Origin of the sequence: Leptolyngbya sp. AN02str, from assembly GCF_050565595.1 — a bacterium.
Lineage (GTDB): Bacteria > Cyanobacteriota > Cyanobacteriia > Elainellales > Elainellaceae > Kaiparowitsia.
This window is the reverse complement of the sequence record NZ_JBNXVR010000039.1, coordinates 1-57,671: the sequence shown is the minus strand read 5'-3', so window position 1 is coordinate 57,671 and position 57,671 is coordinate 1. Positions and strand designations below refer to the sequence as shown.

Annotated in this window: 51 protein-coding genes and 2 tRNA genes (1 of these 53 running past the window's edge); 24 read left to right on the top strand and 29 right to left on the bottom strand. The window is 51.4% G+C overall.

From position 1 onward, the window contains the following. Window positions 1–1,292, bottom strand: the 5' end (the start) of a protein-coding gene (locus tag ACQ4M4_RS22515) for a hypothetical protein (RefSeq protein WP_430686715.1). 2,113 nt of this gene lie to the left of the window's left edge; 1,292 of the gene's 3,405 nt are visible here — the first part of the coding sequence; its start codon is at window positions 1,290–1,292; its stop codon lies off the left edge, out of view. Between the two features lie 103 nt (window positions 1,293–1,395). Between ACQ4M4_RS22515 and ACQ4M4_RS22510 the strand changes: the two genes are divergently transcribed. After that, on the top strand, window positions 1,396–1,521 hold the full coding sequence (locus tag ACQ4M4_RS22510) for a hypothetical protein (protein WP_430686714.1): 126 nt from the start codon (window positions 1,396–1,398) through the stop codon (window positions 1,519–1,521). A 649-nt stretch (window positions 1,522–2,170) separates the two neighbouring features. Here the strand turns inward: ACQ4M4_RS22510 and ACQ4M4_RS22505 are convergent. Continuing rightward, entirely contained in the window at window positions 2,171–2,929 is a 759-nt protein-coding gene (locus ACQ4M4_RS22505) for a hypothetical protein (RefSeq protein WP_430686713.1), read from the bottom strand. A gap of 247 nt (window positions 2,930–3,176) precedes the next feature. Between ACQ4M4_RS22505 and ACQ4M4_RS22500 the strand changes: the two genes are divergently transcribed. Next, window positions 3,177–4,322 carry a succinylglutamate desuccinylase/aspartoacylase family protein gene (locus ACQ4M4_RS22500; protein ID WP_430686712.1) on the top strand — a complete coding sequence of 382 codons (1,146 nt, stop codon included), beginning with the start codon at window positions 3,177–3,179 and terminating at the stop codon, window positions 4,320–4,322. Window positions 4,323–4,784: 462 nt separating this feature from the next. On the opposite strand, the gene ACQ4M4_RS22495 is transcribed toward ACQ4M4_RS22500, so the two are convergent. Beyond that, a complete protein-coding gene (locus tag ACQ4M4_RS22495; protein ID WP_430686711.1) occupies window positions 4,785–5,477 on the bottom strand; it encodes a response regulator in 693 nt (230 codons plus the stop codon). A gap of 575 nt (window positions 5,478–6,052) precedes the next feature. Between ACQ4M4_RS22495 and ACQ4M4_RS22490 the strand changes: the two genes are divergently transcribed. The 5 genes from ACQ4M4_RS22490 (at window position 6,053) to lnt (ending at window position 12,495) form a co-directional block, all read left to right on the top strand. After that, window positions 6,053–6,979, top strand: a complete 927-nt coding sequence (locus ACQ4M4_RS22490) for a hypothetical protein (protein ID WP_430686710.1) — start codon at window positions 6,053–6,055, stop codon at window positions 6,977–6,979. 13 nt (window positions 6,980–6,992) lie between these two features. Further along, window positions 6,993–7,862: a formylglycine-generating enzyme family protein gene (locus ACQ4M4_RS22485; protein ID WP_430686709.1), complete on the top strand. Its 870-nt coding sequence runs from the start codon at window positions 6,993–6,995 to the stop codon at window positions 7,860–7,862. Window positions 7,863–8,180: 318 nt separating this feature from the next. Then, window positions 8,181–8,780, top strand: a complete 600-nt coding sequence (locus ACQ4M4_RS22480; protein ID WP_430686708.1) for a glyoxalase-like domain protein — start codon at window positions 8,181–8,183, stop codon at window positions 8,778–8,780. Between the two features lie 355 nt (window positions 8,781–9,135). After that, entirely contained in the window at window positions 9,136–10,854 is a 1,719-nt protein-coding gene (locus ACQ4M4_RS22475) for an ABC-F family ATP-binding cassette domain-containing protein (RefSeq protein ID WP_430686707.1), read from the top strand. A 45-nt stretch (window positions 10,855–10,899) separates the two neighbouring features. Next, window positions 10,900–12,495, top strand: a complete 1,596-nt coding sequence (lnt, locus tag ACQ4M4_RS22470; protein ID WP_430686706.1) for an apolipoprotein N-acyltransferase — start codon at window positions 10,900–10,902, stop codon at window positions 12,493–12,495. A 126-nt stretch (window positions 12,496–12,621) separates the two neighbouring features. Here the strand turns inward: lnt and ACQ4M4_RS22465 are convergent, their stop codons facing one another. From ACQ4M4_RS22465 to petB, 5 genes are all read right to left on the bottom strand, one after another. Next, window positions 12,622–13,002, bottom strand: coding sequence for a hypothetical protein (locus ACQ4M4_RS22465; protein WP_430686705.1), 381 nt, complete (start codon window positions 13,000–13,002; stop codon window positions 12,622–12,624). A 116-nt stretch (window positions 13,003–13,118) separates the two neighbouring features. Beyond that, a complete protein-coding gene (locus ACQ4M4_RS22460) occupies window positions 13,119–14,312 on the bottom strand; it encodes a glycosyltransferase family 4 protein (RefSeq protein ID WP_430686704.1) in 1,194 nt (397 codons plus the stop codon). 11 nt (window positions 14,313–14,323) lie between these two features. Then, on the bottom strand, window positions 14,324–14,788 hold the full coding sequence (locus tag ACQ4M4_RS22455) for an ATP-binding protein (RefSeq protein ID WP_430686703.1): 465 nt from the start codon (window positions 14,786–14,788) through the stop codon (window positions 14,324–14,326). A gap of 113 nt (window positions 14,789–14,901) precedes the next feature. Further along, entirely contained in the window at window positions 14,902–15,384 is a 483-nt protein-coding gene (gene petD / locus ACQ4M4_RS22450) for a cytochrome b6-f complex subunit IV (protein WP_430686702.1), read from the bottom strand. A gap of 154 nt (window positions 15,385–15,538) precedes the next feature. Beyond that, a complete protein-coding gene (petB, locus tag ACQ4M4_RS22445) occupies window positions 15,539–16,207 on the bottom strand; it encodes a cytochrome b6 (protein ID WP_430686701.1) in 669 nt (222 codons plus the stop codon). Window positions 16,208–16,595: 388 nt separating this feature from the next. On the opposite strand from petB, the gene ctpA reads away from it, so the two are divergent. The 3 genes from ctpA (at window position 16,596) to ACQ4M4_RS22430 (ending at window position 20,294) form a co-directional block, all read left to right on the top strand. Next, a complete protein-coding gene (gene ctpA / locus ACQ4M4_RS22440) occupies window positions 16,596–17,831 on the top strand; it encodes a carboxyl-terminal processing protease CtpA (RefSeq protein WP_430686700.1) in 1,236 nt (411 codons plus the stop codon). A gap of 122 nt (window positions 17,832–17,953) precedes the next feature. After that, window positions 17,954–19,207: an HD domain-containing protein gene (locus ACQ4M4_RS22435; protein ID WP_430686699.1), complete on the top strand. Its 1,254-nt coding sequence runs from the start codon at window positions 17,954–17,956 to the stop codon at window positions 19,205–19,207. A gap of 454 nt (window positions 19,208–19,661) precedes the next feature. Next, complete coding sequence (locus ACQ4M4_RS22430; protein WP_430686698.1) at window positions 19,662–20,294, top strand: class I SAM-dependent methyltransferase; 633 nt, start codon at window positions 19,662–19,664, stop codon at window positions 20,292–20,294. 40 nt (window positions 20,295–20,334) lie between these two features. Here ACQ4M4_RS22430 and ACQ4M4_RS22425 read toward each other — a convergent pair whose 3' ends face one another. Both ACQ4M4_RS22425 and ACQ4M4_RS22420 read right to left on the bottom strand, forming a co-directional pair. Then, window positions 20,335–21,087, bottom strand: a complete 753-nt coding sequence (locus ACQ4M4_RS22425) for an SDR family NAD(P)-dependent oxidoreductase (RefSeq protein WP_430686697.1) — start codon at window positions 21,085–21,087, stop codon at window positions 20,335–20,337. A 118-nt stretch (window positions 21,088–21,205) separates the two neighbouring features. Beyond that, window positions 21,206–21,442, bottom strand: coding sequence for a hypothetical protein (locus tag ACQ4M4_RS22420; RefSeq protein ID WP_430686696.1), 237 nt, complete (start codon window positions 21,440–21,442; stop codon window positions 21,206–21,208). Between ACQ4M4_RS22420 and ACQ4M4_RS22415 the strand changes: the two genes are divergently transcribed. Further along, entirely contained in the window at window positions 21,441–21,770 is a 330-nt protein-coding gene (locus tag ACQ4M4_RS22415; protein WP_430686695.1) for a heavy metal-binding domain-containing protein, read from the top strand. The two genes, ACQ4M4_RS22420 and ACQ4M4_RS22415, sit on opposite strands and share 2 nt — an antisense overlap. A 110-nt stretch (window positions 21,771–21,880) precedes the next feature. Here ACQ4M4_RS22415 and ACQ4M4_RS22410 read toward each other — a convergent pair. Next, window positions 21,881–21,953: transfer RNA gene (locus ACQ4M4_RS22410), tRNA-Val, on the bottom strand. 195 nt (window positions 21,954–22,148) lie between these two features. Here ACQ4M4_RS22410 and ACQ4M4_RS22405 point away from each other — a divergent pair. The 3 genes from ACQ4M4_RS22405 (at window position 22,149) to ACQ4M4_RS22395 (ending at window position 24,285) form a co-directional block, all read left to right on the top strand. Further along, the gene (locus ACQ4M4_RS22405) at window positions 22,149–22,736 is read left to right on the top strand and encodes a metal-binding protein (RefSeq protein WP_430686694.1); all 588 of its coding nucleotides are present in this window, start codon (window positions 22,149–22,151) and stop codon (window positions 22,734–22,736) included. A gap of 91 nt (window positions 22,737–22,827) precedes the next feature. Further along, complete coding sequence (gene mazG, locus ACQ4M4_RS22400) at window positions 22,828–23,670, top strand: nucleoside triphosphate pyrophosphohydrolase (RefSeq protein ID WP_430686693.1); 843 nt, start codon at window positions 22,828–22,830, stop codon at window positions 23,668–23,670. Between the two features lie 33 nt (window positions 23,671–23,703). Next, on the top strand, window positions 23,704–24,285 hold the full coding sequence (locus tag ACQ4M4_RS22395; RefSeq protein ID WP_430686692.1) for a TIGR04376 family protein: 582 nt from the start codon (window positions 23,704–23,706) through the stop codon (window positions 24,283–24,285). A 14-nt stretch (window positions 24,286–24,299) separates the two neighbouring features. Here ACQ4M4_RS22395 and ACQ4M4_RS22390 read toward each other — a convergent pair whose 3' ends face one another. Both ACQ4M4_RS22390 and ACQ4M4_RS22385 read right to left on the bottom strand, forming a co-directional pair. Then, window positions 24,300–25,031 carry a class I SAM-dependent methyltransferase gene (locus ACQ4M4_RS22390; protein WP_430686691.1) on the bottom strand — a complete coding sequence of 244 codons (732 nt, stop codon included), beginning with the start codon at window positions 25,029–25,031 and terminating at the stop codon, window positions 24,300–24,302. Window positions 25,032–25,108: 77 nt separating this feature from the next. Next, window positions 25,109–25,600: a redox protein gene (locus ACQ4M4_RS22385; protein WP_430686690.1), complete on the bottom strand. Its 492-nt coding sequence runs from the start codon at window positions 25,598–25,600 to the stop codon at window positions 25,109–25,111. Window positions 25,601–25,746: 146 nt separating this feature from the next. On the opposite strand from ACQ4M4_RS22385, the gene ACQ4M4_RS22380 reads away from it, so the two are divergent. After that, window positions 25,747–26,625, top strand: a complete 879-nt coding sequence (locus tag ACQ4M4_RS22380; RefSeq protein WP_430686689.1) for a LysR family transcriptional regulator — start codon at window positions 25,747–25,749, stop codon at window positions 26,623–26,625. A gap of 312 nt (window positions 26,626–26,937) precedes the next feature. Here the strand turns inward: ACQ4M4_RS22380 and ACQ4M4_RS22375 are convergent, their stop codons facing one another. The 5 genes from ACQ4M4_RS22375 to ACQ4M4_RS22355 all read right to left on the bottom strand — a co-directional run bounded on the left by ACQ4M4_RS22375 (window position 26,938) and on the right by ACQ4M4_RS22355 (window position 32,041). Next, a complete protein-coding gene (locus ACQ4M4_RS22375) occupies window positions 26,938–28,137 on the bottom strand; it encodes a homospermidine biosynthesis protein (protein ID WP_430686688.1) in 1,200 nt (399 codons plus the stop codon). A 742-nt stretch (window positions 28,138–28,879) separates the two neighbouring features. After that, window positions 28,880–29,695: a transporter substrate-binding domain-containing protein gene (locus ACQ4M4_RS22370; protein WP_430686687.1), complete on the bottom strand. Its 816-nt coding sequence runs from the start codon at window positions 29,693–29,695 to the stop codon at window positions 28,880–28,882. A gap of 540 nt (window positions 29,696–30,235) precedes the next feature. After that, a complete protein-coding gene (locus tag ACQ4M4_RS22365) occupies window positions 30,236–30,838 on the bottom strand; it encodes a PEP-CTERM sorting domain-containing protein (protein ID WP_430686686.1) in 603 nt (200 codons plus the stop codon). 424 nt (window positions 30,839–31,262) lie between these two features. Next, entirely contained in the window at window positions 31,263–31,880 is a 618-nt protein-coding gene (locus tag ACQ4M4_RS22360; protein ID WP_430686685.1) for a DUF4126 domain-containing protein, read from the bottom strand. A gap of 87 nt (window positions 31,881–31,967) precedes the next feature. Continuing rightward, a tRNA-Arg gene (locus tag ACQ4M4_RS22355) sits at window positions 31,968–32,041 on the bottom strand. A 550-nt stretch (window positions 32,042–32,591) separates the two neighbouring features. Here ACQ4M4_RS22355 and ACQ4M4_RS22350 point away from each other — a divergent pair. From ACQ4M4_RS22350 to ACQ4M4_RS22340, 3 genes are all read left to right on the top strand, one after another. Continuing rightward, window positions 32,592–33,260 (top strand): Npun_F0813 family protein, encoded by a 669-nt coding sequence (locus tag ACQ4M4_RS22350; RefSeq protein WP_430686684.1) that lies wholly within the window; start codon window positions 32,592–32,594, stop codon window positions 33,258–33,260. Window positions 33,261–33,619: 359 nt separating this feature from the next. Next, entirely contained in the window at window positions 33,620–34,666 is a 1,047-nt protein-coding gene (locus ACQ4M4_RS22345; RefSeq protein ID WP_430686683.1) for a hypothetical protein, read from the top strand. A 59-nt stretch (window positions 34,667–34,725) separates the two neighbouring features. Further along, on the top strand, window positions 34,726–35,763 hold the full coding sequence (locus tag ACQ4M4_RS22340) for a helix-turn-helix domain-containing protein (protein WP_430686682.1): 1,038 nt from the start codon (window positions 34,726–34,728) through the stop codon (window positions 35,761–35,763). Between the two features lie 359 nt (window positions 35,764–36,122). Here ACQ4M4_RS22340 and lepB read toward each other — a convergent pair whose 3' ends face one another. Further along, complete coding sequence (lepB, locus tag ACQ4M4_RS22335; RefSeq protein WP_430686681.1) at window positions 36,123–36,884, bottom strand: signal peptidase I; 762 nt, start codon at window positions 36,882–36,884, stop codon at window positions 36,123–36,125. 230 nt (window positions 36,885–37,114) lie between these two features. Here lepB and ACQ4M4_RS22330 point away from each other — a divergent pair, with 230 nt between their 5' ends. The 4 genes from ACQ4M4_RS22330 to ACQ4M4_RS22315 all read left to right on the top strand — a co-directional run bounded on the left by ACQ4M4_RS22330 (window position 37,115) and on the right by ACQ4M4_RS22315 (window position 41,716). Continuing rightward, a complete protein-coding gene (locus tag ACQ4M4_RS22330) occupies window positions 37,115–37,381 on the top strand; it encodes a hypothetical protein (RefSeq protein ID WP_430686680.1) in 267 nt (88 codons plus the stop codon). A 110-nt stretch (window positions 37,382–37,491) separates the two neighbouring features. Then, window positions 37,492–38,172, top strand: coding sequence for a cob(I)yrinic acid a,c-diamide adenosyltransferase (gene cobO / locus ACQ4M4_RS22325; RefSeq protein WP_430686679.1), 681 nt, complete (start codon window positions 37,492–37,494; stop codon window positions 38,170–38,172). 137 nt (window positions 38,173–38,309) lie between these two features. Then, window positions 38,310–38,474 carry an arginine synthesis PII-interacting regulator PirA gene (gene pirA, locus ACQ4M4_RS22320; protein ID WP_430686678.1) on the top strand — a complete coding sequence of 55 codons (165 nt, stop codon included), beginning with the start codon at window positions 38,310–38,312 and terminating at the stop codon, window positions 38,472–38,474. Window positions 38,475–38,965: 491 nt separating this feature from the next. Continuing rightward, window positions 38,966–41,716 carry a CHAT domain-containing tetratricopeptide repeat protein gene (locus tag ACQ4M4_RS22315; protein ID WP_430686677.1) on the top strand — a complete coding sequence of 917 codons (2,751 nt, stop codon included), beginning with the start codon at window positions 38,966–38,968 and terminating at the stop codon, window positions 41,714–41,716. 196 nt (window positions 41,717–41,912) lie between these two features. On the opposite strand, the gene ACQ4M4_RS22310 is transcribed toward ACQ4M4_RS22315, so the two are convergent. The 7 genes from ACQ4M4_RS22310 to ACQ4M4_RS22280 form a co-directional block, all read right to left on the bottom strand. Further along, window positions 41,913–42,443, bottom strand: a complete 531-nt coding sequence (locus ACQ4M4_RS22310; RefSeq protein WP_430686676.1) for a universal stress protein — start codon at window positions 42,441–42,443, stop codon at window positions 41,913–41,915. A gap of 122 nt (window positions 42,444–42,565) precedes the next feature. After that, window positions 42,566–43,654, bottom strand: a complete 1,089-nt coding sequence (locus ACQ4M4_RS22305) for an Acg family FMN-binding oxidoreductase (protein WP_430686675.1) — start codon at window positions 43,652–43,654, stop codon at window positions 42,566–42,568. After that, entirely contained in the window at window positions 43,651–44,175 is a 525-nt protein-coding gene (locus ACQ4M4_RS22300; RefSeq protein WP_430686674.1) for a universal stress protein, read from the bottom strand. The genes ACQ4M4_RS22305 and ACQ4M4_RS22300 overlap by 4 nt, the downstream gene beginning before the upstream one ends. A gap of 364 nt (window positions 44,176–44,539) precedes the next feature. Further along, window positions 44,540–44,968, bottom strand: coding sequence for a response regulator (locus ACQ4M4_RS22295; protein ID WP_430686673.1), 429 nt, complete (start codon window positions 44,966–44,968; stop codon window positions 44,540–44,542). A gap of 29 nt (window positions 44,969–44,997) precedes the next feature. Continuing rightward, the gene (locus ACQ4M4_RS22290) at window positions 44,998–48,717 is read right to left on the bottom strand and encodes a PAS domain S-box protein (RefSeq protein WP_430686672.1); all 3,720 of its coding nucleotides are present in this window, start codon (window positions 48,715–48,717) and stop codon (window positions 44,998–45,000) included. Between the two features lie 303 nt (window positions 48,718–49,020). Beyond that, a complete protein-coding gene (locus ACQ4M4_RS22285; RefSeq protein WP_430686671.1) occupies window positions 49,021–50,139 on the bottom strand; it encodes an iron-containing redox enzyme family protein in 1,119 nt (372 codons plus the stop codon). A gap of 239 nt (window positions 50,140–50,378) precedes the next feature. Further along, window positions 50,379–51,485, bottom strand: a complete 1,107-nt coding sequence (locus ACQ4M4_RS22280) for a metallophosphoesterase family protein (protein ID WP_430686670.1) — start codon at window positions 51,483–51,485, stop codon at window positions 50,379–50,381. A gap of 248 nt (window positions 51,486–51,733) precedes the next feature. Here ACQ4M4_RS22280 and trmB point away from each other — a divergent pair, with 248 nt between their 5' ends. Beyond that, window positions 51,734–52,375: a tRNA (guanosine(46)-N7)-methyltransferase TrmB gene (trmB, locus tag ACQ4M4_RS22275; protein ID WP_430686669.1), complete on the top strand. Its 642-nt coding sequence runs from the start codon at window positions 51,734–51,736 to the stop codon at window positions 52,373–52,375. A gap of 147 nt (window positions 52,376–52,522) precedes the next feature. Here trmB and ACQ4M4_RS22270 read toward each other — a convergent pair whose 3' ends face one another. Next, complete coding sequence (locus ACQ4M4_RS22270) at window positions 52,523–54,781, bottom strand: sensor histidine kinase (protein WP_430686668.1); 2,259 nt, start codon at window positions 54,779–54,781, stop codon at window positions 52,523–52,525. A gap of 653 nt (window positions 54,782–55,434) precedes the next feature. Between ACQ4M4_RS22270 and ACQ4M4_RS22265 the strand changes: the two genes are divergently transcribed. Next, a complete protein-coding gene (locus tag ACQ4M4_RS22265; protein ID WP_430686667.1) occupies window positions 55,435–56,892 on the top strand; it encodes a GAF domain-containing protein in 1,458 nt (485 codons plus the stop codon). 20 nt (window positions 56,893–56,912) lie between these two features. Here the strand turns inward: ACQ4M4_RS22265 and ACQ4M4_RS22260 are convergent, their stop codons facing one another. Beyond that, window positions 56,913–57,116, bottom strand: a complete 204-nt coding sequence (locus ACQ4M4_RS22260; protein ID WP_430686666.1) for a hypothetical protein — start codon at window positions 57,114–57,116, stop codon at window positions 56,913–56,915. A gap of 105 nt (window positions 57,117–57,221) precedes the next feature. Then, window positions 57,222–57,671, bottom strand: a 450-nt coding sequence (locus ACQ4M4_RS22255) for a hypothetical protein (protein WP_430686665.1), incomplete at its 5' end; no start/stop codon positions are given.

Below are 57,671 nucleotides of genomic sequence, written 5' to 3'. Positions count from 1 at the left end.
TCGTGGGCGATCGCAAAAAAGTGCCTCAGAGATGGCAAATCCGCCAGCAGCGCCACATTGATCACCTTAATCACATGGGAAAGCGTGCCGCCAATTCCAGTACTGCTCAGGGAAAAATCAACCCGCCGCCCATCCTCACTAGACAACCGCTCAAATACCCGCTTGATGGAGGGCTTGTAGCCTTCGGGCACCTTAATGTAAAACTCCGCCACCACCCGCGACGCTTCCTGCGAAGCCAGCTCGTAATCTCCGGGTTTTGGCAAATGGCGTGGATCACGCGGATCTGGGCGCGATGCCCCATTCTCGCGATCGTGTTGCTGTTGCTCCAACCGTCGCAGGGCAGGGTGCAGCATCGCAGGATAGGGGCCATCTCCTGGCAATACACCCAATTCGCGATCGGCAAAGGGTAATGGCCCACAGGCTTCAATGGTGATGCGCTTGAGGTACACCGGAAACTGATCAGTCAGCCGCTCATTGGCAACCACCGTCCGCGCCAGCTTCATCACAAACGCCGGTTGCAAATAGTGCTGCACATAAGAATCCACCATAGCCCGACTGTTCACCAGGCTTTGATGATTGCCGCTACGGGCTAGCAACCGTCGAATTTCGCGCTGAGCTTTTTGCGTTAACTCGCGTACCGTCTCATCTCGACTACTCACAGAGGGCTCATTGCCCCGCCGCCAACCGGGCCGTGATGGCAGGTAGCTCAAGGCTTGTTGCACCGTAGTGGCAATGAGCTGATCCACCTGATCAATGTTGTGTAAGGCAGGCTCACTATCTGCAAAGTCTAAGCCTACCGCCGATTTATAAACCCGAAAAATCATGTCGTAATTGTGCTGCTGGCCTGAAGTTTGCAGCACAAGTAACGCTTGTTGCAGCAGTGTCATGCCGTCTCCGGCAGGCAATCCCAGCTCACGCCGCTCCAGGGGCGTCAGTTCAATCAGCTTGTATAGCACCGTCAAAATATCTTCTTGCGTGAGAACCCGCGTATAGGGTTCTTTGTGCTTCATGTAGTCTGCTTTAAGGCTGTGGTTGAGCTGCACCAACATATCGACCACGTCGCCTGTGGTGACATTGCCAAACCGAGGAATGTCTGCCTGATCGAGTGGGGTACTTCCGTCATATTCCAAAATGCGCCCCACAATTCTGCGCAAATTTGACTTGTTCAATCGGCCTTCAATGGCCAATTTGCTGGGTTCGCCGTTGGCTTTATAGGCGATCGCAAGACATTTGCACAAGTAATGGTAGAGCTGGTAGATGCGCTGATGATCGGCAGAACTGGAATGGGTCATTGCGAAGGCGGGCTAAATTTTGTCCGAACTTTTGGCAGGTGAAAACCGTTGGGGCAACCGTCCGATGCTGCATAGATCCCATATTTTCCAAACAAATTGGGTTATGCAGTACACATTAGGGACAAAAAGTATTTTGGGATACAAAAAGGTTGGCTGGTTTTTACCAATAGGAACGGGCGATCGCCAACCCAATCCTGCCACACCTATCCTCTACAACGCCTGTGCATAACACTTTATCCATATCAAGATATGACCATGTGAGTTCTTGAGTCTGGTGTTCAGTTCATCATTACTCAGTTTCAGTCAAAGCGCTGTTCGCTTATTGCATCATTACTCACAGCAATATAGCGAGCATTCGTCACCGACTATCGTGATTGCTTGCCCCCAGTTAGTCGCTCGATTCACCCATCTTCAGGAGAAAGGTCGCTATGGTATCCCAACTCGATTCGTTTCATCCTCAGCATCCTCATCATCTTGCCTGTCCTAACTGCGGTCAACGAAGCGTTGTGCTCCATGGTGAAAGCCGTTATATCTGCATCAATTGCGGATGGTTTCGTGATGTGACGGAAGATCTTTCTCAGTTTCCGTTTCTCCCGATTGTTCTCACGATCCTAATGATCATTGCGTTGCTGTAGGGATGGCGGTGATGTCTATTTACCAGTCATTGGCCTGATGAATCATTTTCAGGAATTTCAACTTTAGGAAACGCCAGTTCTAGATCAGCCAAAGCACCCATGTTTGCAGCGCAACGCCCATACAAATATGGGCCTGCCGCAGGAGTGCGTGGTGTCACCCCTGCGGCAGGCCCTGAACCCAATCTGGCGTGAGGCCATGTTGCCTTCGCTCACTTGGGTTGCGAATCAAGAAAGGTTTGACGCTTAAAACGGCCAAATATTGATGCGGTTGCTGGTAACTGGGCTGCGCTCGTAGTGCACAATTTGGGCGTTGCTGCTGTTGATGCGCACACTAAAGCTATCGCGATCAAGCACACCTCGAATCACCCAAGTGCGATCGCCCCAGTCATGAATTTGAGAAATATTGCTAATGCGAATGATATTGGAATAGGGATGAATTCCCACTTCACATCCAATAAATTCCCGCGCGATTGATTCGGCATCCCGACTGTTGCGAATGCCCGAATGGGTTTGAAACGCGACATAGCAGTTGCTGCTACGGCTACGGTATTCATCACGATCGTTGTAGCGATAGTTCCAGTCGTTTTCCCATGTATTGTTACGGCGGCTGTTGGGATGGGTGTCGCGATAGATAATGCGATTGCGGCTTGGATGGCTGGATGGACGGCGATCGCGATCGCGCTCTGAACGATTTTCGCGAAACCATTCCTCACGGGCATCTCGTGGGTCGGAGGTATCATCATCACCACGGCCATTTTCGCGTTCCCACTGTTGCTCTCGTTCCTCGACCCGGCGGCGCTCCCAGTCTTCGTTTCCCCACTCTTGGGCCACCTGCACCGCATCAGACGATGCAGAGCCCAATCCACTGGAGACCTCAGCCGTGACAGCACTAGGGCCAACTGTACTTACCATCGTTCCAGCGGCGATCGCAGCAGGGGCCGAAATGAATAAACCTCCGATTGCACCCAACATCGTCAACCGTATTGACAATACGCTGCTCATGAGTCTTCTCCTCAACAGGGCAACTAAATCTTTGCAAACTGTGCTCTGAAAACTGTGCTCTTGAAAACTATGCAATACCTGGCCATTGCAGTTAATCGAACACTATGACAAAAAAGCCATCATTGCATCGCCTTGATGGGCGAATACCATACACTATCTAACAAACTTCTTGACGAACTTCTGTGGAAGCAGTTCCCAGAGTTTACAAATGTTTGGCGTGATCAATGAATCTGAACATGGACCTATTGTGATACCTAAGATTGAAACGATTCCGTTGCAAACTCTAGCTTCGGGCGATCGCCTCTCTCTTCAGATCTACAAGTTTGTTGGGGCACACCCGGGTAAAAAAGCATACATTCAGGCTAACTTGCACGGAGCCGAGCTGGCTGGCAATGCCGTGGCTTATGAGCTAATGCAAGCCTTGTCTGCGTTGGAGCCTACCCAGTTGGCTGGGGAAATTTGGCTGGTGCCCGTGTGCAATCCCATTGGGGTGAATGGGCGATCGCATCATTTCTCATCGGGACGCTACAACCCGTACGACGGCTACGACTGGAACCGCATCTTTTGGGATTACGAGATGGAAGTTGGCGAGATTTTGGCCTTTGCCAAAGCTCGACTGCACCACCCTCCAGCTGAAATTCAGCACGCCTTTCGCCACCAAATCCAAACGGCCTTTGCCGCACTAGAGACCGAGATTACGGGTGACATGGGAGCCCCATTTCGAGAAAAGTATCGCTATTTGCTCCAATCCTTTGCCATTGATGCAGACTACGTGATTGACTTACACACCTCTTCAGACTTGGGTGTGCCTTATGTGTATTTCTTTCGCGATCGCCAAGCCAGTGCGCTGCTGTTCCAACTCGAATTAGGGATTTTGCTGGATCAGTATGATGGCAACGCCTTTGATGAGTCTTTCATCAAGCCCTGGTTAGCGCTGGAGTCGGCCTATGCAACGTTGGGTTGTCCCCTGCGGTTTGAGGTGGAAGCATGGACGTTTGAGATTGGGTCTGCCATGCAGCTAAACGCAGAGGCGATCGCGCAAGCTCGGCAGGGCATTTGGAATTACTTCACGGCCAAGCAGATGATTCGTCAGTCGGGTTGTGAGCAGTCAGGCCACAAGCTACCGAGTCACCCCATGCGGCTCATCTCGCGGGAACAGATGCATCGCTACTATGCACCAACAGGCGGGTTTGTGCAATCACGCTTGCAACTGGGCGATCGCGTGCAGCCCCAACAGGTGATCTATCAACTCCTGGTCTTTAACAAAGACGGAGAAATGCCACAGGTGGTCGAGGTGCGATCGCAACATTCAGGCTTTGTGTTCGACACATCTATAAACCACAGTGTGAACGAAGGCGAGTATGTATTAGGAATTGTGGAGGACGATCGCTGAGCAAATGTTTATGTTGCGTAACAATCGTCCTCAGAATTCTGAGAAAGGGTTAAGGCATGTTTGCTGTTTGGGTCGCCATCAGCATCAATACGCCAAAAGATGACACTGCCATCAGCAGTGCGAATGTGACCGATCGCCCAAGATGATTCACTGCTTTCATTGTGTAATCTCCGTTACCCAATTTGATTGAATCTGAGAATAACAGCACATTAAGGCTCAAAACGAACTGTTACCATATCGCAACGAAACGACATATCACTTCACTTAGGCAGGTGTAACCACTCAGCACAGAAGCCTCCCTACAGAAACGCAGCAAAGAAGCTCAGCAAAAAACAGGGGCGATCGCCCCTGTTTCTCATCCGCATTTGCCGTCTGGATGAGCGATCGCGCTATCAATGCATCCAGCCAATTCAACAGCAGTTGCGCAGGTCTTGCTCAATCATTTCAATCATCATCAAGCAACTACTTGGCCAAGCCATGTTCCAGCGCATAGCGCACCAGTTCAGTGCGGCTGTTGGTTCCTGTTTTAATAAACAATCGACTTACATACTTTTCAACGTTGCGTACGCTCGTTTCTAACCGTCGCGCAATTTCTTTATTCATCAACCCTTCCACCACCAAATCCAACACGCTTTGTTCACGCGGCGTAAAGTCGATTTTAATGGGCGACGGGGTTTGGGTGACTCCGCCGCGCTGAGTCAGCATGGCTTTGATCTGGGCAATCTGCTCCCGAATTTCTGAAATCTCGGAGCGATCGCCATCACTCGCCGCCTTACTCAAGGCAGTGCGCCGTTCCAGCAACGTTGTCACGATCGCCACCAACTCTTCTGGATCGAACGGTTTGGGCAAATAGGCGTCGCAACCAGCCTGATAGCCTTGGATGCGATCGGCTGTCATACCCCGAGCAGTCAAAAACACCACGGGCAACGTTTCAAACCGTGGGTCTTCGCGCAACTGCTGCAAAAACTGGTACCCATCCACCTGGGGCATCATAATGTCGGAGATGACCAAATCGGGCATGGTTTGCTCTAGCTTGCTCCATCCCTCGTTGGCATTGGCCGCAGCCTGAACGGTGAATCCGCTGTCTTCTAAATAAGCCTGGACAGCCTGCCGCAAACCCGGCTCATCATCCACCAACAAAATTTGCCCGCTCATCCTTACAGTTCTCCAAATCCATGACTTCCATGATGCCTAAGGAAAGGGCACTCAGTGCATCCGTTGCCTTCAAAATATAGCAAAAGGCTGAGAAATCGAGGCATCCAGCACACTAGGGCGCGTCATTAACTCAAAGTGATATCCTTGCACACTCAGGGCATCATGCCCGCTGTTGTGAACGGGCTAGGGCCTTTTTCGGCTGGTGCATTAAGATTTCAGCTTGATTAGATGACAATCCCTAGAGCTGTACACAGTTGGCCATAAACCTCACATCACCGCTCTACATTTTTCCCACGATGCATCATGAAAGACGGTAGCGGTGCATAGTAACGGGAGCCAGCATGCAAACTTGCCTAAATCTGTGATGCGCTTGGCTCACCGTTTATCGCCAGTACGCTGTTTGTTACCCACTGCTAAGGAGCTTACAAGCAAGGGCTGTCCAGCAGCGGCATCAAGCAGTGGGTCAAGAACCTTGTATATGGCTTTGTAAGGGTGATTAATACAAAGCAATATGCTGCTTCTCTTCGGCTTTGTACCTGTGCTCCCTCCTCTGTCAACACGCCCTCCTAACGCTGATGTCTATCCCTGAAACCACACCTTTTACACCTGAGCAACGACGAGCGTTACTCGATGAATTCTTTTTACTCTATAAACGATACACGGATGGCTGGACGCTCATGTCAGAGATGCGTGCTCAGTATCCACTTGAAGATGAGGCGGCATTTAATGCATTGGCAGAAGCGTCTCGCGCAAGCGATGCACGGATGAAAGAAATCGTTCAAATCTACAAGAATCAAGTTCCCGTTGTTCCCCTGAGTCGCTGCCCTTTTTGTCAAGCGATTAACTACCACTCCTTTGATTTCTATGACCTGGATGGACTGTGGTGGGCAACTGGAGCGCACGACTGGCGTAGAATCGTTGAGAGCAATGTCTATCGACCTCGCGAGCGCCATCGGTTGTGTCCCCACTTTTGGTCGCTCTCAGGAGCCGTCGCTTTGCGAGGAGAACCCTCTTCATCACCGTTAAGCGTTAGCCCTGGGCCTGAAGTGCCATTTGTTTTTACTCATACACTCAACTTCCCTGCCATCAAGGTGGTGATTTCGCAGTTCAACGTCGGATCTCATATCGCTTATCCCCTCGTCTACTTCAGCGAGGTCAAGCCTGTTCCCTGGGATGATGTTAGACCCCAGTTCAAAGAATGGTCCAATACCATTGCCATCACGTTTGATGAAAAGGATGGTAGCCCAAACCCCAACCTAGAGAACATTGAATACCCAATGGTCTACTTAAATTATCCCCCCTATGATCGAGCCGCTGATGATTTTGATTTAGCTCCCTGGATCAAGCAGGGGCGTGTTTTGTGGATTGCCCCTGGCGACGAAACATTAACCCTCAAGCAACAGGTCGAGGGCTGTCCCTATTTAGACTTGCCGGGTCGTCGGGACAGAGTGCAAGTTCTCAATGGTCAGATATACCCCGCAACAAGCCCTCGTAAAATTTGATCACTTCCCACCCATGCCAAAATTTCCCTTCCAACGGCAAAAACAACCAACTCAGTCTTTCATCGAAGACCTGGGCAACGGACTCGGACTGGAAATGATTCAGATTCCCACAGGCACCTTCCTGATGGGTTCTCCAGAAGGTGAACTAAAACGGCATGATAACGAAGGGCCACAGCATTCTGTGACCGTTCCTCCGTTTCTTATGGGGCGCTATCCTGTCACTCAGGAGCAATGGCGAGCGATCGCCCGCTTGCCTGTCGTGAATCGAGCGATCAAGCCAGACCCTTCCAGCTTTAAAGGCGTTGGCGAAGCCTCTTGGGCCAAGAATCGCCATCCGGTAAATCAAGTGAGTTGGTATCACGCAGTGGAATGGTGCGATCGCCTCTCTCGTTACACGAAACGGACTTACCGACTCCCCACTGAGGCCGAATGGGAATATGCCTGTCGTGCTGGAACGACAACACCTTTTTATTTTGGAGAAACGATTACTACACAGTTGGCCAATTACCGTGGTACAGACCATCAGAATGGTGCTTGGTCATCTTCAGGTTCTTATGGGAGTGGGCCGAAAGGGGAATACCGCCAAACGACAACGCCAGTGGATCATTTTGGCATTGCCAATGCCTTTGGATTGTGTGAGATGCATGGCAATGTCTTGGAATGGTGTTTGGATCACTGGCATGAGAATTACGAGGGTGCCCCGATCGACGGAACTGCCTGGGTGACAGGGGGAGAAAGCGATTTCAGAGTAAACCGCGGCGGCTGCTGGCACTTTACGCCGAGCGGTTGCCGCTCGGCGTATCGCTGCTATGGCAGTCCCGGTGGTATTCTCCGCTTTGACGGTTTTCGAGTAGTCTGTGAGGTGCCGAAGACCCTTCAATAGCCCTTTGTTTTATTGTCCTACTGCTCTTTGCCGCTATTGGAAATTTTGCTCAAATTTTGCTTTCAGACTCAATCTCTCAATTCACGCTCCAGCCAAGTTGAGATACTTTTGAGACTTGGTTGCTGCGTGTTTTAACTCCAGGTCAACCCTATTGTCGTCCAATGCCCAAGTCCATCCAATACGAGCTGCATCACGTGGTACCCAAGATGCGCTATGTCAATTTTTGATGAACCAAAAGAGATGTTGATAGACTAAAAGTGCTTTCGCTCACCTTTGTTGAGCAAGCCCACGATTGTATCTCTGGTTCATGATTAGCTCATGGTTGTTTTAGAGTTTGGTTCTATGCTGCCAAGCGTGTCTAGCTTGCCTGTATTGTTGGCCTTGCCTTTGGTGGATGGGTTGCTTTCCACTCAGGGAGTCATGGTAATGCTGCTGGTGGCCTATGCCGGGGCTATGTGGATGTTCTTGTCGAGTGCGCCCAAGGTTTACACCGTGATGGTGTCGGATTTGGAGCTGGCTCGCCGGTTTTATGAAGAGGTGCTGGAGTTGGCGGCTGCCGATGTGCCGCTGCACTACTACTACAACTATGAGCAAACACTAGGTTCTGGCGGGCTAGATCCGCTGTACTCGCCCACCTACGGCATGAGCACCCAAACGATGCGATCGGTCAACAACCAGCCCGACGGGTTGTGGTACCAGCTCAAGAAAAATACCCAGCTCCACATTATTACCGGAGCGAGCTTGGGGCAAAAGGATCGACAACGCCATGTATGCTTTGACCACGACTGCATGGAGCTGTTGTTGATGCGGGTGCAGTTGCGCGGTGCTCAGTACAAAATTCGTCGTGATAAGCCGCTCAACTTTTTGGTGAAGGATTGGGATGGCCGAGTGATTGAGATGGCCGAAATTGATAACTAATCGGGCTTGGTGATGTCGATTCTGCAAGAAGTCGGCCTCTGAGGGTAATCCACGCCTCTAGCATTCCGATGAAATAGGGAGCGATCGCCCGCCTTAGAATTCTTCCGAGAAAATCGGGTTAGGCATTCGTACAAATCTTCATTAAGATATTTAGAGATATACAAGCTTCAACATTAACCCTGTGAGTGATCAGTTGATTGCGATCGCCTGTTTTAGCAATGCTGACGGATTGGCACTGTGTCCGTCGTAGCGGCCTCAACGTCTGCTGTGCCGCTTGAGTGCAGCAATTGAAAGGTCAAGGGCTTGTACAGAGCCGGATTCGTGAATGTAAGTATTGTGAAAGCGAGGAAGTGAGATGCTGCGACTGGAGCACATTAGCAAGGTTTACCCCACAGGAGAAGTTCTCAAAGATGTGAACTGGGAGCTCAAACCGGGCGATCGCATTGGGCTTGTGGGGGTGAATGGGGCCGGAAAGTCCACCCAGCTCAAGATTATTGCCGGGGAGATGGAACCCACATCTGGTGAGGTCATTCGTCCTAACAGCCTTCATATTGCCTACCTCACGCAAGAATTTGAAGTAGAGCCAACGCGCACCGTCCGCGAAGAGTTTTGGACGGTGTTTACCGAGGCAAACGAGGCACAGCATCATCTGCATCGTGTGCAAAAGGAGATGGAAACGGCTGATCCTGATGAGCTCGATCGGTTGATCCATGAACTCGATCGCTATCAGCGGCGGTTTGAGTCGCTAGATGGCTATGGGCTGGAAGCTAGAATTGAGAAAATTTTGCCAGAAATGGGCTTTGAGTTAGAGGATGGCGATCGCCTCGTTAGCTCCTTTAGCGGCGGTTGGCAAATGCGCATGAGCTTAGGCAAAATTTTGCTGCAATCGCCCGACATTTTGTTGCTGGACGAGCCGACCAACCATCTCGATTTGGAAACGATTGAGTGGTTAGAAATCTATTTGAGGGGTTTGACCACGCCGATGGTGGTGGTGTCTCACGACCGAGAATTTCTCGATCGCCTGTGCAACCAAATTGTCGAAACTGAGTTTGGAGTATCCACCACCTACCTGGGCAACTATTCCTCCTATTTGGAGCAAAAAGCCCTGAACCGCGAGGCCCAACTCAGCGCCTACGAGCGTCAACAAAAGGAACTGGAAAAGCAGCAAGAGTTTGTCGATCGCTTTCGGGCTAGCGCCACCCGCAGCACCCAGGCCAAGAGCCGAGAAAAGCAACTCTCCAAAATTGAGCGCATCGAAGCTCCGGGTGGGCAGGCGCGGACACTCAAGTTTCAGTTTCCCCCGGCACCCCGCAGCGGTCGCGAAGTGGTGGAAATCAAGGATCTAACTCATGTTTATGACGACAAGATTCTGTACCTGGGTGCAAATTTGCTGGTGGAACGGGGCGATCGCATCGCGTTTCTGGGGCCAAATGGCTGCGGTAAATCCACCCTGTTGCGCATGATCATGGGTATGGAGCCGCCCAGCGAAGGGGCTGTGGAACTGGGCAAGCACAACGTCATTCCCGGCTATTTTGAGCAAAACCAGGCCGAAGCGCTGGATCTCCGCAAAACCGTGATGGACACCATCCACGATGAGGTTCCCGATTGGAAGAATGAGGAAGTGCGCACGCTGTTGGGACGCTTCCTGTTTAGCGGCGAAACGGTGTTAAAGAGAGTAGAGTCCCTGAGCGGTGGCGAAAAAGCTCGTCTTGCCCTGGCCAAAATGCTGCTTCAGCCCGCGAACTTGCTGATTCTGGACGAGCCGACGAACCACCTCGACATTCCCGCCAAGGAAATGTTGGAAGAAGCGCTGCAAGCCTATGACGGCACGGTGCTGATTGTGTCGCACGATCGTTACTTCATCTCCCAGGTCGCTAACAAGATTGTGGAAGTGCGGGATGGCGAACTGCGCCTGTTCCGTGGCGACTACCACTACTATCTCGATAAGGTAGAAGAGGAAAAGCAAAAAGCTGAGGCCGAACGGGTCACAGCAGAGAAGGCTGAAAAAGCCGCTGCCAAAGCTGCCGCCAAGCGCGAAAAAGAAAAAGCGAAGAAGGCTGCAAGCAAGGCTTAATGCTGGCGATCGCCGTATTTAGCCCGTCTACCAATTTCCTGCATCATGTTGAAATTGTTCTCATCCTGGCCGCTTCAATGCTGCATCACGCTGCTCAGCGGCATCTTGATGGGAATGGCTCCTGCGCCGTTTAATGCCTGGTTTTTTGCCTGGGTTGCAGTGGTGCCGCTATGGGTGTTGGTAAACCAAGGGCCGCAGCGCTCTTGGCGGTGGGGTGTAGCGCTGGCGTTTTGCTGGGGTTTGGGCTATCACGGGCTGGCGCTGTCATGGATTCTAGATTTGCACCCGCTGACGTGGATGGGCATTCCCTGGTTGGCAAGTGTGGCGATCGCCATCTTTGCTTGGGTGTTCATCACCCTATGGGGAGCCGCCATTCCCGTCGTTTGGAGCCTCAGCCTCTTCTGGATAAACCGTTCGGCAGCGGCCAAAACAGCCAAGTTCAACTTGCCTGCGGTGCGCATTGTTTTAAGCACTGCCGTGTGGTGTGGATTGGAGCAACTTTGGGAACACGGCCCGCTGTACTGGACTTCAATCTCCTATACCCAGAGTCCGTTTAACCTGCCGATCCTGCATCTGGGGCAACTATCAGGCCCGATGACCGTAACGGCTGCGCTGCTGTTGGTGAATGGCTGTTTAGCAGAGGCTATCTTAGCGTGGCTTCAGCGAGATTCGGGCAAACTGCTGCAGCAATATTCGACAGCGGCGATCGCCCTCCTTATCGGATTCCACACGCTCGGCTGGGCGCTCTATGCTCAACCGCTGAATGATGACCCCAATCAGGCCCTCACCGTTGGTATTGTCCAGGGCAACGTGCCCACCCGCATCAAACTGTCGGAACAGGGCTACCAACTGGCGATCGCAAATTACGTCCGTGGCTACAATACCCTGGCCAATCAGGGAGTAGATGTGGTGATCACGCCAGAAGGATCGCTGCCGTGGCGCTGGGTGAATACCCCAACCCAATCGCAAAATCCGCTATATCAGGCCATTTTGCAGAGAGGCGTACCTGCCTGGGTAGGCACCTTTGGCACCCGCAACGGACGCTACACCCAAACGCTGTTCACAATTACCGGCGATGGCGAGATTTATAGCCAGTTCGACAAAATTAAGCTGGTTCCTCTAGGGGAATACATTCCCTTTGAAGCAGTCTTGGGACAAGTGATTTCGCGCCTGTCAACCATGGGCGACTCCATGCTGCCCGGTTCGCCAGACCAACGGTTTGACACACCCTTTGGACGGGCGATCGCCGCTATTTGCTATGAATCTCCCTTTGCCAGCCTGTTCCGCAATCAGGCCGCTGCCGGTGGCGAGTTCATTCTCACCGCATCCAACAATGATCCCTACAAACGACCGATGATGGCGCAGCACCATGCCCAGGATGTGATGCGATCGGTGGAAACCAGCCGCTATGCGGTTCGAGCCACCAACACAGGGCTATCCGGCGTTGTCAACCCTCACGGCAGAACGCTGTGGCTCTCCAATTACCGTGAATTTCAAACTTATGCAGCCACTATCTATCGCCGCCAAATTCAAACGCTGTACGTCCGGTGGGGCAACTGGTTTACTCCGGTACTGTTGTTGGTAGGTATGCTGATGTGGATTGGCAGACGACCCCAATTCCAACCCAATAAGCGCCAATAAACTCAGCGATAAAACCTTGTAGGGTGAGCATTAAACATAAAATCCTAAAGCTCTGTGCCGCCTGCTAGGCGGGCGACACAGAGTTCTAAAGGCTGTATTTTAATGAGGTCGAAATTTTTATGAGATTTAATCTTCAATCTGCTTGGCGGAAACCTCGATCGCTTCAACATCAACGGTTCCCGGAGGGGTAATGCGCAGAAACTTTCCTTGCTCAACTTTTAGGGCTTCGCTACAACTGGGGCAACGCATCTGAGTACCATTGAGCCCAGCCGAAAGCGTGCCACACACCGGGCAAGCCGCTTCTACCACATTACGCTGGAGCCACCAACGGAAGACAAAAAAGCCAATGACAGGTGCGATCGCCAAGAATGCTATCAAAAACAGAACTGACTTGACCAACCAGCCCAAGCCAATCGACCCCAACAACCACACAAACGCAAATAGTCCTACCCATCCCCACAGGCCGGATAGATTTAGTTGCAATTTGCTGAATTGGTTTTGGTTCATGACAACCTCCTGTCGTGCGGGGCAAGGAGCCGCTGTTCGGTTCATATTATCAGCATAGCGAGAGACAGTTCGATCCTCCCAGGAAAGATTTCCGAACTTTGTGGGCGGCTTTTGGGCTACTGATGAGGCTGGATTGCGTGCTGCAACAACTGCTGTAGCCGTTGCTGAAAGGCAGCTTCTCCGAAATTGGCGATCGCCTCCTGCCTCAGCCAACCTCCATCACATCGCAATTCGGGTGGGGGGGTATTGGGATGGGTCTGATCATGCTGCCGATGTTGCGCAATGCGTCCCAAGATATCGATACAGGCAGCGGCTACAGCATCCGGGTTGCGGTGAGGCACTTGCCAACCCAAGCGTCCATCCATGAGCGGTTCGGCAGATCCATCCGCATCTCCCGCTAGCACAGGCACACCACAAGCCATCGCCTCCAGGTACGCAATGCCAAATCCTTCTTGAGAGGGCATGACATACACATCTGCCAAGCGGTAATGTTCAACCAAAGTTTCGGTGGGAACAAATCCTGCAAAGATAACGCGATCGCGCACTCCTAGATCCATTGCCAGTTTCACCAGTCGTGGCATATCGTTGCCCCGACCCACAACCAAATACTTCACATCAGGACATACCTGCAGGATGGTTGGCAGAGCGCGAATTGTAATATCGACACCTTTGTAAGGGTCGCCAATCCACAGCCGCGCTACGGTCATCAGCACCCGACTGTTCGATAAGCCGTTAGACAAGCCGTAATGCTGCAAGAGGGTGGCCGATTTCTCGCCCGGCGTGTAGCGATCGCCCTTGACCATACAGGGCAACAACTGAACTTTGTGGGGCTGGACTCGATGAACGCTACAAAGGCGATCACGCGTATAGCGACTAATCGTCCACACCTGATCGGCCTGCTGCAGCGCCCAGCGATACACCAGCGGCAACGGCTTCCAAACTTCCTTCCCGTAAGTTAGTACGGTGTAAGGAATCCGCAGCAGTTTGCACATCAGCCAAATCGGCGGAGCGAGATTGGTATGACCGCAAAACACATGGCGCGGACGATGCTTACGCAAATAGTAGAACAGCGTACTAGAAAGGTTCATGCGCCCCAGCATCAAGTTCGAAGTTTTGAAAAACTCCCAGCTCAAGCGCTTTGAAGAGAAGGGATTTGGGTCGTCGAGCCCATCCCGCAAGACAAATACCTTGGCTGGAGGCGCACCGAGCTCATGGTAGGTACTCAAAATATCCTGAATGTGGGTTTGAATCCCACCTTCGTGGCTAAAAACTTCTAAAAAAACAAAGACAACGGATGCGTTGACCTCCACCCAATTTACCCTCAATTAGGTGCAACGCTGGATTCTTCCAGCATGCGCGATCGCGCCAATCCATATTTCACAATTAGCAAACAATTACCTCCAGTGCGGCAGCGTTCGTATTCAACCCGATCGGCCAACCGCCGCAACAAAAACCAGCCATAGCCTCCCAACCGCAACGTCCCTGGCTTCGGCTCTTCCAAACTGTTGGGGTCAAATGGTTTGCCCTGATCCCAAATGCGGATTTCGATGCGATCATCCCACAGCGATACATCGATTTTGATTTGGGTTTCCTTGGGAAGTTCGTGATGGGCATGGCGAACTGCATTCGAAAACCCTTCAACTAATGCCAGTTCCAAGGGATATTCCTGTCCCTTCAACCAAAACAAGCCAGAACCGTTGCGTTGGCAGAATTGACGAAACCAGTCCTCAATGTAGTTGAGGGCCATCAAATCGCTGCGTACAACCAGGCTCGTCTGACGGAACACGAGAATCAAGAAGTAAAGAAGTCAAACAAAGTTTAACGCCTGCCGTGACAATTGAAGCGTGCTATCGCATACGTCAATTTGTCAAGACAGGCGTTGTCCGCAAACCACTAAGCCTAGAACAGGCCGAGCGTCAGAGATTTGTCGATGGGGACAGTAGCACCAATGCCAAGCCACAACGTTGCCAATGTGCCGATCAGGAACACGGTCGTTGCAACAGGACGACGAAAGGGATTCTGGAACTTGTTCACGCTCTCAATGAAGGGAACGAGCATCAAGCCAGCAGGGATTGCAGTTTGCAACCCAATTCCCAGTAGTTTATTCGGAACAATTCGCAGAATTTGGAATGCAGGATATAGATACCACTCAGGCAAAATTTCGAGAGGAGTGGCAAAAGGGTTGGAAGGTTCGCCAACCATTGCAGGATCCAAAACAGCCAAACCGACAACGCTGGCGATCGTTCCCAGGATTACCACTGGAAAGATGTACAGCAGGTCGTTAGGCCAGGCAGGTTCACCATAGTAGTTGTGTCCCATGCCTTTCTTTAGCTTCTCACGAAGCGCTGGATCGCTCAGGTCTGGCTTTTTGACGGTTGCCATAGTTACAAGTGCTCTCCTTAAGGTCCGCAGGAATACGGGAAGACAAGAAGCCGTTGATTTGACTATCAGTTTATCAAAGCGACTGAGTGATCTATCACATCCATACGCTTTGTAAAACACGATCGCCCATCAACCCAAACTTTACAGAGATGACTTACAAAGGACCAGAAATGCCTTGCTTGCGAATCATCAGGAAGTGAAGCAGCATGAAGACTGCAATCAGCCAGGGCAATACAAACGTATGCAGGCTGTAGAAACGAGTCAGCGTGGGCTGCCCAACACTGGTACCACCACGGATAAACTCAGTCATCAAAGAACCAACGACTGGAATCGCTTCGGGCACGCCAGATACGATTTTCACAGCCCAGTAGCCAACCTGGTCCCAAGGAAGCGAGTAGCCCGTCACACCGAAGGAAACGGTGATCACAGCCATGACAACGCCTGTTACCCAAGTCAACTCACGAGGCTTTTTGAAACCACCAGTGAGGTACACCCGGAACACGTGCAGAATCATCATGAGCACCATCATGCTGGCTGACCAGCGATGAATGGAACGAATTAGCCAACCGAAACTGACTTCATTCATCAAGTATTGAACAGAGCTAAACGCTTCTGTCACTGTTGGCTTGTAATAAAAGGTCATTGCAAAGCCAGTCGCGAACTGAATGATGAAGCAGGTTAGCGTAATTCCGCCCAGGCAATAAAAGATGTTGACGTGGGGAGGGACGTATTTGCTGCTGATATCGTCGGCAAGTGCCTGGATTTCCAGCCGCTCCTCAAACCACTGGTACGCTTTTGAGTCTGTTACCTGCTTAGTAAACATGAAGCAAGAGTTCCAAGATAGAGTTGCAAATAATTTATTGCTGTTTCTAACGAATGTAACATAGCTTCTCAGCTTTTTCATAACTGGGAAAAGCTAGATTCTATGGAGCTTTGAGGACATGCACGGCCTTGGGCGATCCACGAGACTTTGTTAACTTTCTTAACTTTGGCATGATTAAGAGAGTCGATGGTCATACGCGGCTAAATTTTTGAGCTAACCGCTTTAGGCTTGCTGGCTCACAGCGCTAACCTGCCAATTGAATGAAAGGCTGAACCCATTTTGTAAAGCTTAAGCTCATGTTTTTGCTTGAATAGGAAAACTGGGTGTGAAAACGCTTTTTCTAACTGGGCAGTGGTGATGAACTTGGAATGCCGTTTAAGATGAGCTTATGGGAAAAAGATTGATACAGGCCGGATTGCTTCTGCTCTTACCGTTGATGCTGGTGTTCACGTTTGCGACACCCGACGCGGCTGCATTTACAGAAGAGCAAAAGCTGTTCAATGAGGTTTGGCGGATTGTTGATCGCGCCTACGTCGATAGCACTTTCAATCATCAAAACTGGTGGTTGGTGCGCCAGCGGGCTTTGAAGCAGCCCTTGCAAACGCGAGATGAAACCTACGCCGCCATTCAAAAGACGCTGGCAAGCCTGGATGATCCATACACTCGTTTGCTGAAGCCCGACCAGTATCGCAGCTTGCAAACCAATACCTCGGGTGAGCTAACTGGAATTGGGTTGCAAATTGCTCAAGATTCGGAAACTGGCGAGCTGATGGTGATTGCCCCCATTGAGGGCTCACCGGCTGATCAGGCTGGGTTGCAGCCTTCCGATCGCATTTTGAAAATTAATGGCTTTCCGGCGTTGGAACTGACGCTGGATGAGGCGGCGGAGCGGATGCGAGGGCCAGTTGGCAGCATGGTTACGCTTACCGTTGCGCATGAACAACAGGAGCCCAAGGATCTGACGCTGGTGCGCGATCGCATCACGCTAAATCCGGTACTTGCCGATGTGCGAACCGAGGGTGGCAAACCACTAGGTTACATTCGCCTCACCCAGTTCAATGCTAATGCGACGGCAGAAGTGGCCCATGCGATCGCCCGCTTAACCCAGCAGGGCGTTGAAGGATTTGTGTTGGATTTGCGCAATAACCCTGGTGGATTACTACAGGCAGGAATTGATGTAGCCCGCTATTGGCTGGACAACGGCACGATCGTTTACACCGTCAATCGCGATGGCATTCAAGACAGCTTTTCGGCCGTTGGAGAAGCCCTAACCGACAAGCCCTTGGTTGTACTGGTGAATCAAGGAACAGCTAGCGCCAGCGAAATCCTGGCCGGAGCCCTGCAAGACAACGGACGCGCCCAGCTGATTGGCGAAAAGACCTTTGGCAAAGGATTAATTCAATCCCTGTTTACCTTATCAGATGGGTCGGGCTTAGCCGTGACGGTGGCGCGCTACGAAACACCCAACCATCGCGATATTAATAAGCAAGGCATTATTCCCGATCAGATTGTGTCCTTAGCAGAATCGGGCGATCGCCTTCATGTCGCCTCCGACCAAGATCCTCAATATCTGGCTGCCGTGGAGTGGCTGGGCCAACAATCGGTCATCGCCAACGCTCCTTAGGCTCCGTCAATTATGGAGGTTCAAGCTTGTTCGGTACAGTGCATTAGGGTGCATTGTTACGACCGTTGCCATAAGGCAGGTTAAACGCTATATCGCAAGTAAACCCAGTAGGGGGCCTCACAATGCTGGCGAAACGGCGCACGTATCATGATCCGCTGCATGGGGCAATTACGCTAGATGCCGCAGATGCGACCGAAGCTTTGTTGATTCAGCTGATTGATACGCCTGCATTTCAACGGTTGCGGCGGATTCGGCAGTTGGGTTCTGCAAGCCTGACGTTTCATGGGGCCGAGAGTTCGCGCTTTACCCATTCGTTGGGGGTAATGGCGATCGCTCGTCGTGCCTTCGATTCCATTACCCTGCACCATCCTGAACTGTGGGCGTATCGTCCTGTGGTGCTGTGCGGCGCGTTACTACACGATATTGGTCATGGGCCATTTAGCCACACCTGCGAGGAGGTGTTTGGCAATCAGCATGAGCACTGGACGATGCGGATTTTGCAAGAATCTGCACCTGTGCGCCATCTATTGGATCAGGCAGACCCAACGTTATTGCCCCAATTGCAACAGGTTTACCAAAAACAGCACCCAGTTCCGCTAGTGTGGCAACTGGTTTCTAGCCAGCTCGATTGCGATCGCCTCGATTACCTGATGCGCGACAGCCACTTTACCGGAGCAACCTACGGCAAACTCGACCTCGATCGCATTTTGATGGCCTTGCAGGTTGACCCCAGCAGCCAGCAAATGGTGGTGGCGGGCAAAGGCATGGCGGCGATCGAACACTATTTAATTGTGCGCTTCTTTATGTATGCGCAAATTTACAACCATCCCAAAAACCTGGCCTCGACGTGGGTGCTCGATCAAGCCTTTCGGCAGGCGAGAGTCGTGCGTACCTCGGGCACCTTGCCAGCCGATGAAAGCATGAACTCGTGGTTGCAGGGCGACTGTGACCATCTGCCGCTAGAGCACTACTTAGCTGCCGATGATGGGGTATTTCTGTATCACTTGCAGCGGTGGCAGCAGCATTCCGATCGCATTCTTGCAGACCTGTGCCGTCGATTTATCGATCGCGACTTGCTCAAGGCAACCGACATTAGCGCGATCGCCCCTGAGCGCTATCCCGATGTTCTGGCTAAGCTGCATGAACTGCTGGAGCAGGCCGGATTTGCCCCCGATGTGTATGGTGGAATTCGCGTTGCGCGCAGTAGCGGCTACACCCTGTATCAACGCGGCATCAAACTGCTGACTGAAACCGGCTTGCAAGAAATTAGCGATGTTTCACCTTTGGTAAAAACATTGACTCAGCCGCTCCAGCGCAATTATTTGATTCATCCACGAGACATCAACGCACAACGGGTTCTAGAGCATTTCACGTAAATGCTCGTTCACTTTTGCAACTAAGACAGGACGGTCGTGTTTCAAATGTGTGGTTATTGGTTGTGGAAGGGGTGCGATGCACCCCTTCCACAACCAATAACCACACGTCTAGAACATCACCGACAGCACTTACGCACTTCATACGAAAACCAGGGGGTTGAATGATTTTTGGAGCGCTCAGGGCTCCAAAAATCATTCAACTGCGTAAGTCCTTGTAAGTCCTTGAGAACCTGAGTTTTGGATAAGCTGAAGTGCCCATTTTTGCGTGCGCGTTGCGCACGCAAAAATGGGCTTTTCTGAAGTTTGCGCGGCGCGCAAACTTCAGAAAAGCCCTTAACCGAAACTGACGTTTGAGAGATCCGGTAACCCAGTCGTGTGAACCAGTTAGGGGAAGCGGAATGAATTGGGCACTGTTTATGATGCGAGCCATCGCGCTACACGAGCCAACTCGATTATGGTCAATCTTTGGACATCTTCTGAACATGCTTTGAGCTATTTGGCGATCGCCGATGCCATTCCTCATCGCACCGAGGGCGAAGGCGTGCTGCTTAACCAGGTTCCCAAAACGGTTCGCCGCATTCTGGATTTGGGTACGGGCAACGGGCGACTGCTATCGCTGCTGAAGATTGATCGACCTCAGGCTGAATGCATTGGGCTCGATTTCTCGCCAACGATGCTAGCCGCAGCTCAAGAACAGTTTATGGGAGATGACTCCGTTCACGTTCAGGTTCACGATTTAGATCAACCATTGCCTGACTTGGGCCAGTTTGATGCGGTGGTGTCGAGCTTTGCCATCCATCACCTGGCTCATGAACGCAAGCGATCGCTCTATGCCGAAATTTTTGCCTGTTTGGCTCCTGGTGGCGTGTTCTGCAATTTGGAGCATGTAGCCTCGCCGACAGAGCGCCTGCACCAACAGTTTCGCGAAGCCATGGGCATTGGCGATCGCCCCGACGACCCATCCAACAAACTGCTGGATGTCGAAACCCAACTGCAATGGCTGCGAGCGATTGGTTTTGAGGATGTCGATTGCTACTGGAAGTGGCTGGAACTGGCGCTACTGATTGGTAGAAAGCCCACGGTATAAAACCAGCGGTAGAAAGCCAGCAGTGTGAAGCTAGCCTGCACTACCACGGCAGCCGATTGCCATCCCACGAAAAGAACTCGCCGCTATCGCTGTTCTGCAACTGGTCGATCACCAGAAGCAATTGTCGGACGGTGCGCTGGGGCGTGAATAACTTGTCAGGGGGAACGTTGCGCTGAAACGGACGCGATAACTGGGTGTCGGTGGTGCCAGGATGCAGCGTGACAACGATCGCGTTTGGGCAGGTGCGTTTGTATTCAATGGCGGTCGTTCGCATGAGTTGGTTGAGGGCGGCTTTGGAGGCGCGGTACCCGTACCAACCGCCCAGTTGATTGTCGCCAATGCTGCCCAGCTTGGCCGAGAGAGTCGCAAACACGGCGCGATCGCCCTGCTTGAGCAAAGGTGGTAAGTGCTTGGCCAACAGCGCAGGCCCAATGCTGTTCACCAAAAAGTAGTCGCTCAATTGCTGTGGATTGAGATGGCGCAGGCTTTTTTCGGGCTGCATGGCATCGGTATGCAGCACACCCGCACAGTTCACCACTAGGTGCAGAGCAGGCGTTGTCGCTTGAATTGTTTGCACAACAGTTGCAATTTGCGCTTCGTTTGTCAAATCCAGCGGTAGCTGAGTCAATCGTGAATCTGAGATGGCTTGCAATGCATCATTGGAACGGTTGTAGGTGGCGTAAATCTGGTGAATTGTAGGTTGCTCCAACAGTTGATGCACCATCTCCAGTCCAATTCCGCCGCTGGCTCCAACCACAAGCGCTGCGTTAACCTGTTGCAGGTGTGATGTCATAAATTGATGTGATGTAACCCGTTCGTGAACGTGTGTGGAGTTCAGTATAGAGTGAATGCGCGATCGCATTCACGGTTGCTTTCCAAGCAGGATAGGAATTTACGCAAGCTCCCTAAATTTAGTGTGTGGTGGGAAGACTATAAGGATAACGGTTTGCCGTTGCAACTTTGAGCCAACCTGCACCATGAAGATGACCCGATAGGGCGATCGCCATTTTAGCGAGGCAGAGTAGGATGAAAGCGCAGGACAGGCATCCTGTCGTTTCGCGTCGTTTTGCGTGGGCGATCGCCTGCCTAACGACCCTGCATTCACGCACAACATTCTCTTGGCAACACATTAGGGAGACCGGATTCATGATTGTGACCACCTCCCCCTCGATTGAAGGCGCACAAATTACGTCCTACATGGGCATTGTGTGCGGCGAGGCAATCTTGGGAACCAACATTTTTCGAGACTTTTTTGCAGGCATCCGCGACATTGTGGGTGGCCGCTCGGCTGCCTATGAGCGATCGCTCCGCGAAGCCCGCACCACTGCCATCAACGAAATGATGCAAGCGGCTCAAAGCGCAGGAGCCAACGCTGTGATCGGAGTGGATATTGACTACGAAACCATCAGTATTGAAAACGGTGGCACCATGCTGATGGTGTCTGCGAGCGGCACCGCCGTGAAATACGTTCAATAATTGACCATCCACATGGGGTGAACCGAGTGGAGCTGAATCAAACCTAAAAAAATCAAATCCAAAAAGGGGATGCACATTCATACATCCCCTTTTTAATCAGTAATGCAGTATGGGCAGTACTGGACTCGAACCAGTGACATCCTGCTTGTAAGGCAGGCGCTCTACCAACTGAGCTAACCGCCCGCATTTCGCGCACAATTAAACAATTTAGCAGAGATGTTTTGTGGAATCAACCCATTTTGGGAAAAAATCTTGCCGAAGGTCCAAGGTGGATGTTTGTAAACAAAAGTGCGATCGCCCAAATGCCCAGCAGATGCGGAATATGCAAAACTGCTGTAGGATTTTCACGTACAGATGATCGGGTCACGGTTTGCGCCTATGCCTTCGGGTCGCACCCACGATCGCATTACCCTATGGACGCTGCCACTGGTGGGAGCGGGGTCGCTGTTGGCTACGAACAGTAGCAGCCTCACGCTGGTTTTGTGCGGCGGGTATCTCTTCGGTGGGCTCATGTTTGGCCCCGACTTGGATGTGCGATCGGTACAGTTTAAGCGGTGGGGCTGGTTTCGCTGGATTTGGCTACCCTATCGCGGCAGTATGAAGCACCGATCGCCCCTGTCTCATTCCCCGATTACCGGCACATTTTTGCGGATTGTGTATCTGCTGAGCTGGTTGGCTTTGTTGAGTTTGCTGCTGCTGGGGCTCATGAACCAAATTTGGCAATTGGGCTGGACGTGGGGTGACATTGCGGGGGTGATGGGGCGATCGCTCTCTCAACATCGCAATGATTGGTTGAGTCTGGTGTTGGGTGTGGAGTTGGGTGCCCTCAGCCACTACGGAGCCGACTGGTCTACCTCCACGTGGAAGAGGGTGCAAACTAAAGGCTGGAAAGCTGCATTTCCCAGCTCGCCAAAACGGAAGCGATCGCCCCCGCGCCGCAAGAAACGCCCCAACCGAAACATCTAGCCTGGCCATGATATTTCGGGGTCTGCATCTGAAACATCCCCGTGTGGGGGCTACCTGTAGACTAAATACAAGTACATCCATCGCAATACCTATGGTTTCTGCCTCCAACCCCGCCTTGCCAACTGTGCTTGCTGAACTTCAGCGCTTGATTGATGTGGTGGCCCAATTGCGATCGCCGGATGGCGGCTGCCCGTGGGATTTAGCCCAAACATCGCAAACCCTTACGCCCTACGTGATTGAAGAAGCCTACGAAGTGGTGGACGCGATTCGGCAAGAAAATCCAGAGGCGATCGCCGATGAGTTGGGCGACCTGTTGCTACAAGTGGTACTGCAAGCCCAAATTGCCAGCGAAGTCGGACAGTTCAATCTCGCCAACATTGCAAAAGGGATTACCGATAAGCTAATCCGTCGTCATCCCCATGTGTTTGGCGACGTAGCAGTGAATTCCGTGGATGACGTGAAGCAGAATTGGGAACAAATCAAATCATCTGAAGAGCAGGAGACTCACGGGAGCGAAAGTTTGGTGCCGCGCCTGAGCCGCTATGCGCGATCGCTGCCCCCCCTCACCGCCTGCATGAAAATCTCAAAAAAAGCTGCGGCTACCGGACTGGAATGGGAAACCGTAGATGGCGTGTGGGAGAAATTTCACGAGGAGTTGGATGAGCTGCATGAGGCGATCGCCCACGAAACTCCCGATCGCCAGCAGGAAGAATTAGGTGATCTGCTGTTCACCCTGGTCAACATAGCCCGCTGGTACGACCTGGATCCCGATGAGGCATTGAACTCCACCAACCAGCGCTTCATATGCCGCCTCAGCCTGATCGAACGCGTCGCCACAAAACCCCTGGCCGACCACACCCTCGCAGAGCTAGAAACCCTATGGCAACAGGCCAAAGCAAAACTAAAGGCTGACCAACAAGCTGACCGCCTTTGATACCATAAAAAAACAATTGTCCAGAGAGAACCCATGGGCTTATTCGAAGACCTCAACAGCTTTTTGGAAAGTCGCCTCGACGAATTCATGCGCAACAATCCTCAGCTTGAACTAGAAGTGCTGGAGGATAATTTGCGGGCACAAGAAGATGAGGCTATCAAGCTTCTGGGCGATCTCAAAATGCGCGAAAAGCGCCTACAAGACGAGATTTTGACCACAGCACAAGAGGTGCAACGCTGGCACGAGCGGGTTGAAAAAGCCAAAGCCGCCAATCGAATGGATTTGGCTCAGCCTGCCGAAGAACGCGAAGCCGCCTTGCTACGCCAGGGCAACCAACTGTGGGGCCAAATGGAAACCCTAAAGCAGCGAGTTGCAGAAACGCTGGAGTTGCAAAAGCAAATTCAGGCTAAGCGCCGCGAAGTGCAAATGAAGGTGAGCGAAGCTCAGGCCAATCGCTCAACCCAACAGTTCAACAGCTCTGAACAATCGTGGCAAAACACCGGATGGAATCAACCCTATCCACCCGGTAGCAGTGCCGATCCCTTAGAACAGGCTTTTCGCAAATGGGAAACAGATGATGAGCTAGAAAACCTAAGACGCAACATGGGCAAGTAAGTTCTTACCGTCACTCAAGTATCCCCACGGCATTCACTCGCCACCCTAGCAACAAAAACCATGGAGACAGGCTGCTGCGTTTTGGGATGCAGCGGTTCGCGAATCTCCTGAAGGCGAAAGCCGCTGCGGTGCAAAAGCGCGACCCAGCTTTGAATAGGACGAAAGTACCAGGGAGCGGGATCGGTGAAGCTGTCGCTAAAGCCAGCCCAAGACCCCGATCGCCACCCTTCCACATACGGTTCATCCCTACATGTCACAACTGGATGCAGTGTTTGGATAACGAGCGCACCCTGCGGGTTAAGGAGTGTCGGCATTATCCGCAGCAAGCCGTCAACCGATCCCTTTCCAATCAACGAAAAGTTGCAGACGGCCACATCCACCCGTATGTTCAGCTGGCCAGCGGCGAGTTCTTCATACGTCATGACATAAAAATCAGCCCCATCGGCTTCCCTGGCTTGCTCAATGAGTGCTGGTTCTCCATCCACACCCGTGACCTGGGCACCAGTAGCAGCCAGTGCGCGAACTAGCCAACCTTCGCCACAACCAATATCCAGCACCGTTTGGGGCGATCGCTCACCGCCCATAGCCCCCAACACTTCCGAGACCGCATCCACAATCGCCCGATTCGTTACCTGTTCTCGACTATCGATTTGCCCCTCCCGCACAGCGATCGCCCAAGGCTTCGCATTTTTCTGCCAAGATGTGGCGATCGCGCGATCGTTTGTCTCATCAAGAGGGTTGGACATGGGGAAATTAGAAATCGAGAGTGGGGAATAGGAAAGGACTTGAGACCAAAATCACAAATCCAAAATCCGAAATAAACCTAGGCAACCCGCCGTTTCGCCCGCTCTCCATCATGCAAGATCGGTGGTGGAGCCGCCTGCGAGGTCACCTCATACAATCGACGAATGTCGCCACTATTGTAAACGCGAAACTCGCTAGCAACGGTAGCGCGAGTGGTGCGAACCGCCTGATTTAGCACCAAAGACCCATTGGGATCGGAAACCGAGCGGTGAAACGTGCCGGGCGGAATGCGGAGAATATCGCCATTGGCCTCTAAGCGAACAATATGAAAGGGCTGTTCCCAGGATAGGTTGACGAGATAAAACGTACGTCCACCAGAGAGCGCCAGCAAATTATCTTCTTGATTAGGATGGAGGTAAAACTGCCAATAGCCTTCGTCGCTATTGTTCGGGCTGATAGCGGGGCCATCGTGGTAGACCAAATCACGCGCATTAGAATTAGAAATTGTGATGTCGAAGAACCGGACATTGGGCGTATCGCGAAACTTTTGATAGGGTATCAATTCAAACATGATTCCTAGACCTAAAACTCGCTGCGGTGATGGGTTGAAGCTTCGTTGCCAAGCTGTTTGGCTATACTTCCAATTAATCGCAACAATCTGTAAGAAACAAAACCGATTGCGGTTCACATTCATGCAGTTTGTGGATGGGTGTATTGATGAATACTGAACACCTGCGGATATTACTGGCTGTGGCGGAGTATGGCAGCTTTTCAACAGCAGCTCTGCGGCTTGATATTTCCCAATCGGCGGTGAGTCGGGCGATCGCGGCGTTGGAGGATGAACTAGGCATTTCGCTACTTACCCGAGGCCGATTTGGAGCCTACCCAACCAGCATTGGCGAACGAGTATTGAACCATGCCAGAGATATGTTGCGATCGCGCGATCGCATTGACTACGAGGTAAACCTGGCTCGGGGCTTGCAGGGTGGACGGGTGCGCATTGCGTCGTTTCGCAGTGCCGCCACTCATTTGCTACCCACTTACATTGCCCAGTTTTGCCAGCGGTTTCCGGCCATGGATATCTCACTGATTGAAGCAGATCCGGTCGCTGTAGAACAGGCATTGCGAGAGGGGCAGGCCGACCTGGGGCTAGTGCCGCTCCCTCGTAGCGATGAATTTGATACATGGGAGATTGCCCGCGATGAATTTGTGGTGCTGCTTCCGGCCTCGCTTGGCCCCATTCCCCCTCGCCTTACCTGGGAAGAACTGTCGGCCCATTCGTTCATTTTGTACAACTATGCCGAATGTACGTCTGCGGTGCGCGATCACTGGGCCAACTGGGGGCAAACCCTCAAGGTAGCCTATGAGGTGAAAGAAGACTCCACAATTGTGAGCATGGTGGCTCAGGGGCTGGGTGCTGCAATTTTGCCTCGACTGGCAGCGTTGCCTATTCCCGAACAGGTGCAGGTGCGATCGCTCCCCATTCCCTTAGAACGCGTTATTGGGGCTGCCGTTCTCGCCAATGTGCTACATCCCCCAGCCGTCTTCGCATTCGTCGATCTGCTCCGAGGCGCAGGCATGTTTGCTCGCCATTGAACTTCGGTGTACCAGCAAAAAAGCGGCGACTGATGCCCAGCCACCGCTTACATTTTAATTAACGTCAGTCTCGATTAAGGGCTTTTCTGAAGTTTGCGCGGCGCGCAAACTTCAGAAAAGCCCATTTTTGCGTGCGCGTTGCGCACGCAAAAATGGGCACTTCAGCTTATCCAAAACTCAGGTTTAAGTAGTTCAGGACTGACGCAAGCCCGTCAAATCTAGTGTGTTGATGTTATGGGTAGGGTACTTTGCACTCCACCCACAACATCAATGCGTAAGCCCTATCGTTGTAATTCCGAATTCCGAATTGCATTACCGGCGAATCGGTGTACCGCAAGGGTAAGTTGCCACTGGCTCACGCTCTTCGGCGAATTGCACTTTGGGAATGTTGGCGAGCACCTTTTCATCGGGACGAGCCGCCCGAGCGGCAAGATAATCCCGTTGGAGGGTAGCCAATAGCTCCTCACGCTGGTCGTATAGCCGCTTTAGCGGACGGGCTTCGCACTGGTTCATCACGTAGGCACCCATGATGGGCAGCGCAATGGTGCTGTCGGTGTAGCACACGATGGTACTGGGCAGCTCTTCGGGGTCAACCTTGCCCCAGCTCACTGCCTCCGAGGGAGTGGCACCAGATAGGCCACCCGTATCGGGGCGGGCATCGGTGATTTGCACAAAGTAGTCGTGGCCACGCTCTTCTAATCCCAGCACCTCGTGAATTTGGGGTTGAGTTTGCAGCAGGAAGTTCTTCGGGCTACCGCCACCCAAAATGACCGCTGCGCTCTTGCCTTCTACTCCTTCAATCCCAGAGTGTCGGGCTCCGTAGGCGATCGCCGCCGTCTCATTCACATCCAGTGAGGGATCGATCATCAGCTTGGAGCCTTCCAAAGCTAGAGCTGCCACGTTCATGCCAATGGAGCTATCGCCAGGGGAAGATGTGTAGATAGGCACGCCACACTCGTAGGCCGTAGACAGCAGGCAAGAGTGCTGCACGCCCAGCTGCTTTTCAACAGCGTTGATGTATTTGCCCAGTAAGTAGTGAAATTCTGCAGTACCCATGCGCTTTTGGAAAGGCTCTGCCCGTAATAGCTCACGGATGAAGGCATCAGTTTCTAGCAGAACATCGTAGCCAAACACGATGTCGTAGATGCGAATGCGACCTTCTTGCCGCAGCTTCACATCATCCACAAAGGGATGGCTGGCATACAAATCTAGCCCCAAGCCGTAGTGCAGATCGTGATACAGGTTTGCCCCCGTGCTGATCATCCAGTCAATGAATCCAGCCCGCATCAAAGGCGACAAAACAGAAACACCGTATCCCGCTGGAGTCAGCGCACCCGACAGGCTCACGGCCACTGTCACACCCGGCTGCATCACTTCTTGGGACAGCAGATGGCAAATTTCGCGCAAGCGGGCCGAGTTGTAAGCGGTAAAGTAACCGTCGATTAAATCAACAACGTTAATGCTTTGGGAAATGGGCGCAGGTGCAATCTTCCGGCTGAGTGCATTGGTCATGGTTGGTCTCCCGAGTAACCCTTGTAAATGTCGATGAACAGAAAATGTCGGCGAACATCCTTGCCTAATCGTGCAAAGCCCATGACAAGACACGCGCTCACTGAACGCAGACCTGTGCGATCGCATCCATTGCACTGCACCCATGAACTAAGTGGATGCAAGCACACTAGACGACAGCAAGGCGCTACACGTGACAGCGTCTCTTATCTAGCCAACGGATTAGTTGTCAAAAACTCTTTACCAGAGTGGCGATCGACCGAGTTTGTCAGGGCGCTTAAGGGGATGTTTCGACTAAGCCAGATGGTGATGCCATCTCCCCACAAACCTACAGTTACAGGCCGATCAGCCCATACTGGGTCCTTCGCAACGGTCTGCCCGAGATAAACCGGGATGAGACAACCGTCTGCGCTGTAACTTCATTTCCAAATGCCAAACGGGAATCTGATCAGGCCCCGTAAACCGATGGAGTTTCAACGCAACAGTAACCTTTAGTAACGCAAACAAATATAGTGTAACACCGGAAATTTCCATTACCTCAGCAAAATTAACGAGAGCACCCGTTCGGGTTCACCCATTTGCATGAAATTGCCACCTGAGAGTCAAATCGCTGACGCATACACAAACGGGTTGAAGCCCCAATCAGGCTGGGTAGTTTGTCGTTTACTCAGCTCCATCGCTGAGTTGGCCAAACAAAAAGCTAGCCATCTGGCTAGCTTTTTAGAGAATGCTTCTTTCAGACAGATTAGCTTGCAGGGGAAGCCGCCGCCTCTGGAGCTTCTTGGCTAAACCATTTTTGGGCAAGTTGTTCAATCGTGCCGTTTTCAATCATCTCTTGCAGGATGGGATCAAACTCTGCCAGCAGCTCAGAGCCTTTGGGGAAGGCGATCGCCGAACCCGACTCGCCATCATTAGGAATCACGTTAAATTCCAAATCAGGGTTGGCTTCGATATAGCCTTGAGCCACCGTATCTTCGACAATAGCAGCTTCAATGCGACCCGACTTCAGCTCTTGCACGATCTCATTAATGCGGTTGAGAGACTTGAGGTTGATACCTTCAATTTCGCGGGCAGCCCCCTCTTGAATAGAGCCAAGCTGTACACCAACCGTTTTACCATTCAGGCTTTCAGCCGTGGTTAGACCGCTGCCTTGTCGGGCAACAATGGTATTTTGTGCTTCAAAATAAATGGTTGAAAAGTCAACGTTTTGCTTTCGTTCCTCGGTCGGAGTCATCCCAGCCATGACAAAATCTGCCCGGTTGGATTGAAGTGCAGGAATCAAACCGTTGAAATCGATGTTGTCAATGGTGAGTCCGTAACCAAGCCGCTCGGTAATCGCTTTGGCAATATCAATATCAAAACCGACGATCTCTTGGCTACCGCTAGAAGAGTCGATGAACTCGTAGGGAGGGTAGTCGGCAGAGGTAGCCATTGTCAGCGTACGAGTTGCATCGTCAGTGGCAGCAGTGCCTCCGGTGTTGGACGGGGTGCAAGCGGTTGTGACAAAAATAGCAACGATCGCGCTAAGAACAAGGGTAAATAAAAATTTCAGTTGCTTCATTGCTCTGGATGGGCCTATTTGGAATGAGCTAATGCTAACGAATTCAACAGCAGCAGCACAGCTCTAGATGGTAGATCTTTTTTTCAAAAATGACATTCTTAATATTTTTTAATTCGTTCAAAAGAGCGCAGTCAAGGAGGCAAGCAGCAGGGGCAAACGTCCGAATGCCAGTCAATGATTGAGAACATTTTGCTTCTTGCTGACTGAATCAACAGCTGGTCTAAAGATGCCAGATCCTTTTTCAACCGGCTGTGTGAACCGTTACAAGAGCTAACATTAGCTGCGATCGCAATCCCAACTATGAGTATTCAACACGCCATTCTTTTCATAACCTTATGTAGCAGATGTGGCAACTTGAGATGGGTTGCAGAAAGCCAACTCTCAAACTGTGGCTTCATCACGCATCGATTGACGATTCATTGAACGATTCATGCTTTCAAAAAGCCTTTTGTGCAGGGGCCTACTAAAAAAGCTCTTCCAATGTTGGAAGAGCTTTACTCAACTAGGATGAACTGCAATCAAGAATGAGCGCCAAGTCAACTAAGCGTTAGTTTCGGCCTTCTGCTTCGCTTGGCGACGGCGAGCTGCAACCAAGCCAGCAGCAGCCACGGCTAAGCCAGACATGGTTGTCGGCTCAGGAACGGGTTGTGTAGCAGATGCTTTCACAGCAATACCATTAATATCAAAGCCATCGCGATCGCTTCCTGCCGCTGATTTGTCTACCAATTTCAGGAAGTTGTAAGTGGCACCTTGCTGTAGCGTTACCGTTGCCCCAGCTTGGGAGCGATAAGCATTGTCTGCAATGTTTTTGATCAAGCCAGCCAAAATCCAGTTTCCAGATAGGCTGTCGCTGACGTAAACCTCAACTTGCTCGTCATAAGAGTTCTGATTTTTCTTGGCACCCCAGGTGGTTTCCCAAATGGTGACGGAATCTTGAAAGGCGGTACCGAAGCTGAAGATAGCTTGGCCACCCACACCCAGGCTCAAGAACTTTTTGTTGTTGTCAAAAAATTTTCCATCCAAGTTTGGGTTTCCCAAAGCATTGCTGGTGTTGCGGCGGTACGCTTCTTTGATGCCAGCGCCTTCGGTGTAAGACTCAACCTTGGAAGCATAGGTCAAACCAGCAGCATACGAAGGAAGCATAGCAAAAGCAGAAATGGCTAACGTAGCTGGAACAATGAATAAAGCCTTGGCGATCGCTTTCATAGGAAGTTAGGAAGTGATGTAAAAATGCTACGAAAACAGCCTAACCTCACAATGCATGCAGCCGATAGGGTTTATATACTTAAAAGAAAAAAGAAATATAATCAACACGCCATTTATAAATTTTGCAACTTTTGCTAATAGAATAAGCGTCCAAAATCCCCTTCCAAAAGGCTTTTAGCGATCGCCGTATTTTTACCGAGTGGTTAACCTTAACCCCAATTTTTAGCAATCGTTATGTAAAGTGCCGAGCATTTCAGTTAGCAATGTGTTCATTTTGCAGTGAAGAAACTCACTTACAACGATTCAGGATCTCCAAATTTCCTCTGGATTCTGGCTTAATTTGTGAGCCAAACATTGAGCCTTAGTCAGGGTCGTGTTTTCCCCGACGAGGATGGGCGCGATCGCGTCGCCGATTGTCCCTTAGAGATGGGCGGCTAGCCTGGGCCTCGTACCACCGCTGCCACTCTTTGGAACTCCGAATAGCCAACCACAGCAAAATCATGGCAATCAACCCGCCCTGCTGAGGCGCATCAAACGCAAATAACACCAACAGCACACACATAAAATCTTGAACAAAAATCAGCCAAATCGGTAGCCCACGCAAGCGATAAAACCACCCAACTTGCACAAGTTGCAGCACCAACGCCAGCAACCCACCGACCACGCCAATAACGGGAATGAGCCAGCTATCAATTTCGGTAATGCGGGCTACGGTAATACCTGCAAGCGCACCAACGACTGGACTCAAGGCAAGCTGAGTAATTTGCACCAAACGCTGAGCAATTCGATCTTTTGAAAACAGCAATTCCATCAAAGACCAGCTCACCAGCACCCCCAGCACAACCGCAGGGGGCACTTGCGACAACAAGGGCACCTTGTCCCACAAATCTTCTTGCAACAGACCAATGAGTAGTAGCGGAAGTGCAACTCGGATTCCTACAGCCGCTGAAATCGAAAGCGCCGCCAAGATCTCAATCATGCCTTACAACAGCTCAACGATTCGCGTGCACGATACTCAGGATTTTACATAGCGAGACGCAACGTCTGTCACGGTCATGATCACCCACGCCCCAGGCAGGACTCGAACCTGCGACCGACTGCTTAGAAGGCAGTTGCTCTATCCGGCTGAGCTACTGGAGCACAATTCCCAATCTAAACGTGGTAGCTACCACGATAACCCAAGAATCACCGAAAAATACAGCCGTGGCGTTGTCGAATGCTACGAACTTGGGAAAAATTAAGAGGTAAAGTTGCATTCATGACTCAATATAATACAAGGCCAGCAGATGCCCCAATGGCATTCTTGCTTTTCTTACAGGTTCCATAGAGCGATGCAACGGACCGGGATGATCTCTACTCAGCCGTCCGGGTATGGCTTTCCCTGATTCGCAGACCTTGTTGGCACACGTCGTCACGTAACTGGAGTAACAGGTGTACACTTAAAACCAATCTTTCTTTCACCAAATTGGCAGGCCCTTCGTTTGCCCGCATTGGTTCTTGGAGCGATCGCATGAAGGAGCCCTTCACAAGATCTGCTCGGTCATGTCCATTGCATCGCTTAGTTTAGTTAACCTGTGCGAGTTAACTTTCAACAAGATTGATGCATTTATCGTTTGATTTTGTACCTTTGGTTAGCATGTGTCATGGCCATGGTTAGCCCGATTTCTGACATATCTCTACTAGCAGCATCATGTTTATCTTAAAGAGGCAGGATGTTGAAATAACAAGCGTTCCGCATCCCAAGAAAGATCAGCAGATTCCAATTCTTAACTATCAGGGGCAGCACTTTCGCCTGATCAGTGTGTTTAGTGCTGCGCAAGAAGAGGACGCGAAAGCATTTTGGCGAGATTTGACAGACAATCGCGGCAAAGCCTGCGTGCTGCTTGAGGAGCCTGACCGCTACAGCGTTTGGGGCAAGGTACGGCTCGATCAGTTGGCGGCTGAAGCCGACTCTGGCAAAGATGATGCCGCATCACCGGCCTACATTCAAGCCTGTCTAATCTTGCTGCAAGCGGTGTACATCGACATTGAGGACTTGCTGGGCGGGCGGCAGGCCAATCTATTCGAGAAAGAGATCACAGGGGTTTTGAAGCAGTGGCGATTTCCCCAAACCGATAGCCCAGAGAGCATCAAACAGCTCTTAACCATTGATCCCCTGGCCTCGTTACAAATGCCTGCGTGGCAGGAGCACCACCTCAACACGTTGCTGCAAGAGCTATTTCGGTTGGGTAAGCAGCATTTTGGCAATGGTAACTTTACAGGACGGGTGCTGGATGCATTGCAAGATATGCCAGCCAACGATCGCAATATGTTTTTGTCGTGGTTGGGACAATCGCCCACTGGAAAAGATTGGAAGTAGAGTTGGGGGTTTGCGGGGAGATTACGAAATTTTGCCGATAGGCGGTACTGATGTGCGATCGCCCAAGTTAAGCAATACACGAACGATTGCAAAGCTTCATCACATTTTTTCTAGAGATTGCGTTGATGTGGCAGTTAGAGCGTATCACTAATAAATTAAGCAAATGAATTCATCGAAAACGTGAAGCCAAGGTTATTCAGCGATATTATTTATCGTTGAGCAAGAAACGAGAGTGTATAGCCGATCGCGATTAGACTTTCTGGCGAGATCAAAAGCCAGTAGAAAAAGGCGTGTGCATCTGCTGCTAGTCGTTATGTGTTGAACGTTGGCATCTGCCGTCGAGTCTGAGGAGCGGATTTGTGAGTAAAAGTGCCTCTGGGTTATCAGTTCAAGTGATTGTGATTGCTGCGCTGGCTTGGGCGCTGCTGTCACTATTATTTTTTCTAATTTTTAGCACTCCCCTGCCCGACCAAGGTCGCCCTGAGTGGTATGGCATCACCACCTATGTGCTAGAAACAGCCGCATTTCTGGGAGCAGGGCTGCTGTGCCTGCGCAACTGGAAAAGCCCGCAAATTGTGAGTGGTCGTACAGTGTGGCTGTTGATTGGGGCTGGCATGTTGTCCTACTTTGTTGGCAATTTGTTGCTAGGCCAGTGGGAGATTGGCTGGGGACAAACTCCAAATGTATCTCCAGCAGATTTGTTTTATTTGCTGATGTATGTGCTGGTGGGCATTGGCATGGTGATGGCGATCGCAGCTCGTCAGCTCAACTTGGCGCCAGTTCAGTGGCTCATTTTGTTGGCCATTGCCGTTGCGGGTGCTGCGATCGCCTACGTCATCTACAACAGTGGTGGAGGCACCGAAGCGGCCCTTTTCTCGCAACCGGCCTATGCCCAAACGGCAGCCGCTCCCGAAGCAGCGGCGCCGCCAGAGGTCCCAACCGCAGACCCCGTTGCAGAACCTGCACCGGCAGCAGAGCCGACGCCAACGCCTTCAGTAACCACTCCTCCAGAGGTGACCCCTCCAGAGGCAGAAGTCACCGATACCGGATCAACCGCACCCGCTTGGGTGATCTCGTTGGATGAAGCCCTAGTCCCCTATGCTGACTGGGTTGGCCTGTTTTATGTTGTGGCGGATGTGTTGCTATTGCTGGCTGCAAGTGCGCTGCTTCTGGCTTTTTGGGGTGGCAGATTCTCTCAGTCTTGGCGGTTTATCGCAGCAGCATCGATTTGCTTCTTTATTGCTGATATGTGGTTCCTGTATGCCACAAGCAATATTGCCGATTACCAAACTGGAGCCTTACCAGAAGTGTTCTGGATCTTTAGCGCCTGCTTGTTTGGGATTGGAGCCGCTCTCGAATATGATTTATCGAGCCGATCGCGGCGGATGAGTCGGCGGCGCAGCTAAGGTTCTGCGATAGGATTGATCAGGTTTGAATCCAACCATGCTCAAATGTGAATGCCATCATGAGCAGTGGGTTGGTGTGCGATCGCAAAACGGAAGGCAGCATGGCTCCTAAGAAACTGTCTGAATCAGACAAGCAAAGTATATTAACCCTCTACCGAGAGACCGACGACACAACCTCAACGTTGGCCGCCCGGTTTGGGGTAAGTGCATCAACCATCAGCCGCATTCTCAAGCAGAGCTTGGCAGATGATGAGTATGAGGTGCTTATTCAACAAAAGCGGGGAACCGCAAAAACAGAGACCCCGCCAGAAACGGAAGCAATCCCAGAGCCAGTTGAACCGGTTGTGGAAGAAGCGATCGCTCCTGCACCTGCCAAGCCTGCCAAACCGATCAAGGTTGATAAATCCAAGCGCGACAAAGAAGCCAGCCCGACTCAAGAAAATGGTCGGCGATCGCGGCGACGTTCTTCCACCGTTGACGCTTCTCGCCAATCGGCCATCGAGCCAGACACTGAGCAAGAAGAAGCTCCTGTTGCCGTGTCTGAGGTAGCCGACGGGACCCATCGAATTGAAATTGAAGAATTTCAGCACGAAGTTCAACAAGACTTGCGGCTCTCGGCTCACGAACAGCCCGACGACGATGACGACCTAGACGATGACGATGACCTAGATGACGACCTAGACGATGACCTAGATGACGACCTAGACGATGACCTAGACGATGAGTTTGCTTCCAGTGAAGGAGACGGACTCAATCTGGCCGCAATGCATGTTCAAGGAGACGTGCTGCTACAGATTTTGCCACTCTCAGAAGCCAGCTTGCCTCGAACCTGCTACTTGGTTGTTGATCGGTCATCCGAGCTGATTACCCGGCCCCTGAGCGACTTTGCTGACTTAGGGCAAATTCCCGAAGCCGAAAGCAACGAACGAACGCTTCCTGTGTTTGATAACCATCGGGTTGCAAAGCGATTTATGCGGCGGATGCAGCGCGTTGTCAAAGTTCCTGATTGCAAAGTGTTCTTTAAGGCCAGTCCCTATTTACAAGCAAAGGGCATTACGCGCTTACTCATTGATGGGCGTATTTACTCGCTAAACTAGCTTGCTTTTAAGTAAACAGGGCTTATGCAAGCCCACCAAATAAGTGTGTTGGTGTTGTGTGTGGGGTGCGAAGCACTCCACACACAACACCAATGCGTAAATCCTGGTGAATTTAACCCCTGGGTGATATCTGCCGATCTTTGCTCAGCAGATATCACCCAGGGCCCTTTTTCTGGCCATGAAGATGGTCAGTTAACGTCAGTTTCGGTTAAGAGCTTGTTCATGGGGCAGGTGTCGCGCTCCCCATGAACAAGCTCCAATATTTAGGGCAACCTTCCTGCTCCACAGCTGACAAAAAAACTGTGCCATGCTAACCCGTTACGGGTCAGCATGGCACAGTAACAAGATTGGGAATGAATTTAGTTTGCGGATGGAGATGATGCGCCGTCCTCTGTCGAGGTTTCAGGCTGGTTGTCATAGGTTGGCATGGGGCCAATTTCGCCTAAACGCTCGGGAGGCCAGAAGCGAACAACGGCTCGGCCAATAATATTTCCCCGAGGAACATAGCCCCAAAAGTGGCTATCGTAGCTGTTGTTGCGATTATCGCCCAGCACAAGATATTCATTGTCAGGTACGACCTCTGGCCCCCACTCATAGTCCGGAGCAGCCTCTGAGGGAATGTAATTTTCTTCGATAGGTACATCGTTGATGTACACGAGGCCGTTGGTCACTTGTACCTTCTCGCCGGGTAAGCCAATGACCCGCTTAATAAAAGCATCTTTGAGGCTGGGGTTATCCGCTTTGAGCCGATCGGTTGGCGAAAACACGACAATATCGCCACGCTTAGGCGGATTGAGGTGATAACTAATTTTTTCAACAATGAGGCGATCGTTCACCTCAAGGGTTGGCACCATGGACTCGGAGGGAATGTAGCGCGCCTCTGCCACAAAGGTGCGAATGCCTAATGCCAAAATGACGCTCAGGCCAATCGTTTTTAGCCCTTCCACAAGGGGATTGTCATCACTACGGGATGAGTCTTGCTGAATCCTTGGTTCCGATACGGCCCGTTGCGCTTCTGCCGATTGGGGCTCTACTGGAGGATTAGGGTTTGGCTGATTTGCGGACTGTTCCTGCATATCGGATAAATTTACCTGGACGTTAGGATTAGGTTGGTCAGTCATCAGCAGAGGGAACAAAAGAGGGTTCTTCTACTTAATCAACTATAGGCAAACAATCTAAGATTGGCGAACTTTGGAGTTCTATAGCTCTCTTGAAACTGCCTGTCTGTCCTCGTTGTTGCACATGGTATCTCACGTGCTCAAAGTTTAGCCTGATTCTGCTCAACTGATTACCAAACTCAGGTCTCAGTTTTCCCTATTGATTCGTTCTGCCAGCGTTTTGTTGCCTTCGGGTGAATTTGCCCAAACGGATGCTGAAGTTTGGCCATTGGGCGATCGCCCGAATTGGCCTGATTGATAACGAAATGCTCGACCGAACCATAAGAACCATAGACGCAATCGGCCTGACTTTGTTGCCGAGGGCATTGATTCACAGGTCACGTTCGGAGAACCAAGCTAGAGCACAAGAACGGAATTTGACGGGTTACTCCGTTGTTACGATAGTGGGTGGGCAGGTTGATGATGCCCATGGCACCATCAACCAAACGGTAGGTGGCTAGGCTCTGTGATTTGACGCGGCATCATTCGTTAAATTTGCGCCTAAGCCAGATTGAATTGCATCATCCACGTTCCTAACCAATTCACCTCATCCATCACGGCAAGAGACCACATGACAACATCTGAGATTGACCAAGAAGCTACTCGGCTAAATGACGAGGCAACCGCCACCCTAAGCGACGAACAGTACAAGCAAAAGATGAAGCGCCGTAAAGAGGTGCAAGAGCAGAGGTTGGCTGAGCGATCGCGCGAAAAGGGCCTTGTGATCGTCAATACGGGCAATGGCAAGGGCAAAACCACCGCAGCACTGGGAATGGTGCTGCGATCGCTGGGGCATGGGTATCGCGTGGCGATCGTGCAATTCATTAAAGGTGCCTGGGAACCTGCCGAAAAAGCGGCTCTGTCTCCATGGACGACCAGCCAAAATGGCAATCCGCCCCAACTCGAGTTCTACGCGATGGGCGAAGGCTTTACCTGGGAAACACAAGATCGCGATCGCGATATTCAAAAAGCGCACGAAGCTTGGGATCAAGCATTGGCATTAATTCAGCAGCCTGATCTGCAAATGATTTTGCTCGATGAAGCCAATGTTGCTTTAAAGTTGGGCTATTTATCTGTAGAAGCCGTGTTGGCAGGGCTAGAGCAAAAGCCGGATGATACCCATGTGGTACTCACCGGACGAGGAGCCCCAAAACCCCTGATCGAACGAGCCGATCTGGTGACCGAAATGACGCTGATCAAGCATCCATTTCGAGAGCAGGGGGTAAAAGCGCAGCCTGGTATTGAGTTTTAGCGTGTTGGCCCAGGGTAGCGCACAAGGTAGAACCTCTATCACCCTGTAGTGTGAATTTCCGTAGCAATGGATACAAATACTGGGCAAAGTGATATTCTGATAGTAGAAAACTCGATGCATGTGTGCCGCTTTCAACTATGTTTAGAACCAACAAGTCTCGCCGCGACGTAATGAAAGAAACCTCCTGGACCCATCGTGAGAACCTGCGCATGAATCTTCAGCGCCGGATGGAGTCCGCCAAATCGAGAGGTGATATGGATCTGCTGCGCAAGCTAGAAGAAGAGTCGGAATATCTTGGATAGATCAAGAAACACCGATGTAAAACGCCATCGAAGCGTGAAAAGAGGACTCCTAACGGCGTCCTCTTTTCGTTTTTGGGAATCTTTTTGGGCGGTGAGCGATGAAGAGGCGACCAGTTAGGGAAAGCTGAAATCAGCGTTTTTATCGAGCGTCAGTTCTGGATAAGCCAAAATGCCCATTCTTTTGACGCAATGCGCCCGAAAAAATTGTCTTTCCAAAGGTTACACGGTGCGCAATCTTGTGAAAAGACATTCACCGAAACTGATGTCCCGATCGCGAGCGAGTAACAAGTGGTGGTTTTATGTCAGGACTAACGCAGGTGACTGATGGTTGGAGCGGTAAGCGCTCCAACCATCAGTCACCCCCAGGTTTTCGGATGACGTGCGTAAGTCCTATACGTTTGAGGCTTCTTGCTGAGCCAAGGGTGCCAAAACGGATTGATGCAAGCCATGCTGGCGATCGCGATAGTTGTCCCAAGGTTTGGTTACATAGAATGAGCACAACACAGGTGATGCGAATGTGGTGGCAGAAGGTGAGCCGTGTCGCGGTTATGACCCTGGTTTTGAGCCAGAGTGGGTGGGCGATCGCGCCTGGACTATCGGCTGAGGTGATCGCAGTGCAGCCCGCTCAGTCATCTAGCAATGCCAGTGCCGAAGCTGAGCGGTTGCTGGGGCAGGGGGCAGCTCAGTTTCAGCAGCGGCAGTGGCAAGCCGCCCAAGAGTCGTGGCAGCGAGCGCTGCAACTGTATCGCCAAGCTGGAAATCGGGTGGGCGAAGGACGCGTGTTGGGCAATTTGGCCGCCATTGCCGAAGCTCAGGGCAATGACGAGCAGGCACTGGCATTATTTCAACAAAGTTTTGAGATTGCTCGGGAGCTGAATGATGCTCGGGGTCAGAGTTTTGCGCTCATTAACCTGGGCTATGTCGCCACCAATTTGGGAGACTATGAACGGGCGATCGCCCACTTAGAGATGGCGCTTCCGATAACCCGCGCCTCCAATGATGCATCGAGTGAGTACAGCGTTCTCAATCAATTGGGAATTGTGTACCGCATTCAGGGGCAATACGAAGCAGCGATCGCCCAATTGCAGCAGGCGGCAGCATTAGCCCGTAGCTTGGGCGAAGTCGTGGGCGAGGCCAACGCACTCGGAAATTTGGGCAATACCTACACCGATCAGGGTAGCTATCCGGCCGCATTGAGCCATTACGAATCGACCCTAGCGCTTATGCGACAAGTCCAAAACCGTGTGGGTGAAGCCGGAGTGCTGCAACGGTTGGGGGTGGTGGCAAGCTTGATTGGCGATCGCACACGAGCTGAGGTCTATTTTACCCAAAGTTTGGAGATGGCCAACAACTTGGGCGATCGCCGAATGAAAGCGCAAACGCTAGGCAATTTGGGCATCGTATATTCCAACACCAATCGATTTGAGCGGGCCGTGACCGCACTGAACGAAGGGCTAGGGCTGGCTCGGCAGTTGAGCGATCGCAGTCTAGAAGGCGATCTGCTGCACTCGTTGGGCAACGTATATGCAGCCCAGCAAGCCTATCCAACCGCCACAGCCTACTATACTCAAAGCCTCGAAATTTCGCGGCAGTTAGGCAAACGCAGCAATGAAGGCTACACGCTGGGCGCATTGGCCATTGTGTATGACCAAACCCAGGACGACGAGCGTGCCATCGCCACCTACGAAGATGCGATCGCGATTCTGCAAGATGTGGGCGATCGCGCAGGTGAGGGCAAAGCGTTGTCCAATCTGGGGATAACACTCTTTGACCTGGGACGGCCTGAAGCCGCAGTTGCTCCCTTGCAGCAGGCAATCGCCATTTGGGATTCGTTACGTCCGGGTTTGAGCGATGCAGATCAAATCTCATTGTTTGAAACCCAAGCCAACACGTACCGGACACTCCAGCGAGTGTTGATCGAACTCAAGCGGTTTGATGAAGCGTTGGAAATTTCGGAACGGAGTCGATCGCGCGCATTTGTGGAGTTGGTAGCCCAACGGCTGTCGGCCCAAGCCGCAGAACGGTTTCAAACCGAACCGCTGGCGATAGAAGATATGCAGGCGATCGCCCGTCGAGAAGCGGCCACACTCGTTGAGTATTCCATTTTAAGCAGCACCGAGCTGGCCATTTGGGTGATACAGCCCAACGGCACAGTCCACTTTCGCACAACCACATTAGCCAATGTGGAAGAGTCCATTACCGAAGTTGCAGAAGAAACCCGGGTTGCTGCAGCCCTAGGCCGAGGGGCAAATCCCAACGGCACCTGGAATGCATTAGTGTCAGACACCCGATCCGCCATCACCACTAGCCGTGTTGATCCTGTTCGTGCGGTCTCGTCCCCATCGGCTCCCCAGCCGAGTGAGCAGCGACGACTTAGCCGCAAATTGCACAATCTGCATGAGATACTTATCGCTCCCATTGCCGATCTGCTCCCCACTTCTCCGACGGAGGAAGTGGTATTCATTCCCCAAAGCACGTTGTTTCTAGTGCCGTTTGCCGCACTTCAAGCCGCAGATGGCACCTATGTGATTGAGCGTCACACGATTCGTACGGCTCCTGGCATTCAAGTGCTGGGGTTGGCGCGATCGCGCTCAGAGGCTCAGGCTCACACTGGAGATGCATTTGATACCACTCGTTCGCTCATTGTGGGCAACCCCATCATGCCGAGTGTGGGAGAACCACCTCAACCGTTGGGACTCCTGCCCTATGCCGAATCAGAAGCCAGGGCGATCGCAGATTTGCTTGATACAGAAGCGATGATTGGAGCTGCCGCAACCGAAGACCGAGTACGCGATCGCCTCAAAACGGCTGAAATCATCCATTTAGCGACCCACGGATTGCTGGATGACCTGGGCGGATTGGGCATTCCGGGCGCACTTGCCCTCACTCCAACGGCCACATCCGACGGGTTGCTCACAGCCAACGAAATTTTGGAACTGTCGCTGGAGCAGGCATCGCTGGTGGTGCTGAGCGCCTGCGATACGGGCCGCGGCCGCATTACCGGCGACGGAGTTGTGGGACTGTCGCGCTCGTTTCTATCGGCTGGTGCGCCGAGTGTAATTGTGTCGTTGTGGGCGGTGCCCGATGAGTCAACTGCAACGCTCATGACAGCGCTGTACCAACATTTGCAGCACACCCCCAACAAGGCTCAAGCCCTACGGCAGGCGATGCTCACAACCATGCAACAGTATCCCAGTTCGCGAGATTGGGCCGCATTTACCCTGTTGGGTGCCGCAGATTAGCCCATGGGCTTGATGCATACGTCAGCCATTGGGTCTAGAGGCTCCCCAAAAAGCGATCGCCTGTTTTTACAAACTTGCGATCGCTTGAGCCCAGCAGAAGTCATTCCTGCTTTGCCAGACAGGAACATAACTTCTGCTATTTGTCTTGACCACTCATGATCAGCTCCTCACACCAAAAGACAATCTCAAAATATCGCTAGTTCAACAGCTCAACGGATTGTTCTGAAGTGGGGGTGGAACGGGTGGAGAGTTCCTCACCTTGAACCACCAACACCGAACAATGAGCGTGGTGCATCACATAGTTGCTCACGCTGCCCATGAGCAGCTCACCCAAACCCGATCGACCGCGTCGGCCAATCACAATTAGTCCAACGTCTTGTTCAATCGCTTGCTGGCAGATTTGTCGTCCTGGGTCACCCACCGCTTGCATGGCTGTGGTCAGCACACCCGCTTCAACAGCTTCTGCTTGGAGCGATCGCAATCGTTGCTGGCCCTCTTGCTCTTGCTGTTGCCAGAGTTCTTGCTGTCGTTTGATCAGCTCATCCGTCACGATAGGGGAATAGAAGCCAATCTCAGCCGGCATGGTGTAACCCACCTGATCTTGCATTGTCAGCACATGCAGCAAATGAAGCGAAGCATGAAATAGTTTTGCAAGTTCCAGGGCTTCTTGAAAAACCAAACGGCTCATCATCGAGTCATCCAGTGCAACCAAGAGTTTTGTAAACATAACAAGCTCCTCTAGAGGATGGAACACGCAATCCTAACGTGGACGCGAAACAACGTTAAAAATCCCGAATAAGCACGATGTTTGCCGCAAGTAGGTATGACGTAACAGTGCCAATGAAGGAGTTACTCCGAGGTTGAATCTTCGAACTGATCAATGACATCAGTGGGGATCGCACCCTCTACGCTGGGCATTGGCTCGCGTACTACCTCTGCATCCCAACGACGGGGTGTGGTAGCTGTTGCGCCGCCATAGCCCAACCGCAGCAACAGTTGAGGAGTTCCGCTTAGCAAAATGGACGATCGCAGGCGATCGCGCAGGCTGGGAACCTCGATGGGTTGGTTCAGTAATGCTGCATCAACTCCAGCAGCCCAAGCCTGTAACAGCACATGTTCCAGGGCTTGGCCCGCAATCAGCCAGTCATAAGGCGTATCAAATGCCGTGGCTATCACCGCCAGGGCCGGAGCTTCCAGCGCCAGTTGATAATCTTTATGGGCTTGAGAATTGCCCAAATCAAACTGGCGAATGACCAATGGCCCCACCAACGAAACCCAGTTCCCCATGCCGTGAACAGAACCTGGCATCCCATCTCGCCGCTGGCTGGTGTTAGGAATCATCCATTTGGCCAGTTCATGCCGAAAAGCCGGAAGTTTCATTTGCTGGCGATCGCCCTCGGCAATGAGTTCGGCAACCGTGGCCCGCTGCCCATTGGTAATCCAATGCAGCCATGCGCCTTCCTGTTGAGCTGCGGTTTGCAAATTGCTGAGAATACTCGCTGGAATTTGGGTTGGTTCGTAGGCTCCCCGGTTCATGTGGCGGTGGGGAATTGCCGCAAACAGCTCATTGACTGGAGATGGGCGACCGGGATTGTGATGGATAATCTGAATTTGGGCGAGCAAGTCTGGTTGATCCGCTGTGGGCAGTAGCCGCACTCGTGCTGTAAAGCCAAAATGCTGTAGCACAATTCGCAAATTCATCAACGCGGCACCACAGCTCATGATCAGCGATCGATCTTGAGGATCAACGATGGGCAGCGATCGCTTGCGATCGGCGTACAGGTCAACCCCAGTTTGCGTCAGCTGAAAGATCCAGGGTTGCGTATTGTGGCTAGAGGGTGCCATCACCACATACCCCAACATAAACTTGAGCTGCTCGCACAACGGGGCAATGGGCAACGCATCCTGCTGAAGCAACGGGTGGGCGATGTCGTTCATATCGTCACCCCAACGGTGGTTTGCTGGGTTGTGGGTTCTGCGGCGGGTAAGTTCACATGCTGTACAGTCAGCACTGAACAAGGTGCGTGGTGCACCACATAGTTGCTAACACTGCCCAAAATCAATTCATTTAGACCTGTTCGGCCTCGACGCCCTAGGACAATGAGATCGGCATTCCAGGTACGGGCCAAGGCACAAATGCGCTGTTCGGGAGAGCCCGCCGTTTGGGTAAACTCGGCAACCACCCCTGACTCATTGGCTTGCTTCGTTAGCGCTTGCAGCGTTTTGAGGCTTTCTTCTTCAAATTGGGTGCGGTGCTGTAGATAGCGGTGCACCACTTCTTCACGCAGCTCTGGGTAAGACAAGGCCGAATTCAGAGGAATCGCTTCGTCGTCTTCGGGAGAAAAAACATGGAGCAACATCAGCGTGGCGTTGGTTGCTTTGGCTAAGTTCAGAGCATGTTCAAACACTTGGTCACTTAACGGCGTGTGATCCAGTGGAACTAAGATTTTTCTGAACATAATGTCATCCTCACTAGTGGCATCAGGTCAATGGCCATAGGGTATGGGTCAAATGATGGAGCTACGGAAGCTTCACTGCGCGACCGCAGCAGCTAGAGCTGGCAAACGACGCGCTAAAGCTTGAGATTCTGGTGCGATCGCCATCAACCAACCACCAAAATCACAGCCAACGTCCCCGTAGCTCATGGATTTAAGCCAAGCGAATAGTTCAGTGTGGCGGCATGGAAAGGTTCTGTTTGGCGAGAGATTGGAGGGATCGCCGTTTGGCTAGCGGGGTGATCATAGAGCAGCTAGGAATACGGCTCTGACGTTCGCTCTAGGTTTAATCTAGATCTCAAATATGAAGAACTTGTGAGGACAACTGTTAAGGCTGAGCCTGCCAGCCCAGCAACGCTGCCAGTTGAAATGCCAGAGTGAGCGGATCAAAGGGTTTGGCGATCGCCCCTTGAATGCCCAAGCGCGTGTAGCGTTGCAAATCCGACGCTTGCACCTTAGCCGTGAGGAGCACAACCGGAATCGACTTGGTTTCTGGCTGCTCTTGCAAGGATTGAAACGTCATAATGCCATCCATATCCGGCATCATCACATCCAATAAAATTGCATCGGGCTGCTCTAGCTTGGCCTGTTTTAGCCCCTCCTGGCCTGAGCCCGCAGTCACCACGTGCCACCCGGCTGTTGTTTGCAGGCAAATCTGAGCAATTTCTTGAATGTAGACTTCGTTGTCGATAACCAATATTTTTTTCATGACCTGCTGCTTCATGACCTGCTGCAAGGGAACGTTCGAGATAGTCATGCGGGAACAAACCGCGTCGAACGGGGGCTTTAGGGATTCAAGTCGGACGATGACTCTATGGGGCGATCGCCACAGTTCATCTCCGGCGACTCAATCGGAATCGTAAACCAAAACGTGCTGCCCGCCCCAAATTCACTCTCCACCCAAATCTTGCCGCCATGCTGCTGCACAATATTGCGACAAATTGCCAACCCCAAGCCCGTGCCATCGTGATTGCGAGAATCGGATGCATCAACCTGTTGAAAGCGCTCAAAAATCGTCTCCAGCTTATCCGACGGAATTCCGCGCCCCTGATCACGAACCGAAAACAACAGCATGGGTGCTTGAGTTGATTCCGCAACGATGGGAACCAGCTCACCACTTGAATCGAGCTGGGTCGAAACATGCACAGCGCTGCCAGCTGGCGAAAACTTGATAGCATTGCTCACCAAATTGGTCAGCGTTTGAATGATGCGATCTGGATCTGCCCACAGCGGATAAGACTTTGCTTGGGAGGTCAGCTCCACGTCAAATTTTCTGGCCATCGGCGACATCACATCGATCGCACGCTGAACCAACTCTGCCGCATCACAGGTTTGCTTGGCCATGCGCACACTGCCCGATTCAATGCGCTCCACATCCAAAATATCGTTGATGAGCCTTACCAAGCGTTCGGTGCTATTGACCGCAATTTCAAGCAGCCGTTTGCTGCTACTTGGATCTTTATCCAACAGACCGCTCGCCAACATTCTTAACGAACCGTGAATGGAGGTGAGTGGCGTTCTCAATTCGTGGCTAACGACCGAAATGAACTCATTTTTCATGCGTTCAATCACCTGCCGTTCGGTAATGTCTTTAAAGGTGATGACGCTACCAACAATACCGTCTTGCTCTTGAATCGGCGTACTAATATATTCCACTGGAAATAGGCTGCCATCACGACGTTGAAACTGTTCATGCTTGACATGGTGAATCGTTCCATCACGCAGCGATGAATAGATAAAAGATTTTTGTGTCACATCTTCATTCGTCCCATGAGGATGCGGCAACAGCAGCTCAATTGAATGACCAATCAAATCCTGTACCGAATATTCCAACAAATCGGCAGCGGCTGGGTTGACAAATGTCATCACGCCTTGCAAATCAAATCCGCAAATTCCTTCCCCAACCGAATTGAGAATCAGCGCGTTTTGATGGCTTAAATAGGCAAGCGCATCTTCGGCTTGTTTTCGCTGAGTAATGTCTCGCAGAATCACGGTGTAAACGGTATCGTTGCCGTGCTCTAGTTTAGAAATTGAGGCTTCGGCTGGAAACTCGCTGCCATCCTTTCGTTGCCCAAAAATTTCGCGGCGATCGCCCATTTTTCGAGCGTGCTGGTGCGATTGGCCAAATTCACCCACATGCTGCTGGTGCACCCGAACGTAGCGCTGCGGCAGCAATACATCTAGCGGCTGCCCAATAATTTCTTCCGCACTGTATCCAAAGATCTTTTCAGCTCCCTGATTAAACAATGTGATCGTTTGGTGGGCATCAACTGAGATGATTGCGTCATCCGCAATATCCAAAATTCCAGACATCCGCGCTTGCGATACATTCAGAGCATCTTGTGCCCGTTTGCGTTCATCGAGTTCTTTTTGTAGCCGTACGTTGATGCTGACCAATTCTGCCGTTCGTTCTGCAATGCGAACTTCTAACTCGCCTCGATTACGAAGCTCAACTTCTTGTTCTTGTTTTTGTTCTGTGGCATCTCGAAGGATGTAAATCAATCCCTGCGGACTTGTCGATGATGTCGATTCAGCGATATCAACCGGAGAAATGGTGACTTCGGCCCAGACTGACGTGCCATCTTTGCGAATGCATTGTCGAATTCCGGTAGAGTGCCCAGTTTCGATCGCCGTGTGCAGGTCGTGCAGAAATTGCTGTTGGACAACATCGGTTTGGAGATAAAGACGAGGCAAGGGGTGATGCAGAACTTCGTATGCAGTGTAGCCCAACAGGTTCTCGGCCCCCACATTCCAACTCAGCGTGAGCCCGTCGGCATCGACGAGTACGATGGCGTTTTGGTGAATACTCTGGGTCAGTGCATGAAATGATGCGCTTGCCAGGAGCGATCGCTTCGTTTCTGTTGGCTCCACCTCTTCCGCCACGGCAGATGCACTGGATTCAAGCCGAGCAGGAGTCACAAACCGCTTCAGCAAGCGGATTCTCTCTAGCCGATGCACCACCCTGGTGACAAACTCTGATCCAACAATTGGCTTGCTTACAAAATCATCGGCCCCAGCCGCAAACACGCGGTTTACGGTGTTGGCATCGGTATGGGCTGTGAGCACCATCATGGGCAAACCACCCCACAGTTCATCATCCCGCAGGGTTTGACACAGCTCAATTCCGCTCAGGTGAGGCATTTCAATATCGAGAATGAGCAAATCGGGCTGCACTTGGGGCAAATAGGTATAGAGATCACGAGGATCGCTCAGGCCAGTGACGGTAAGCCCCCAGGGCTGTAGCAGATGGTGCAGCGCATCCAAAATGGCTGGATCATCATCCACAATCAAGATTTTTGGGAAACCCGATGCCGAAATTTGGGGCGTGGAAGCAGCGGCAGGCTCGGGAACGGGAGACGGGATGCGGGGTTGCGGCGGCGTTTCCACCTTAGCTGCGATGGGGGTTTGAATCGTGTGACGCAGCGATCGCACGGCTTCATCAATTTGAGTAATAGTGGCAGTAGAGACGGGTTGTGATGGTGTTTCTAAAACAGCTTGCAGCAGGCGTTCGAGCGATCGCGCAAGAACAGACCCCTCTGCTCTGCCAAAGGTGCCCAGCGATCCGGCTAGCGTGTGGGCTTCTTGGCGCGCTTGCTGAATGATGGTTGGATCGTGAGCAGCTTGCTGGAGTGATTCCACAGCTTGCTCTAGCACACAGACCTGGCTGTAAATGCGCTCTTGATGCCGCGCCCAAATATCGGCGAGTGCCGCCAGCATGTTCTTCTGCATCTGCTGCTCAGCCGCTGCCACCGTAGCTTCTGGTAAAGGAGCGATCGCGTCAGCATGGTGAGATAACGGGATGGCCGAGGGAGCGATCGCCTCTTTGACAAGCTCCAACGCCTTCAGTCGATAGCCAATTCCGTAAACCGTTTCGACTAAATCTGCGGGAGCCCCGGCAGCCTTTAGCTTTTGGCGTAGACCTTTGATGTGGGTGCGAACGGCCTCATCACCGGGCATCGTTTCAAACGCCCAGATATGCTCCAAAATTGCGCCGCAGCTAAACACTCGCTGGGGATACCGCAAAAATAGCTCTAATAAAGCATACTCTTTGGGTGTAAGCGATAGCAGCGTATTGCCATAGTGAACCATGCAACTACTGGGATCAAGCCGAAGCAGTCCCGCCTGCAAAATGGGGCTGAGTGATGGGCCACTTCGCCGCATCAAAGCCCGAATCCGAGCTGCCAACTCTTCTGGCGCAAACGGTTTTACGACATAATCATCTGCCCCAGCATCCAGACCCACCACTTTTTGGCGACTGCTATCTTGCCCAGTAATGAGCAAAATGGGCATTTGGTGTCCTTGCGCCCGCAGTTGCCGACAGACTTCAATACCGCCCATGCTGGGTAACATCACATCCAGCACAACCAAATCGTAGGGAAAGGCCTCGGCCATTTCAAATCCGGTGCGGCCATCATGGGTGCGGTCAACGGCGTAGGTTTGTTCCGCCAACAGTAAGGCGATCGCTTCTGCCGTTACGTCATCATCCTCTACCACCAGAATTCGCATAGCCGTTTATTTGCTGAGTCTTGAGCCATTGTGGCCACCGATCAAGCCACACCAATAATGGCACTCTATCACCGCTACCCAGCATCGCTTAAAACTTGTAGCAAAGTATTAAGATGCGACCAAGTTTTCAGCATTGGCAGTACTGCCAATGCTGAAAACTCGACCCAAATGCTTTTGAGCCGAGTCGAACCAAAATACAGGAAAAGATACAGGGACAAGACTATTAGCGATCGCCCCTGGTCTCAGTTGAATGAGGGCGATCGCGGTCGGGATTAAGCAGCGACGAGACTGGTGTAAGCGTTATTAACCTCGTTCGTCTGCCTGATAGGCAGCTCTTGCAACGGCGGCACCAGCGCGATCGCCCATATATTTTTGCTGGTCGTAGCCCCACAACAGTTCCCAAGCATCTACCGGATACTGGTCAACCAACGGTAGCGTTGCATCATTCAACATCCACTTGCCATGCAGCTCATCGACCTTAATGTGCAGCTTCCAGTAGGTCATGGCAGCATCCGAAAGTCCCAAGCGCTCTGCCGCCACTTGGTAGCTGCTAAATGCTGCTGGTACCGTCAACTCAATGTAGAACAGCCCACCGATATATCGCAAAAAGTAACGCTTGCGCTCCGTTAGCAAAAAGCTGTGGTTGATGGTAGCCAGCACTTCCCACGGCACAGCATCGAGATAGGCTTCTGGCTCGGTTTGCATGCCCAACTCTTCGAGCATAGTGAGGTAGTACGAAGAATGCTTGCGTGGCAAGCGACCAGCTCCGTATTCTTCAACCAGCAGCCGCGTCAGCACAGCATGAACATCGTTCGCTACGCCACCCAGCGTGCGCGATAGCTGGCTCGCTTCGACTAACCCATCCAGCGCACCGATCGCCACCAGTTCCCGATAGCCTGCCAGCCCAACCTGCTCCCGAAAGAACTTAGCCTCATGCGACAACGGTGGATCTACATCCAGTTCTGCTCGTTGCAACAGGGCTTGTTTAATGTCAAGGTTCCGGTAGGAATCGAGGTTGAGCTGGCTGTTTTCCCACTGTTGCCATGCCAGTTCAATGCGATCGCGCAACATGATGAGATAGTGCGATCGCTCGTTCGTGTAATGCTGAAGATCGTCATACCAAAAGAGTTTAAGGCGATTGATGAAATACAGAATTCGCTGTAGAAAACGATGGGCTGCGGGAGCAGGCTCTCCATTCAGATAAACCGTTTCAATTGCATCGGTTACGGCCCCATCCACAAAGCTAGAATCTACAGTTCCCGTCTGTAGAGCGTGATCCAGGTTCTCAGTTTCTAGCAATTGCGTAAACTGTTTTTCTGCGTAGCGATAGTCTTGTTCAGAATAGTCAAATTTAGAATCACCAAAACCTGCCTTTTCAACATCAACTGATGCTTGATAACTCGATGCTGAAGTTGGGTTCACAGTTGATTGATTTTTAGTTAACGTTCTGGGCTCACGTTGCATGACCACGGTGTCAGTTCCCTTGCTGTTTTCCTTTCCTTATGGTCGTGGAATGCATCAGCAAGTTCATCTATCTCTGGGATTGAGTCATTTTCAATTGAAATAATCTAGATCTATCTATAGAGATGTTTGCAAACGTGATCGCTTTTTTCCTTAATTGAATCCAAATCACTGCTCAATCTCGTTTCAAAAAGCAGTCTTTAGAGCTTCAAAATCGTATTGTTGTCAGTGAGTTGAAGATTGCCTTGAGGATCGACAGCACTAAACGCTTGTAAATAACGGCGCACCCGCTTGGGAAAGTGGGGATAGTCGATTTGGGCATCGCCACGGGCAATATCTGCCCAAAAATATCGCAAATCGGGAACTAGTTCTTGGGCTTCTTGCGGTGACATGCTAATCGGTGGCTGCGTCAAAAATCGGTACATGAAATGGTTGGAGCGATCGCCCATCCATTCACGAGACTGAGCCGCCAAATCTTCCCAACCGGGCACCGAGGGAACATGATAGGTTTCCACTCGCAAGTGGCGATCGCCTTGATCATCTTCGGTATAGTGCAGCACGCGATAGGGGTGGGGATAGCTCACCAGTGACCCGGTGGTAATTTCGGTGATTCCTTGCTCTTGAGCAATATCCTGCACATGCAAATGTCCGGTGAAGACGAGCGGAACCTGATGCGATCGCAACAGGGCTAATAACTCGGGCGCATTGTGCAGCATGTATCGTTGTCCCATGCTGTGGCGGCTCTGCCCTGGCATGTGCTCCAGCACATTATGGTGAATCATTACCATCACAAGGGAGGCATTCAGCTCGGCCAATGTTGTTCTTAACCAGTGCAATTGGGCTTCATCCACAAGACCAGTGTTGAGTTGGGTGCCTATTTCATCAAACGCGATAGAGTTGAGCCCAACGAGCGCAACACCAGGAACGACCTCGCGCACATAGTACGGCTGAGCCCCATCACAATAGCCAAATTTTTGATAGAACCCGGCAAACTCATGCAGACCAATGGCCTGTTCGGTGCGATCGCGCTGCACAATGTCATGATTTCCCGGCACAACATAGACCGGATAGGGAAGTTGAGCCAATCGGGTTGCGAACCACTCGTGGTTTTCGGGTTCGCCATGTTGCGTCAGATCGCCAGGAACCAGCAAAAAATCCAGATTAAGTTCTGCCAATTCTGCCAGCACATATTCCAGTGCGGGAATGCTCACCTCTACCAAGTGAAATCGACTGGGGTTATCCCAAATGGTTTTGGGTAAAGCAATGTGAGGATCGCTAACAATGGCAAACCGAAAACTGAGAGGCATGGAGAAAGCCAACACTGAATAGATGAAGGACTATGGACAGCAAAGAACGCAGTCGATAGCGAGAGTCGATGCCTCTTTTGCTATCGTTGATTCGCGCCGATACCCGGTAGATCAAGGCTAGCGCACTTCGCCTAAAGCTTTGAAGCCGGGATGATTGTTCCTCAAAAAATTTCTGGCGATCTGAGCCTGAGCCGTTATGGGTATGATCGAGGCTGGGACAGACGATATGTACAAAAGAGGGTAGAACTTTGGCAGTTGTTCGGGTACGCCAGCATGTCAATCCGCTGAGCCAAAAATATCAGCAGCCAGTAGAGCCGCCAGCCTGGGAGCGCGTGTATGCAGATGAGTCGCGATCGCTGCTGTTGGATATTGGCTGCGCACGGGGACGATTTGCGTTGCAGCTTGCTGAGCAATGGCCAGACTGGAATATGCTTGGCCTAGAAATTCGAGAACCGCTGGTGATACAAGCCAACGAAATTTGCCAGTCGTTGGGCTACACCAATTTGCACTATATGTTTTGCAATGCGAACAACTCGCTAGAGCCCATTTTGCGATCGCTCCCAGCGGGCAAGTTGCAATGGGTCACCATTCAGTTTCCCGACCCCTGGTTTAAGAAACGACACCAAAAACGCCGAGTGGTGCAACCGGATATGGTTGACCTGTTGGCAACCTTTTTGTCGGATAACGGAAACGTGTTTCTGCAATCTGATGTGGAAGACGTGCTGTTGGAAATGGGCGATCGCTTTCGGGAGCATTCAGCCTTTGTGCAGCTGAGCGGCATACCGCAAGAGACCGAAAACCCATTTCCCATCGCAACCGAACGAGAACTGTCAACCCTTGAAAATGGCGACCCTGTGTATCGCATGATTTTTGCAAAACGCTCTGCCTGATGGCGAGATTTTGGGCTTGTAGCCCCGTGCAAGCATGCAACGGTCTAACCCCCCGACTCCACCTAGCAGGCAAGGTTAGCCAAAAAGTTCAGCCCCATGGCGCAACCCGCCCTTCTAGCCATGGATTTGCCCATCTGCCGAGGAAATCTAAGCGGCATCAGCGACATGCTGCTCCACCGGAATTTCGATCATAAATTCTGTTCCGCAGCCTGGGGTGGAATGGCAGGTAATACGCCCACGATGGCGTTCGGTCACAATTTGGTAGCTAATGGCCAATCCCATTCCAGTTCCTTTACCGACCAGCTTTGTGGTAAAGAATGGGTCGAAAATACGAGGAGCGACGTCGTTGGGAATCCCCGGCCCATTATCTGCAATGTGGATGCGAATCCATCCTGGCTCAATCAGCTGAGTGGCGATCGCAATCGTGCTAGGCGTATGCTGCAACTCCTCTTCTGAGCGCTGGCGATCATGCTCTTCTAGCGCATCAATGGCATTACTAATAATGTTCATAAACACTTGATTGAGCTGTCCAGCGTAACATTCCACCAAGGGAATATTGCCATACTGTTTGACAATCTCAATTCCGGGGCGATTACCCGTCGGCTTAAGGCGACTCTGCAAAATCATGAGGGTGCTATCAATGCCTTCATGAATATCGACATCCTTCACTTCGGCCTCATCCAACCGAGAAAATGTGCGCAGGGATTGGACAATCTCACGAATGCGATGGGCTCCCACCTGAATCGAAGACAGAAGCTTGGGCAAATCCTCTTTTAGGAACTCCAATTCAACGGCTTCGACCTTGTTTTGAATGCGCGATGAGGCGTGAGGATACTCTTCCTGATAGACGCTAATGAGATCGAGTAGTTCGCTGGTATAGTCGCTCGCATGGGAAATATTGCCATGAATAAAGTTCACTGGATTGTTGATTTCATGGGCAATACCTGCCACCATTTGCCCCAGACTCGACATCTTTTCGCTTTGCACCAGCTGCAGTTGAGTGGCTTTTAGGGTGTTGAGGGTGTCGTTGAGTACGCCAACTTGCTCTTGGGTTTGTTGATAGAGGCTGACCTGCTTGATGGCGATCGCCAACTGGTCGCTGACCGATACCAGGACACTCTGCTGGCTTTTGGTTAACTTTTTGGCATCCACCCCAATCAAGTAACCGGTGCGATCGGCATCCCCAGGAATGGCCAATGCGCTGTAGGTGCCAGCATGTATAGGCTTATACCCATCATCGCTAATCAGGTACAGGCCCAATTGCTCAGCCAAGCAATCGGCTAGCGTTTCTCCGGGCTTAGGCTGCAAGGGGGCTAGCGCCCGATATGAGGTAACCGGAAAAGCTTGCACAATTTCGAATTGTTGGGATGATGGCACAAACCAACCAAATAGAACGTGATCCAGATCGAGTTGATTGCCTAAATCATCGATCGCCGCTTGCAAAATACATGAAAGATTTAACGTTTCGCGAATCCGACTGTTGATGCGATTTTTGACCAGCTCTTGCGCAGCAAGTTTACGCGTTTTTTCAAGCAGTAATAACTGTTTCCAGGCTCCAAACATCGCAATCAATAGCAAGGCCGCCATCACACTTGCCATCAGGTACAGCGGATAGAGCTGCGAGTCGATGGCCTGACTCGGAACTGCCAACGCCAACGACCAATCCACTTCATTCAACGTCATGTAAGCCACGTAGTAGGATTTGCCGTCTAATGTGGCTTTTACAACGTTCTGCCGACCAGCAACCATTGCCGCAGCGATCGCTCCTAATTCTGTATCCTCACTTTGCACCAAACTGGGAATGAGGTCGTTGCCATGGGAGACGTAGTCCGAGTTGGGATGGGTGATGGCAACCCCCTGAGAATTCAGGGCAAAGGCATAGCTTCCTTCAACTTGGGGAATCGCATTGACAACGGCCGTCACGGTATCGATAGCAATGGCACCACCCAGTACGCCAATTGAAGTTGTCTGTCCTACCTGACGAATGGGGGCGCTAATGGTTACTACAGGCAGATTCAAACTACGCGCAACAATAGGATCACTGAACGCCGCTTCTCCTGCCAATGCTTTTTGGAACCATGGGCGATCGCTCAAATTAAACCCAGTCAGCCCAAAGTCTGTGTTGTAGTAAGAACCATCGGGATTGATCAGTGTAAAGGTAGAAAATTGACCAATTCGCAGTTCTTCGGCGGTTAGATAGGGGCCAGCCTCTTCCCAGTCCATCGATTGAACTTTAGGCGTGTTCGCCAGCATTTCAACCTCAATGCGGCGCGCTGTTAGCCAATTGTCGATTTGATGAGCCCCATGCTCAACATCAGACAGCATTTGGGTTTTCAGGTTTTCAAGCATCAATCCCTGAATTAACCGAAAACATACGGTTGTTCCAATGCCAACCAGGGTACTCATACCCAGAAACAGAATGAGAAGCCAAAGGCGCTGAGGCGCTTGCCAAAATTTACGCAATCGGAACGGTGACTGAAGAGAAGCTGATAGAGAATGAGTTGACTCTACCGAATTCAGCGAGTTGGCTGCGCTCATAAAAGGTGAAATTCCAATGGGAGAGGGAGAAGGTTGACTTGTTGGCGCAATGAAGCTGAACCAGCCTCATGAAGGGATGTTGCTCAGCTCAGGATTCCCTTAGAAAATTCATTTGTAACAAATTGTATTGAAATTCTAAGGATAGATTAAATATTGGAAAAATATAAATAAAACACATTGAGCACAAAAAGCTAACCATGCAATTGAGAATGGTTTGGCGATCGCATGGCTCGTCTGTGCTACACCCCTACAACTTTGAAAGTTGCCTAATATCAACGAACAAGCGGATGGCACACTGACAATGTTTTCGTTTCTACAAGGTATAAAAAATCACTAGAGTGCTACACCTATCTTAAGGAAGATTATTTTGTTGGAAACACGAATCAAGAGAGCCGCTTCCCCAGTTCACGAGAATTGCTAGTGAACTTTGGCTGATGGATGCTGCATTATTGGCGGAAATTCTTGATAGGTGTAGTGTTCAATACAGCGAATCGTCTTTAGATCCGGCTGAATGAGAGGTGTTGGCTGAGCCTGCGCGTATGGTGTCTCATGTGATGGATGGGCTGTTAAACCCGGCGCGCTTGTTGGTAGATTTGCAACGCGCCAATGAGCTGGCTCGTAATTTGTCTGGATGCATGGAGCCAGAGGCGATCGCCCGCCGAATTACTGAAGGATTAATTGCCCAGTTTGATTGTGCCTTTGCCCGGATTTGGCTGGTGGAGCCAGATGGCGCATCGTTGCGGTTGGTTGCGTCGTCGGGAATGTACACCCGGCTAGATGGGGAGTTTGCGCGGGTGCCTATGGGTGCCTACAAGGTCGGGAAGATTGCGCAAAATCAAGTTCCCTTTCTCAGTAATAACTTGTCTGAAGAGTCATGGGTGAAAGATCGGGACTGGGCGATCGCCAATGAAATTCGCGGGTTTGCAGGATATCCACTCATGGCAGGCGATCGCGTGGTTGGGGTGATTGCCATGTTCAGCCATCGCCCCTTGGCGACAGAATTTTTGGAAGTGTTGCAAAGCCTATGCACCACGATTGCGGTAGCCCTGGAGGCAGCAATTCGGTTTCAGCAACAGGTGCGATCGCACTCTGTCATCGCGTCATCGGCTTCGATACCCGGTGGCCTGTTATCGGATCAGCTGGCTGCCATTTTAACCTCGACGCGGCTCACCCTGGTCGGCACCGAAAAACCGCTGCCCCTATCGACGCTGCATCTATTTTTGGCCGTTGCCGAGCGGTTGAACCAACTGGATTGTATCTACAGTCGGCTCACCTACCGAACTGAGCTGGTTTCGCTCGAAACGATTGTGGCGGTGACGGCAACCACCGCAGCAGAAACGGGCGACTGGGTGCGATCGCTGTTTGGTGATTTGTCCTTTACGGTGTCGTGTTTGGGTGGTTCGCTAAAAACCGTTACAGATGGGAATGAAACAGCCCTTCAAATTGTGCTGAATTTGCCCTATCCAACCTGCTCCGTTGGGCCAAAGCTCAAGATGCTTTGCACCTTGCCTGTGTTGCAGTCTGCATTAACTCAGTTGGCCTACCAAGCGGGAATTTGGGTTTGCAACGACGATGCGATTCCAGCACCGCTGCTAACCAATGATGTGACTCAAGTTAAACCAGGCCAATCGATAATTTGGCTGGATATGGGATTGCGAGCCATTCCTAAAGGCGTGGCGGCAGTGGTGGATTTGGCGATCGCTCCGGCCCAGTTGCGCGAAGCGGTAGAAGCCGTGAGCCAGGGCCAAACCTGGGGTTTGAGCGAGGATGGGCCATCTCCTGTGCTGTCGGAGCGGGAGCAAGAAATTATGCAGCTGCTCTCGACGGGATTGCGCGATCGCGACATTGCCAACACGCTCATGATCAGCGAAAGCACCATCAAGTTTCATGTCAACAATGTGCTGAGCAAGCTCAAAGCGCGGACGCGGTATCAGGCGCTATCCATGGCGATCGCCAACGGCTGGATCGCCACCTCATAAATTCGTCCCAATTATGCGCTCTAATTTTTGCCTTGGTTTGCTAATTCGTTTCTCAAGTCATCCACACAGGTTTTGACATAGGTTTTGTCAAGCTGAGAAAGCTCTTCAGCAATGCGAGCCAGTTCAGCTGCATTACTTGTTGAGCGATTGTATATTCCAATCACCGCTAATAGCTTTGCAATTAATTCTAAATAAGTCTCACCTGCGTTAATGAGATGGCGCATGAAATCCCAAAGGTTCAAGGTGGTTGAAGTCCCCTTGTGTCCTAAGATGTGTTCCACCAGCGTCAATTGGTGTGCAGTCCATTCTATGTTGACTGAACATCCTTCCTAAATCTCGACAGAAGCTTTAGCACTTTCCTCACTCCGTAGTACTGTTCTTAAACCTGCGAACCATTCCTCAAAGAAGAATCTTTCAGAATTTGCATAAGAACTAATCCAATGTCGTCCATCAACATAAACCCAAAGCCCGACATGTAAGACAGGAGCAGTAGGCCATCTTTCAAGATATGCAATATAGATAGCTAATAGTTCATCAACTTGCTGGGGCTGCAACTCATCGGCTCGAACGTATTTCAAACACTTATCATCTGGAGGCGTCAAGATATTGAGGTGCTGAACCCAGTCATTCTCATGCTCTCCTCGAGCATGAGAACCGACATTCCGCAGGTTGCTCTGGGAATTAAAGGGAGTGGGGATAAGCTGAGGGAGACGAGTTAGGATCGCCCCCTTGCAGATCGAGAACTTGGACCACTTGGGACTGATTGCGGGTGTTATTGA

Excerpts from the sequence above, each read along its gene's own strand:
- ACQ4M4_RS22435 (WP_430686699.1), top strand. The coding sequence starts at position 17,954 with ATGCTGGCGAAACGGCGCACGTATCATGATCCGCTGCATGGGGCAATT.
- ACQ4M4_RS22350 (WP_430686684.1), top strand. The coding sequence starts at position 32,592 with ATGTTTATCTTAAAGAGGCAGGATGTTGAAATAACAAGCGTTCCGCAT.
- ACQ4M4_RS22380 (WP_430686689.1), top strand. The coding sequence starts at position 25,747 with ATGAATACTGAACACCTGCGGATATTACTGGCTGTGGCGGAGTATGGC.
- mazG (WP_430686693.1), top strand. The coding sequence starts at position 22,828 with ATGGTTTCTGCCTCCAACCCCGCCTTGCCAACTGTGCTTGCTGAACTT.
- ACQ4M4_RS22465 (WP_430686705.1), bottom strand. The coding sequence starts at position 13,002 with ATGAACCAAAACCAATTCAGCAAATTGCAACTAAATCTATCCGGCCTG.
- ACQ4M4_RS22300 (WP_430686674.1), bottom strand. The coding sequence starts at position 44,175 with ATGTTCAGAAAAATCTTAGTTCCACTGGATCACACGCCGTTAAGTGAC.
- ACQ4M4_RS22495 (WP_430686711.1), bottom strand. The coding sequence starts at position 5,477 with ATGAGCGGGCAAATTTTGTTGGTGGATGATGAGCCGGGTTTGCGGCAG.
- ACQ4M4_RS22390 (WP_430686691.1), bottom strand. The coding sequence starts at position 25,031 with ATGTCCAACCCTCTTGATGAGACAAACGATCGCGCGATCGCCACATCT.
- lnt (WP_430686706.1), top strand. The coding sequence starts at position 10,900 with ATGTTGAAATTGTTCTCATCCTGGCCGCTTCAATGCTGCATCACGCTG.
- ACQ4M4_RS22510 (WP_430686714.1), top strand. The coding sequence starts at position 1,396 with ATGCAGTACACATTAGGGACAAAAAGTATTTTGGGATACAAAAAGGTT.
- ACQ4M4_RS22395 (WP_430686692.1), top strand. The coding sequence starts at position 23,704 with ATGGGCTTATTCGAAGACCTCAACAGCTTTTTGGAAAGTCGCCTCGAC.
- ACQ4M4_RS22310 (WP_430686676.1), bottom strand. The coding sequence starts at position 42,443 with ATGTTTACAAAACTCTTGGTTGCACTGGATGACTCGATGATGAGCCGT.
- ACQ4M4_RS22340 (WP_430686682.1), top strand. The coding sequence starts at position 34,726 with ATGAGCAGTGGGTTGGTGTGCGATCGCAAAACGGAAGGCAGCATGGCT.
- ACQ4M4_RS22315 (WP_430686677.1), top strand. The coding sequence starts at position 38,966 with ATGAGCACAACACAGGTGATGCGAATGTGGTGGCAGAAGGTGAGCCGT.
- ACQ4M4_RS22420 (WP_430686696.1), bottom strand. The coding sequence starts at position 21,442 with ATGAATCCGGTCTCCCTAATGTGTTGCCAAGAGAATGTTGTGCGTGAA.
- pirA (WP_430686678.1), top strand. The coding sequence starts at position 38,310 with ATGTTTAGAACCAACAAGTCTCGCCGCGACGTAATGAAAGAAACCTCC.
- ACQ4M4_RS22365 (WP_430686686.1), bottom strand. The coding sequence starts at position 30,838 with ATGCTTCCTTCGTATGCTGCTGGTTTGACCTATGCTTCCAAGGTTGAG.
- lepB (WP_430686681.1), bottom strand. The coding sequence starts at position 36,884 with ATGACTGACCAACCTAATCCTAACGTCCAGGTAAATTTATCCGATATG.
- ACQ4M4_RS22490 (WP_430686710.1), top strand. The coding sequence starts at position 6,053 with ATGTCTATCCCTGAAACCACACCTTTTACACCTGAGCAACGACGAGCG.
- ACQ4M4_RS22480 (WP_430686708.1), top strand. The coding sequence starts at position 8,181 with ATGGTTGTTTTAGAGTTTGGTTCTATGCTGCCAAGCGTGTCTAGCTTG.
- cobO (WP_430686679.1), top strand. The coding sequence starts at position 37,492 with ATGACAACATCTGAGATTGACCAAGAAGCTACTCGGCTAAATGACGAG.
- ACQ4M4_RS22485 (WP_430686709.1), top strand. The coding sequence starts at position 6,993 with ATGCCAAAATTTCCCTTCCAACGGCAAAAACAACCAACTCAGTCTTTC.
- ACQ4M4_RS22360 (WP_430686685.1), bottom strand. The coding sequence starts at position 31,880 with ATGATTGAGATCTTGGCGGCGCTTTCGATTTCAGCGGCTGTAGGAATC.
- ACQ4M4_RS22375 (WP_430686688.1), bottom strand. The coding sequence starts at position 28,137 with ATGACCAATGCACTCAGCCGGAAGATTGCACCTGCGCCCATTTCCCAA.
- ACQ4M4_RS22290 (WP_430686672.1), bottom strand. The coding sequence starts at position 48,717 with ATGCGAATTCTGGTGGTAGAGGATGATGACGTAACGGCAGAAGCGATC.
- petD (WP_430686702.1), bottom strand. The coding sequence starts at position 15,384 with ATGGCAACCGTCAAAAAGCCAGACCTGAGCGATCCAGCGCTTCGTGAG.
- ACQ4M4_RS22430 (WP_430686698.1), top strand. The coding sequence starts at position 19,662 with ATGGTCAATCTTTGGACATCTTCTGAACATGCTTTGAGCTATTTGGCG.
- ACQ4M4_RS22260 (WP_430686666.1), bottom strand. The coding sequence starts at position 57,116 with ATGCGCCATCTCATTAACGCAGGTGAGACTTATTTAGAATTAATTGCA.
- ACQ4M4_RS22425 (WP_430686697.1), bottom strand. The coding sequence starts at position 21,087 with ATGACATCACACCTGCAACAGGTTAACGCAGCGCTTGTGGTTGGAGCC.
- ACQ4M4_RS22270 (WP_430686668.1), bottom strand. The coding sequence starts at position 54,781 with ATGAGTACCCTGGTTGGCATTGGAACAACCGTATGTTTTCGGTTAATT.
- ACQ4M4_RS22295 (WP_430686673.1), bottom strand. The coding sequence starts at position 44,968 with ATGACTATCTCGAACGTTCCCTTGCAGCAGGTCATGAAGCAGCAGGTC.
- ACQ4M4_RS22405 (WP_430686694.1), top strand. The coding sequence starts at position 22,149 with ATGCCTTCGGGTCGCACCCACGATCGCATTACCCTATGGACGCTGCCA.
- ACQ4M4_RS22370 (WP_430686687.1), bottom strand. The coding sequence starts at position 29,695 with ATGAAGCAACTGAAATTTTTATTTACCCTTGTTCTTAGCGCGATCGTT.
- ACQ4M4_RS22280 (WP_430686670.1), bottom strand. The coding sequence starts at position 51,485 with ATGCCTCTCAGTTTTCGGTTTGCCATTGTTAGCGATCCTCACATTGCT.
- petB (WP_430686701.1), bottom strand. The coding sequence starts at position 16,207 with ATGTTTACTAAGCAGGTAACAGACTCAAAAGCGTACCAGTGGTTTGAG.
- ctpA (WP_430686700.1), top strand. The coding sequence starts at position 16,596 with ATGGGAAAAAGATTGATACAGGCCGGATTGCTTCTGCTCTTACCGTTG.
- ACQ4M4_RS22385 (WP_430686690.1), bottom strand. The coding sequence starts at position 25,600 with ATGTTTGAATTGATACCCTATCAAAAGTTTCGCGATACGCCCAATGTC.
- ACQ4M4_RS22415 (WP_430686695.1), top strand. The coding sequence starts at position 21,441 with ATGATTGTGACCACCTCCCCCTCGATTGAAGGCGCACAAATTACGTCC.
- ACQ4M4_RS22505 (WP_430686713.1), bottom strand. The coding sequence starts at position 2,929 with ATGAGCAGCGTATTGTCAATACGGTTGACGATGTTGGGTGCAATCGGA.
- ACQ4M4_RS22475 (WP_430686707.1), top strand. The coding sequence starts at position 9,136 with ATGCTGCGACTGGAGCACATTAGCAAGGTTTACCCCACAGGAGAAGTT.
- ACQ4M4_RS22305 (WP_430686675.1), bottom strand. The coding sequence starts at position 43,654 with ATGAACGACATCGCCCACCCGTTGCTTCAGCAGGATGCGTTGCCCATT.